This window comes from Nocardiopsis sp. LOL_012 (genome assembly GCF_048060475.1).
Classification (GTDB): domain Bacteria; phylum Actinomycetota; class Actinomycetes; order Streptosporangiales; family Streptosporangiaceae; genus Nocardiopsis.
The window spans coordinates 1-53,682 of record NZ_JBHMIV010000026.1 but is presented as its reverse complement, the minus strand read 5'-3'; the positions used below and the strand labels follow the sequence as shown (position 1 = coordinate 53,682).

Annotated in this window: 60 protein-coding genes and 1 pseudogene (1 of these 61 only partly in view); 36 read left to right on the top strand and 25 right to left on the bottom strand. The window is 72.2% G+C overall.

Annotated elements, in window-relative coordinates; translation table 11 throughout:
• Positions 1-61, top strand: partial view of a DUF4386 family protein gene (locus tag ACFHWE_RS16785; protein ID WP_416602591.1) — the final stretch only. The gene continues 506 nt to the left of window position 1, outside the view; the window shows 61 of its 567 coding nt (coding positions 507-567); its start codon lies beyond the left edge, outside the window; its stop codon occupies positions 59-61.
• A gap of 25 nt (positions 62-86) precedes the next feature.
• On the opposite strand, the gene ACFHWE_RS16780 is transcribed toward ACFHWE_RS16785, so the two are convergent.
• Both ACFHWE_RS16780 and ACFHWE_RS16775 read right to left on the bottom strand, forming a co-directional pair.
• Positions 87-1,031, bottom strand: coding sequence for a LysR family transcriptional regulator (locus ACFHWE_RS16780; RefSeq protein WP_416602590.1), 945 nt, complete (start codon positions 1,029-1,031; stop codon positions 87-89).
• A 24-nt stretch (positions 1,032-1,055) separates the two neighbouring features.
• Complete coding sequence (locus ACFHWE_RS16775; RefSeq protein ID WP_416602589.1) at positions 1,056-1,751, bottom strand: type 1 glutamine amidotransferase domain-containing protein; 696 nt, start codon at positions 1,749-1,751, stop codon at positions 1,056-1,058.
• Between the two features lie 216 nt (positions 1,752-1,967).
• On the opposite strand from ACFHWE_RS16775, the gene ACFHWE_RS16770 reads away from it, so the two are divergent.
• Positions 1,968-2,159, top strand: a complete 192-nt coding sequence (locus ACFHWE_RS16770) for a hypothetical protein (RefSeq protein WP_416602588.1) — start codon at positions 1,968-1,970, stop codon at positions 2,157-2,159.
• A gap of 355 nt (positions 2,160-2,514) precedes the next feature.
• Here the strand turns inward: ACFHWE_RS16770 and ACFHWE_RS16765 are convergent, their stop codons facing one another.
• Entirely contained in the window at positions 2,515-3,186 is a 672-nt protein-coding gene (locus ACFHWE_RS16765; RefSeq protein WP_416602587.1) for an enoyl-CoA hydratase-related protein, read from the bottom strand.
• 138 nt (positions 3,187-3,324) lie between these two features.
• Positions 3,325-3,795 (bottom strand): winged helix-turn-helix transcriptional regulator, encoded by a 471-nt coding sequence (locus ACFHWE_RS16760; protein WP_416602586.1) that lies wholly within the window; start codon positions 3,793-3,795, stop codon positions 3,325-3,327.
• Positions 3,796-3,894: 99 nt separating this feature from the next.
• On the opposite strand from ACFHWE_RS16760, the gene ACFHWE_RS16755 reads away from it, so the two are divergent.
• Positions 3,895-5,307: an MFS transporter gene (locus tag ACFHWE_RS16755; protein WP_416602585.1), complete on the top strand. Its 1,413-nt coding sequence runs from the start codon at positions 3,895-3,897 to the stop codon at positions 5,305-5,307.
• On the top strand, positions 5,304-6,137 hold the full coding sequence (locus ACFHWE_RS16750) for an acyl-CoA thioesterase (RefSeq protein ID WP_416602584.1): 834 nt from the start codon (positions 5,304-5,306) through the stop codon (positions 6,135-6,137). The genes ACFHWE_RS16755 and ACFHWE_RS16750 overlap by 4 nt, the downstream gene beginning before the upstream one ends.
• 13 nt (positions 6,138-6,150) lie before the next feature.
• Here the strand turns inward: ACFHWE_RS16750 and ACFHWE_RS16745 are convergent.
• A pseudogene (locus ACFHWE_RS16745) lies at positions 6,151-6,473 on the bottom strand (zinc ribbon domain-containing protein); the annotation flags it as partial.
• 49 nt (positions 6,474-6,522) lie between these two features.
• On the opposite strand from ACFHWE_RS16745, the gene ACFHWE_RS16740 reads away from it, so the two are divergent.
• Both ACFHWE_RS16740 and ACFHWE_RS16735 read left to right on the top strand, forming a co-directional pair.
• Complete coding sequence (locus ACFHWE_RS16740; protein WP_416602583.1) at positions 6,523-7,740, top strand: acetyl-CoA C-acetyltransferase; 1,218 nt, start codon at positions 6,523-6,525, stop codon at positions 7,738-7,740.
• Between the two features lie 138 nt (positions 7,741-7,878).
• Positions 7,879-8,442 carry a VOC family protein gene (locus tag ACFHWE_RS16735; RefSeq protein ID WP_416602582.1) on the top strand — a complete coding sequence of 188 codons (564 nt, stop codon included), beginning with the start codon at positions 7,879-7,881 and terminating at the stop codon, positions 8,440-8,442.
• 22 nt (positions 8,443-8,464) lie between these two features.
• Here ACFHWE_RS16735 and ACFHWE_RS16730 read toward each other — a convergent pair whose 3' ends face one another.
• Positions 8,465-9,418: a GlxA family transcriptional regulator gene (locus ACFHWE_RS16730; protein WP_416602581.1), complete on the bottom strand. Its 954-nt coding sequence runs from the start codon at positions 9,416-9,418 to the stop codon at positions 8,465-8,467.
• Between the two features lie 130 nt (positions 9,419-9,548).
• On the opposite strand from ACFHWE_RS16730, the gene ACFHWE_RS16725 reads away from it, so the two are divergent.
• The 3 genes from ACFHWE_RS16725 to ACFHWE_RS16715 all read left to right on the top strand — a co-directional run bounded on the left by ACFHWE_RS16725 (position 9,549) and on the right by ACFHWE_RS16715 (position 11,360).
• Entirely contained in the window at positions 9,549-10,004 is a 456-nt protein-coding gene (locus ACFHWE_RS16725) for a nuclear transport factor 2 family protein (protein WP_416602580.1), read from the top strand.
• Between the two features lie 85 nt (positions 10,005-10,089).
• Positions 10,090-10,521 carry a helix-turn-helix domain-containing protein gene (locus ACFHWE_RS16720; protein ID WP_416602579.1) on the top strand — a complete coding sequence of 144 codons (432 nt, stop codon included), beginning with the start codon at positions 10,090-10,092 and terminating at the stop codon, positions 10,519-10,521.
• Entirely contained in the window at positions 10,518-11,360 is an 843-nt protein-coding gene (locus ACFHWE_RS16715; RefSeq protein ID WP_416602578.1) for an alpha/beta fold hydrolase, read from the top strand. Before ACFHWE_RS16720 ends, ACFHWE_RS16715 begins: the two co-directional genes overlap by 4 nt.
• Before the next feature lie 11 nt (positions 11,361-11,371).
• On the opposite strand, the gene ACFHWE_RS16710 is transcribed toward ACFHWE_RS16715, so the two are convergent.
• Positions 11,372-11,989 (bottom strand): TetR/AcrR family transcriptional regulator, encoded by a 618-nt coding sequence (locus ACFHWE_RS16710; RefSeq protein WP_416602577.1) that lies wholly within the window; start codon positions 11,987-11,989, stop codon positions 11,372-11,374.
• A gap of 181 nt (positions 11,990-12,170) precedes the next feature.
• Here ACFHWE_RS16710 and ACFHWE_RS16705 point away from each other — a divergent pair, with 181 nt between their 5' ends.
• Together ACFHWE_RS16705 and ACFHWE_RS16700 are read left to right on the top strand one after the other, a co-directional pair.
• Positions 12,171-13,421: an FAD-dependent oxidoreductase gene (locus ACFHWE_RS16705; RefSeq protein WP_416602576.1), complete on the top strand. Its 1,251-nt coding sequence runs from the start codon at positions 12,171-12,173 to the stop codon at positions 13,419-13,421.
• A 46-nt stretch (positions 13,422-13,467) separates the two neighbouring features.
• Positions 13,468-14,064 (top strand): HD domain-containing protein, encoded by a 597-nt coding sequence (locus ACFHWE_RS16700; protein ID WP_416602575.1) that lies wholly within the window; start codon positions 13,468-13,470, stop codon positions 14,062-14,064.
• A 55-nt stretch (positions 14,065-14,119) separates the two neighbouring features.
• Here the strand turns inward: ACFHWE_RS16700 and ACFHWE_RS16695 are convergent, their stop codons facing one another.
• The 3 genes from ACFHWE_RS16695 to ACFHWE_RS16685 form a co-directional block, all read right to left on the bottom strand.
• Positions 14,120-14,992, bottom strand: coding sequence for an AraC family transcriptional regulator (locus tag ACFHWE_RS16695; RefSeq protein WP_416602602.1), 873 nt, complete (start codon positions 14,990-14,992; stop codon positions 14,120-14,122).
• Between the two features lie 127 nt (positions 14,993-15,119).
• Positions 15,120-15,851, bottom strand: a complete 732-nt coding sequence (locus tag ACFHWE_RS16690) for a Mut7-C RNAse domain-containing protein (protein WP_416602574.1) — start codon at positions 15,849-15,851, stop codon at positions 15,120-15,122.
• Between the two features lie 43 nt (positions 15,852-15,894).
• Entirely contained in the window at positions 15,895-16,434 is a 540-nt protein-coding gene (locus ACFHWE_RS16685) for a pyridoxamine 5'-phosphate oxidase family protein (RefSeq protein WP_416602573.1), read from the bottom strand.
• Positions 16,435-16,628: 194 nt separating this feature from the next.
• Between ACFHWE_RS16685 and ACFHWE_RS16680 the strand changes: the two genes are divergently transcribed.
• A complete protein-coding gene (locus tag ACFHWE_RS16680; protein ID WP_416602572.1) occupies positions 16,629-17,441 on the top strand; it encodes a hypothetical protein in 813 nt (270 codons plus the stop codon).
• Between the two features lie 5 nt (positions 17,442-17,446).
• Here the strand turns inward: ACFHWE_RS16680 and ACFHWE_RS16675 are convergent, their stop codons facing one another.
• From ACFHWE_RS16675 to ACFHWE_RS16660, 4 genes are all read right to left on the bottom strand, one after another.
• Entirely contained in the window at positions 17,447-18,061 is a 615-nt protein-coding gene (locus ACFHWE_RS16675) for a histidine phosphatase family protein (RefSeq protein WP_416602571.1), read from the bottom strand.
• 104 nt (positions 18,062-18,165) lie between these two features.
• Positions 18,166-18,282 (bottom strand): methionine/alanine import family NSS transporter small subunit, encoded by a 117-nt coding sequence (locus ACFHWE_RS16670; protein WP_416602570.1) that lies wholly within the window; start codon positions 18,280-18,282, stop codon positions 18,166-18,168.
• Entirely contained in the window at positions 18,282-19,823 is a 1,542-nt protein-coding gene (locus tag ACFHWE_RS16665) for a sodium-dependent transporter (protein ID WP_416602569.1), read from the bottom strand. Before ACFHWE_RS16665 ends, ACFHWE_RS16670 begins: the two co-directional genes overlap by 1 nt.
• A gap of 216 nt (positions 19,824-20,039) precedes the next feature.
• Positions 20,040-21,020 carry a pirin family protein gene (locus ACFHWE_RS16660; protein ID WP_416602568.1) on the bottom strand — a complete coding sequence of 327 codons (981 nt, stop codon included), beginning with the start codon at positions 21,018-21,020 and terminating at the stop codon, positions 20,040-20,042.
• A gap of 158 nt (positions 21,021-21,178) precedes the next feature.
• On the opposite strand from ACFHWE_RS16660, the gene ACFHWE_RS16655 reads away from it, so the two are divergent.
• The 5 genes from ACFHWE_RS16655 to ACFHWE_RS16635 are packed head-to-tail and all read left to right on the top strand — an operon-like array spanning position 21,179 to position 26,435.
• Positions 21,179-22,333: a Gfo/Idh/MocA family protein gene (locus ACFHWE_RS16655; RefSeq protein WP_416602567.1), complete on the top strand. Its 1,155-nt coding sequence runs from the start codon at positions 21,179-21,181 to the stop codon at positions 22,331-22,333.
• Positions 22,330-23,490: a dihydrodipicolinate synthase family protein gene (locus ACFHWE_RS16650; RefSeq protein WP_416602566.1), complete on the top strand. Its 1,161-nt coding sequence runs from the start codon at positions 22,330-22,332 to the stop codon at positions 23,488-23,490. The genes ACFHWE_RS16655 and ACFHWE_RS16650 overlap by 4 nt, the downstream gene beginning before the upstream one ends.
• Positions 23,487-24,380: a sugar phosphate isomerase/epimerase family protein gene (locus ACFHWE_RS16645; RefSeq protein ID WP_416602565.1), complete on the top strand. Its 894-nt coding sequence runs from the start codon at positions 23,487-23,489 to the stop codon at positions 24,378-24,380. Before ACFHWE_RS16650 ends, ACFHWE_RS16645 begins: the two co-directional genes overlap by 4 nt.
• A 55-nt stretch (positions 24,381-24,435) precedes the next feature.
• Positions 24,436-25,341 carry a 5-dehydro-4-deoxyglucarate dehydratase gene (locus ACFHWE_RS16640; protein WP_416602564.1) on the top strand — a complete coding sequence of 302 codons (906 nt, stop codon included), beginning with the start codon at positions 24,436-24,438 and terminating at the stop codon, positions 25,339-25,341.
• A gap of 2 nt (positions 25,342-25,343) precedes the next feature.
• Entirely contained in the window at positions 25,344-26,435 is a 1,092-nt protein-coding gene (locus ACFHWE_RS16635) for a mandelate racemase/muconate lactonizing enzyme family protein (protein WP_416602563.1), read from the top strand.
• A gap of 233 nt (positions 26,436-26,668) precedes the next feature.
• Here ACFHWE_RS16635 and ACFHWE_RS16630 read toward each other — a convergent pair whose 3' ends face one another.
• The 5 genes from ACFHWE_RS16630 to ACFHWE_RS16610 all read right to left on the bottom strand — a co-directional run bounded on the left by ACFHWE_RS16630 (position 26,669) and on the right by ACFHWE_RS16610 (position 32,019).
• A complete protein-coding gene (locus ACFHWE_RS16630; RefSeq protein WP_416602562.1) occupies positions 26,669-27,700 on the bottom strand; it encodes a LacI family DNA-binding transcriptional regulator in 1,032 nt (343 codons plus the stop codon).
• A gap of 75 nt (positions 27,701-27,775) precedes the next feature.
• A complete protein-coding gene (locus ACFHWE_RS16625) occupies positions 27,776-28,681 on the bottom strand; it encodes an NAD-dependent epimerase/dehydratase family protein (protein ID WP_416602561.1) in 906 nt (301 codons plus the stop codon).
• 34 nt (positions 28,682-28,715) lie between these two features.
• Positions 28,716-29,561 carry a PmoA family protein gene (locus ACFHWE_RS16620; RefSeq protein ID WP_416602560.1) on the bottom strand — a complete coding sequence of 282 codons (846 nt, stop codon included), beginning with the start codon at positions 29,559-29,561 and terminating at the stop codon, positions 28,716-28,718.
• The gene (locus tag ACFHWE_RS16615) at positions 29,558-30,712 is read right to left on the bottom strand and encodes a Gfo/Idh/MocA family protein (protein WP_416602559.1); all 1,155 of its coding nucleotides are present in this window, start codon (positions 30,710-30,712) and stop codon (positions 29,558-29,560) included. Before ACFHWE_RS16615 ends, ACFHWE_RS16620 begins: the two co-directional genes overlap by 4 nt.
• Positions 30,709-32,019, bottom strand: a complete 1,311-nt coding sequence (locus ACFHWE_RS16610) for a Gfo/Idh/MocA family protein (protein WP_416602558.1) — start codon at positions 32,017-32,019, stop codon at positions 30,709-30,711. The genes ACFHWE_RS16615 and ACFHWE_RS16610 overlap by 4 nt, the downstream gene beginning before the upstream one ends.
• 425 nt (positions 32,020-32,444) lie before the next feature.
• Between ACFHWE_RS16610 and ACFHWE_RS16605 the strand changes: the two genes are divergently transcribed.
• The 4 genes from ACFHWE_RS16605 (at position 32,445) to ACFHWE_RS16590 (ending at position 36,675) form a co-directional block, all read left to right on the top strand.
• Positions 32,445-33,416 (top strand): carbohydrate ABC transporter permease, encoded by a 972-nt coding sequence (locus ACFHWE_RS16605; protein ID WP_416602557.1) that lies wholly within the window; start codon positions 32,445-32,447, stop codon positions 33,414-33,416.
• Entirely contained in the window at positions 33,406-34,257 is an 852-nt protein-coding gene (locus ACFHWE_RS16600) for a carbohydrate ABC transporter permease (protein ID WP_416602556.1), read from the top strand. Before ACFHWE_RS16605 ends, ACFHWE_RS16600 begins: the two co-directional genes overlap by 11 nt.
• 19 nt (positions 34,258-34,276) lie before the next feature.
• Positions 34,277-35,599 (top strand): ABC transporter substrate-binding protein, encoded by a 1,323-nt coding sequence (locus ACFHWE_RS16595; RefSeq protein ID WP_416602555.1) that lies wholly within the window; start codon positions 34,277-34,279, stop codon positions 35,597-35,599.
• 122 nt (positions 35,600-35,721) lie between these two features.
• Positions 35,722-36,675, top strand: coding sequence for an EamA family transporter (locus tag ACFHWE_RS16590; RefSeq protein WP_416602554.1), 954 nt, complete (start codon positions 35,722-35,724; stop codon positions 36,673-36,675).
• A 6-nt stretch (positions 36,676-36,681) separates the two neighbouring features.
• On the opposite strand, the gene ACFHWE_RS16585 is transcribed toward ACFHWE_RS16590, so the two are convergent.
• On the bottom strand, positions 36,682-37,212 hold the full coding sequence (locus ACFHWE_RS16585) for a GNAT family N-acetyltransferase (protein ID WP_416602553.1): 531 nt from the start codon (positions 37,210-37,212) through the stop codon (positions 36,682-36,684).
• Between the two features lie 30 nt (positions 37,213-37,242).
• Between ACFHWE_RS16585 and ACFHWE_RS16580 the strand changes: the two genes are divergently transcribed.
• Complete coding sequence (locus tag ACFHWE_RS16580) at positions 37,243-37,806, top strand: helix-turn-helix domain-containing protein (protein WP_416602552.1); 564 nt, start codon at positions 37,243-37,245, stop codon at positions 37,804-37,806.
• Positions 37,807-37,810: 4 nt separating this feature from the next.
• On the opposite strand, the gene ACFHWE_RS16575 is transcribed toward ACFHWE_RS16580, so the two are convergent.
• On the bottom strand, positions 37,811-38,788 hold the full coding sequence (locus ACFHWE_RS16575; protein ID WP_416602551.1) for an aldo/keto reductase: 978 nt from the start codon (positions 38,786-38,788) through the stop codon (positions 37,811-37,813).
• Between the two features lie 471 nt (positions 38,789-39,259).
• Here ACFHWE_RS16575 and ACFHWE_RS16570 point away from each other — a divergent pair, with 471 nt between their 5' ends.
• The 4 genes from ACFHWE_RS16570 (at position 39,260) to ACFHWE_RS16555 (ending at position 42,649) form a co-directional block, all read left to right on the top strand.
• Positions 39,260-39,913, top strand: a complete 654-nt coding sequence (locus ACFHWE_RS16570) for a DUF6230 family protein (protein WP_416602550.1) — start codon at positions 39,260-39,262, stop codon at positions 39,911-39,913.
• A 14-nt stretch (positions 39,914-39,927) separates the two neighbouring features.
• The gene (locus tag ACFHWE_RS16565) at positions 39,928-40,335 is read left to right on the top strand and encodes a DUF6114 domain-containing protein (protein ID WP_416602549.1); all 408 of its coding nucleotides are present in this window, start codon (positions 39,928-39,930) and stop codon (positions 40,333-40,335) included.
• Positions 40,336-40,492: 157 nt separating this feature from the next.
• Complete coding sequence (locus tag ACFHWE_RS16560) at positions 40,493-41,137, top strand: hypothetical protein (protein WP_416602548.1); 645 nt, start codon at positions 40,493-40,495, stop codon at positions 41,135-41,137.
• A 240-nt stretch (positions 41,138-41,377) separates the two neighbouring features.
• Positions 41,378-42,649, top strand: a complete 1,272-nt coding sequence (locus ACFHWE_RS16555; RefSeq protein WP_416602547.1) for a metallophosphoesterase — start codon at positions 41,378-41,380, stop codon at positions 42,647-42,649.
• A 57-nt stretch (positions 42,650-42,706) separates the two neighbouring features.
• Here the strand turns inward: ACFHWE_RS16555 and ACFHWE_RS16550 are convergent, their stop codons facing one another.
• Positions 42,707-44,584, bottom strand: a complete 1,878-nt coding sequence (locus tag ACFHWE_RS16550) for an ABC transporter ATP-binding protein (protein ID WP_416602601.1) — start codon at positions 44,582-44,584, stop codon at positions 42,707-42,709.
• A gap of 171 nt (positions 44,585-44,755) precedes the next feature.
• On the opposite strand from ACFHWE_RS16550, the gene ACFHWE_RS16545 reads away from it, so the two are divergent.
• From ACFHWE_RS16545 to ACFHWE_RS16530, 4 genes are all read left to right on the top strand, one after another.
• Positions 44,756-45,892 carry a sensor histidine kinase gene (locus tag ACFHWE_RS16545; protein ID WP_416602546.1) on the top strand — a complete coding sequence of 379 codons (1,137 nt, stop codon included), beginning with the start codon at positions 44,756-44,758 and terminating at the stop codon, positions 45,890-45,892.
• On the top strand, positions 45,889-46,575 hold the full coding sequence (locus tag ACFHWE_RS16540; RefSeq protein WP_416602545.1) for a response regulator: 687 nt from the start codon (positions 45,889-45,891) through the stop codon (positions 46,573-46,575). Before ACFHWE_RS16545 ends, ACFHWE_RS16540 begins: the two co-directional genes overlap by 4 nt.
• A 111-nt stretch (positions 46,576-46,686) precedes the next feature.
• Positions 46,687-47,358: a DUF2306 domain-containing protein gene (locus tag ACFHWE_RS16535; protein WP_416602544.1), complete on the top strand. Its 672-nt coding sequence runs from the start codon at positions 46,687-46,689 to the stop codon at positions 47,356-47,358.
• A 287-nt stretch (positions 47,359-47,645) separates the two neighbouring features.
• Complete coding sequence (locus tag ACFHWE_RS16530) at positions 47,646-48,224, top strand: GNAT family N-acetyltransferase (RefSeq protein WP_416602543.1); 579 nt, start codon at positions 47,646-47,648, stop codon at positions 48,222-48,224.
• A gap of 7 nt (positions 48,225-48,231) precedes the next feature.
• Here the strand turns inward: ACFHWE_RS16530 and ACFHWE_RS16525 are convergent, their stop codons facing one another.
• Complete coding sequence (locus ACFHWE_RS16525) at positions 48,232-48,639, bottom strand: MarR family winged helix-turn-helix transcriptional regulator (protein WP_416602542.1); 408 nt, start codon at positions 48,637-48,639, stop codon at positions 48,232-48,234.
• A gap of 99 nt (positions 48,640-48,738) precedes the next feature.
• On the bottom strand, positions 48,739-49,536 hold the full coding sequence (locus ACFHWE_RS16520; protein WP_416602541.1) for a class I SAM-dependent methyltransferase: 798 nt from the start codon (positions 49,534-49,536) through the stop codon (positions 48,739-48,741).
• A 225-nt stretch (positions 49,537-49,761) separates the two neighbouring features.
• On the opposite strand from ACFHWE_RS16520, the gene ACFHWE_RS16515 reads away from it, so the two are divergent.
• The 5 genes from ACFHWE_RS16515 to ACFHWE_RS16495 all read left to right on the top strand — a co-directional run bounded on the left by ACFHWE_RS16515 (position 49,762) and on the right by ACFHWE_RS16495 (position 52,087).
• Positions 49,762-50,736, top strand: coding sequence for an alpha/beta fold hydrolase (locus ACFHWE_RS16515; RefSeq protein WP_416602540.1), 975 nt, complete (start codon positions 49,762-49,764; stop codon positions 50,734-50,736).
• Positions 50,737-50,864: 128 nt separating this feature from the next.
• Positions 50,865-51,053: a VOC family protein gene (locus ACFHWE_RS16510; RefSeq protein ID WP_416602539.1), complete on the top strand. Its 189-nt coding sequence runs from the start codon at positions 50,865-50,867 to the stop codon at positions 51,051-51,053.
• Between the two features lie 22 nt (positions 51,054-51,075).
• Entirely contained in the window at positions 51,076-51,435 is a 360-nt protein-coding gene (locus ACFHWE_RS16505; protein ID WP_416602538.1) for an aspartyl/asparaginyl beta-hydroxylase domain-containing protein, read from the top strand.
• A gap of 11 nt (positions 51,436-51,446) precedes the next feature.
• A complete protein-coding gene (locus ACFHWE_RS16500) occupies positions 51,447-51,839 on the top strand; it encodes a hypothetical protein (RefSeq protein WP_416602537.1) in 393 nt (130 codons plus the stop codon).
• Positions 51,836-52,087: a nucleotidyltransferase domain-containing protein gene (locus ACFHWE_RS16495; RefSeq protein ID WP_416602536.1), complete on the top strand. Its 252-nt coding sequence runs from the start codon at positions 51,836-51,838 to the stop codon at positions 52,085-52,087. The genes ACFHWE_RS16500 and ACFHWE_RS16495 overlap by 4 nt, the downstream gene beginning before the upstream one ends.
• A gap of 101 nt (positions 52,088-52,188) precedes the next feature.
• Here the strand turns inward: ACFHWE_RS16495 and ACFHWE_RS16490 are convergent, their stop codons facing one another.
• Positions 52,189-52,416 carry a hypothetical protein gene (locus tag ACFHWE_RS16490; protein WP_416602535.1) on the bottom strand — a complete coding sequence of 76 codons (228 nt, stop codon included), beginning with the start codon at positions 52,414-52,416 and terminating at the stop codon, positions 52,189-52,191.
• A 231-nt stretch (positions 52,417-52,647) separates the two neighbouring features.
• Between ACFHWE_RS16490 and ACFHWE_RS16485 the strand changes: the two genes are divergently transcribed.
• Entirely contained in the window at positions 52,648-53,490 is an 843-nt protein-coding gene (locus tag ACFHWE_RS16485; protein WP_416602534.1) for a phosphotransferase family protein, read from the top strand.
• The last annotated feature ends 192 nt before the right edge of the window (positions 53,491-53,682 follow it).

The window sequence follows — 53,682 nt, the reverse complement described above, 5'->3', positions numbered from 1 at the left end:
GCGCGGCCTGCCCGGAGCGCGCACCGGCGCGGAGGAGGCCGCGGCCGAACGCGTCGCCTGACCCCTGGTGTTCTTCCTCCGGGCCCTCACGGCCCGGTGCACTTGTGCGGGCCGGGCCGCAGCAGGTGGTCGCGGACCCGGGCCACGTGGGGGTGGTGGGCCTGGCCCGGGCGCTGGACCAGGTAGGCGGTGTTGATGGGCGGGTCGTCGGTGGGGTGCAGCACCACCAGGTCCCCGGAGTCCAGTGCGTCGCGGCACAGGTAGGTGGGCAGGACGGCCACCCCCGCTCCGGCGGTGACGGCGGTCAGGACGCCCCGCAGGTCGGCGACGGCCAGTGCGGGGCGGCGGGTGGGGCGGCGGCCGAAGACGTGGCGCCAGTAGCGGCCCACGATCGGCAGTTCCTCGGAGTAGGCGATCAGCGGCACCTCCTCCAGGGCCGCCGGTCCCTCCTCAGCCAGGCGTCCGCTCACCTTGTTGGCCCAGGCGGGGGCCGCCACCAACGCGAACTCCTCGTCGGCCAGCGGAGTCCACAACAGGGTGCGCCCGCGCGGGCGGGCGGTGGAGACGACCAGATCGTGGCGGCCCGCGCGCAGCTCCTCCAGCAGGGTCCCGGTGGGCCCGGTGCTCACGCGCAGGTCGATGCCGGCGGCGGTCAGGGGGGCCAGGGCCATCATTACGCGTGTGCACAGGTACTCGGCGGGCCCGGCCAGGTGGACCGGGGCGGCGGGTGGCGGGTTCTCGGGGTCGTGGCCGGTGGCGGCGGCCAGGGCGTCCAGGGGGGCGGACACGCGGCCGGCCAGGTCGTGGGCGACGGGTGTGGGGGCGGCGCCGCGCGGCAGGCGTTCGAAGAGTTCGCGACCGGTATCGCGTTCCAGGTTGCGGATCTGGGCGGTCACCGTGGGCTGGGACAGGCCCAGTGTCTGGGCGGCCGCGGTGAAGGAGCCCGACCGGTAGACGGCCAGGAAGGTGCGCAGCAGGTTGAGGTCCGGCCGCGTGGGCGTGGCCGGACCTCCGGTTTCCCTGGTGTCCATGGGGGTGGAGTCTAGTGCCGTGGTTCAGGACAGGTGTGTGAGCAGTTCTTCGGCCAGCGGGGTCGAGGAGGCGGGGTTCTGTCCGGTGAGCAGGGTGCGGTCGGCGACCACGTTCGGTGCCCAGGGTTCGCCTTCCCGGACCTGTAGGCCGGCCTCGGTCAGGCGGTCCTGGAGCAGCCAGGGGGCGCCCTGGGCCAGCCCGGCCTGGGTCTCCTCGGTGTTGGTGAAGGCCGCCACCCGGTATCCGGCGAAGGCGTTGGTTCCGTCGGGGCGGGTGGCTGCGAGCAGGGCGGCGGGGCCGTGGCAGACCACTGCCAGCGGTGTGCCCGCGTCCAGGGCGCGGGTGAGCAGGGCGCCGGAGGCGGGGTCGGTGGCCAGGTCCTCCATGGGGCCGTGTCCGCCGGGGTAGAAGAGGGCGTCGAAGCCGTCGGGGTCGACCTTCTCCAGGGGGAGCGGGTGGCGGAGTTCGGTGATGGCCTCCAGTGCGCTGCGCGTCGCGGCGGCGCGGTCGGGGCCGCCGGTGCTCTGGGGGGTCAGGCTCGCCTCGTCGACGGTGGGCAGGGCTGCGCCGGGTGTGGCGACGGTGATGCCGTGTCCGGCTTCGGTGAGGGCTCGGTAGGGGGCGACGACCTCCTCTGCCCAGAAGCCGGTGGGGTGTTCGGTGCCGTCGGCCAGGGTCCAGTGGTCTGCGGCGGTGATCACGAACAGGATCTGGGCCATGGGTGGTGCGCCTTTCGGTTCGGACCCTTGCAGGTCATCGAACGTGTGTTTTCATCACGTGTGTTGATCAGTGGTGACGGTGTCGAACCTAGGGGTTTGGCGCTGAGAGGGCCAATGCGCACGCGCATGTCCGTTATCGGTTTTCCTATTTCTTGCGGGGGCGGTTGCCGTGCACCCTGGTCGGATGCGGTGCCGGTGGAGCGGTTCGCCGGTGCTGTGGCGGAGCTGGGATCCCATGAGGTCCAGGAGCGGATCTACGCGGCGGGCGGTCTGGCGGTGGCTTCCGGGCTCGGCCCCGGTGGCCTGCCGCTGGCGGAGGTCGAGGTGGCAGGCTGGGCCGGTGAGCGGAGGCCGGCGTCGGCTGCACTGCCCGCGGCGGGGGGCGGGTCCTGGTTCTGCCCCGGGTGATCGCCGGCCCGGTGGCGACCCGCACGCTGCCGCCCCTGGGCTATGCGGGGGCGCCCGGGGACTGGGCTTCGCCCTGTGCGCGCTGGGGCGGCGACCCGGCCTGTGGGTGGGGCCGTGACCGGGGCGTGGACGGCCCAGCCGTGGGCGAGGTCCACGTCGTGTGGACATGACCGGTGTGGTGCCCTGGGGTTGGAGGGTTTCGGGCGGGTCGAGTCCGGCGGTGGGTTCGTCCAGGAGCAGTACGCGGGGGGTGTATGGCCATGGCTCCGGCCAGGACCACTCGTTTGCGCTGGCGGTAGGGGGTCCGTCTCGGGGCGGTGGCCGTGTGCCCGGGGCGGGCACACGGCGGTGCCGGTCAGTCCAGGGGGGTGTCGGTGTCGCGCAGCAGGCGCAGGGCGGTGGGGTAAAGGCGGGTCTTGATGGTGCCCAGGGTGGGGCCGGCCTTGGCGGCCAGGGGGCGGGCGAGTTCGAGGGCGGTGGCCAGGACCTCGCCTTCGGTGGCGGTGTGGTCGACGATGGCGGCGGTGTGGGCGTCGGTTCCGCCGTAGCGGCGGGCGGTGGTCATGGCCTCGTGGGCGGCCTGGGGGGTGAGGCGGGCCTGGATGAGGGCGCTCATGCCGTGGGTGAAGGGGATGTGGATGTCGGCTTCGGGCAGGCACCAGAATCCGCGGTCGGCGCGCATGACGCGCAGGTCGTGGCAGAGGGTGAGCATGGCTCCGGCGGCGAAGGCGTGGCCCTGGACGGCGGCGACGGTGGGCAGGGGCATCGACAGCAGTCGGGCGAACAGGGCGTGGACGGTGGCGATGTAGTCGGGGCGGGCGTCGGGGTGGGTGCCGAGCCAGTCCAGGTCCAGACCGTTGGAGAAGAATTTTCCGGTGGCTGTGGTGACGAGGGCTTTGGGGCCTTCGGCTTGGTCGACCTCGTCCAGGAGGGTGTTGACGGCGGTGAGCCAGTCGGGGTGAAAGCGGTTCTCGTCGTCGCCGAGGTCGAGGATGAGGACGTCGCCGTCGCGGTCGAGGGTGGGCATGGGGCCTCCTGGGTGAGAACCTTTTGTTACTGACGAGTAGTTCCAGGTGGGCACACTACCGGACGCGGCCGGGGCGTCCCATCGGGGTATCCGCCGTTCGCGTGTGCCCGCGCCGAGCCTTTCACGGGCGCGGGGGCCTCATTCGGGGAGCACGCCGCCGTCGGGGGCCCCGGGGCCGTGGCGCAGGCTCAGGTCGTGGCCGTGCAGGGGCCGACCGCACGCCGAGCACACGGGCAGGGCGCGGGCGGTGTGCTCACAGGTGCGGTGGACGGCCTCCACGGGTGGGCCCTCGTCGGCCAGCCAGGTGTCGCCCCATTGGCGCAGTGCGGTGAGCACGGTCCACAGGTCGCGGCCCTTGTCGGTGAGGCGGTAGTCGTAGCGCGGGGGGCGGTCCTGGTAGGGGACGGCTTCGAGGACGCCGTGGGTGACGAGGTGGTCCAGGCGCTGGGTGAGGACGTTGCGGGCGATGCCCAGGCGCGACTGGAAGTGGTCGAAGCGGGTGACGCCCATGAGTGCGTCCCGGATGATCAGCGGGGTCCACCAGGGGCCGATCACCTCCAGGGCCTGGGCGATCGAGCAGTTCATGTCCGCGAAGCTGGCGCGTCGCATGTCCTCGCCTCTCTCGTTGCCGCTGTGTGTGCCGGGTGTGTCCTCGGACACCACCCTAGTGGGTTGCGTGAAGAAACTCTAATCTCTAGTTTAAGTTGCATGAAGCAACTCACTCGTGGCGGTCGCGGTGCCCCCACCGCCCCTCCGCCCGTCCTGCCCGTCGTCGCGGTGGGGGTGCTACTCGCGGCGCTGGACCTGTTCATCGTCAACGTGGCCCTGCCCGACATCGCCGCGGACCTGTCGGTGCCCGGCCTGTCCGAGCTGTCATGGATCGTCAACGGCTACACGATCGCGTTCGCGGCGCTGCTCGTCCCGGCCGGAGGCCTGGGCGACCGGTACGGCAACAAGCCGGTGTTCCTGACCGGGATGACGGTGTTCGTCGCAGGCTCGGCCCTGTGTGCGGCCGCCCCGGACCTGGCCCTCCTGGTCGCCTTCCGCGTCCTGCAGGCGGCGGGGGCGGCCCTGATGGTCCCCACCTCACTGGCACTGGTGCTCACCGCGACCCCCGCCGAGCGCCGCGCCGGCGCCGTGCGCCTGTGGGTGGCCCTGAGCGGGCTGGGGGCCGCACTCGGACCGGTGGCCGGGGCGCTGCTGGCCGAGGCGAGCTGGCGGTGGGTGTTCCTGGTCAACGTCCCGCTGGGCCTGGCCGCGGTGGCCGTGGGCGTGCGGGTCCTGCCCAACCCGCCCGGCGACCGCGGCCGCGTCCCCGACCCGGTCGGGGCGCTGCTGCTGACGGGAGCGGTCTCCTTCCTGGTGACGGCACTGGTCGAGGGCCAGCACTGGGGGTGGTCGGCGCGCCCGACCCTCGGATTCGGGGCGGCGGCGCTGGTCTGTGCGGCGCTGCTGTGCCTGAGCGTGCTGCGCTCACCGGCCCCGATCGTGGACCGTGCCGTGCTGGGCGCACCGAACTTCTCCCTGATGGCGGCCAACACCGTGCTGTTCAACGCGGCCTTCGGCGCGATGCTGCTGTCGTCGGTGCTGTGGCTGCAGCAGGTCTGGCAGTGGGAGGTGCTGTGGGCCGGGCTCGCGCTCGCCCCCGGGCCGCTCCTGGTCCCGCCGGTGTCGGTGCTCTCGGGCCGTCTGGCCGCACGGATCGGGCCCGGTCCGGTCATCGCCGCCGGATCGGTGCTCTTCGCCGCCGGGGTGTGCTGGTGGGCGCTCTTCGCCCGGCCCGAACCCGACTACGTGGGCGGGGTCCTGGTCGGCATGCTGCTGACCGGTGCCGGGGTCGGCTTGTGCCTGCCCTCAGCGCTGGCCACCGCGACGGCGGGCCTGCCCCGACAGCACTCGGCGACCGGCTCCTCGGTGCTCAACACCTCCCGCCAGATCGGGCTGGCCCTGGGGGTGGCGGTCCTGGTCGCCGTCCTGGGCGGCGAACACGCGGTACGGCCCGAGTCGGAGGCCTTCCGCGCGGGATGGTGGATCATCGCCGGCCTGGCTCTGGCCTCGGGTTGCGTGGCGCTGGGTGTGCGCCGGCCCGCGGCCACGGAAACGGAAGGAGTGCGGACATGAGCCTGACCTTGGAAGGGGTGCTGGCCGACCACGCCGCTCTGGCCCCCGAGCGGTTGCGGGACTTCCACGGCTTCGGCGGGCTCCACGGAGGGCTGGCCGCCGCCCTGATGGCACGGCGGATGCGCGCCCTGGCGCCTCCCGGGCGCTCCCTGGTGTCGCTGAACACGCGTTTCCTCGCACCCGTGGGCGGCCCCGTGCGGGTTGAGCCGTCGGTGGCCAGAACGGGGGCGACGGTGACCGCCATCCACGCCTGGGCGCGGGAGGGTACGGCGCCGGTGGTCAGTGCCGACGGTGTGTTCGGCGCTTCCGGTGCCGCCGGCGGGTTCCCTGCGCTGGTGCCGCCGATGCCCTCGGGCCTGGTGCCGCGCGAGCGGGCGCGGGAGTTCCGGCCGCCGCCGGAGTTCGTGCCGATCTCCACCCGGATGCGGATCCTCCCGGCCACCGAGGGCCTGCCCTACAGCGGGGCCGCCGAGCCGCGGCTGTGCGCCTGGGTGCGGCTGACCGAGCCGGTGGCCGACGCCGCCGAGCGGCTGCTCGTCCTGGTCGACGCGCTGGCGCCCTCCTACGCGGCGGTGCTGACCGACCTGGTGGCCGTGCCCACCGTCTCGCTGAACGTGCACGTGACGGCCGATCCGGATGCGCGGTTCGACTGGGTGCTCGTCGACGCGCGCACGACGGCCGTCGACCCGGGCGGGTGGGTGAGCGAGGCCATCGACGTGTGGAGCGAGGCCGGCACCCACCTGGCCTCGGCGTCCCAGCTCAGACTCGTGCGTGCACCCCGTGCGCACACGTCCCCCTCCGTTGACACCGAGAAAGAGGTATCGCCTTGACTTCCTCCCCCGCCTAAAAGCGGGGGATTCCAGCGGTCGCCCGCTGGGGTTCCTGCTTCACCGACGACCGCCCCGTCCGGGAGGACTCCCGTTGAGGTCTCACACCGTCTCCACAGGCAGACGCCGCCAGCCCGGCGGCCAGGACGTTGCGTGCCGCGTTCACATCACGGTCATGCGTGGTACCGCACTCGCACGTCCACTCGCGGACGTTCAGCGGCATCCTCGCCTGACCGTGCCGCAGGCCCCGCACAGCCTGCTGCTGGGGGACCAGCGGTCGATCACGACGAGTTCGCGCCCGTACCAGGCGCACTTGTACTCCAGCATCGACCGGAGCTGCGTTTCCTTCCCCGGCTGAAGCCGGGGGTATCCACAAAGGAGAGAACCGATGACCGAAGCCGTGATCGTCGCCGCCGCCCGTTCCCCGATCGGACGCGCGGTCAAGGGCTCGCTCAAGGAGATACGCGCCGACGACCTGGCCGTGCAGATGCTGCGCGCGGCCCTGGACCAGGTGCCGGAGCTGGACCCGGCCGAGATCGACGACCTGCTCATGGGCTGCGGGCAGCCCGGCGGGGAGTCGGGGTTCAACATCGCCCGCACCGTGGCGGTGCTGGCCGGGTTCGACGGGCTTCCCGGCACCACCGTCAACCGGTACTGCTCCTCCAGCCTGCAGACCACCCGCATGGCGATGCACGCCATCAGGGCCGGGGAGGGCGAGGTGTTCGTCTCCGCGGGTGTGGAGGCGGTGAGCCGGTTCGCCTCGGGCAGCGCCGACGGCTGGCCGGGCACCCGCAACCCCGTCTTCGCCCAGGCCCAGGACCGCAGTGCCGTCTTCGCTGAGGGCGGCCGGACCTGGGCCGACCCCCGTGAGGCCGGGAACCTGCCCGACGTCTACATCGCCATGGGCCAGACCGCGGAGAACGTCGCCCAGTTGACCGGGACCACGCGTGAGGAGCAGGACGCCTTCGGCGTCCGTTCGCAGAACCTGGCGGAGAAGGCCATCGCCAACGGCTTCTGGGAGCGCGACATCACCCCCGTCACGCTGCCCGACGGCACCGTGGTGAGCGCCGACGACGGCCCCCGCCCCGGCACCACCCTGGAGAAGGTCGCCCAGCTCAAGCCGGTCTTCCGCCCCGACGGGACGGTGACCGCGGGCAACTGCTGTCCGCTCAACGACGGGGCGGCGGCGCTGGTGGTGATGAGCGACACCAAGGCCGCGCAGCTCGGTCTGACCCCGCTGGCGCGCATCGTCTCCACCGGCGTGAGCGCCCTGAGCCCGGAGATCATGGGCCTGGGCCCGGTCGAGGCCTCCAGGCGGGCCCTGGCCCGCGCGGGTCTGGGTATCGGCGACATCGACCTGGTGGAGATGAACGAGGCCTACGCGGCGCAGGTCGTTCCGGCCTCCCGTGAGCTCGGGGTGGACGAGGACAGGCTCAACGTCAACGGCGGTGCGATCGCGGTCGGCCACCCCTTCGGGATGACCGGCGCGCGCATCACCACCACCCTGATCAACTCGCTGCGCTTCCACGACAAGCAGTTCGGTCTGGAGACCATGTGCGTGGGCGGCGGCCAGGGCATGGCCATGGTCATCGAGCGTATGTCCTAGTGGGAGGTGGCACTGGGGTGGCCAGTGGTCGGGGCCGCCCCGGTGGCGCCGGTCGTTTCCGGGATGGGGGTACCGGTGGCGGTTGTGCGACGGTGAACGCTCGTCCCGGTTCCGGATCGGTTGTGGGAGGCCCCCATCATGCAGACGTCATCAGCGTTCGTCACCGGCCGGGCCGCGGCCCGCGTGTCCCTGTCCGCCCTGGGGGCGGCTCTTGTGGCCCTGGGCGTCGCGGCCTGCGGCGGGCAGGGCGGTGCCCCGGAGGAGTCCGCCGCGCAGGTGTCGGAGTCGGCGTCGCCCTCCCCCTCGGTCCAGGCCGACACGATGAGCGCGGCGGGGATCGGGGTGAGCGACCTGGAGCGCTCCTCGGAGTTCTACCAGGAGGCGCTGGGGATGCGGGAGCTGACGACCTACCAGATCCCCGGGTTCATGGACGAGATCGTGCTCGGGTTCGACGACGGGTCGCGGGGTGCGTCGGTGGTGCTGATGCACTACACCGACGGCCGTGAGGTCGACTACGAGGGCAACCCGGTCAAGCTGGTCTTCTATGTGGACGACGCGGCGGCCGCGGCCGAGCGGATCGAGGAGGCCGGGGGCACGGTCGTGCTGGAGCCCGCTCCTCAGCCGACACTGGGCAACGTGGTGGTGGGGTTGGCCAGGGACCTGGACGGCTACACGCTGGAGTTGCTGGAGGCGGACGGGTAGCGGGCGCTGTCCCGGGGCCGGTTCAGGCGGTGCTGTGGAAGCGGCCCCGGTAGGCCGAGGGTGTGGTGCCCAGGTGGCGCGCGAACGCGCGGCGCAGTGACTCGTCGCTGCCCAGGCCGCTGCGCCGGGCCGCGCCGGTGACGCTGTCCCCGGCCTCCAGCAGGGCGCGTGCGGCTTCGAGCCGGACGGCCTCGACGTGGGCGGCGGGGGTGCGGCCGAGATGGGCGCCGAAGAGCCGGGTCAGGTGCCGTGGGCTCATCCCGGCCAGGGCTGCCAGGCGGGGTGCGGAGTGGTCGGCGGCCGGGTCGGCGGCGATCGCCTCCAGCGCGGTGCGCAGTCGGCCGTCGGTGGCCGGCGGGGTGCGTGCGGGGACGGAGAACTGGGACTGGCCTCCGGGGCGCTGGAGGAAGACGACCAGGTCGCGGGCGGTGGCCCGGGCCAGGTGGGGGCCGTGGTCCTCTTCCACCAGGGCCAGGGACAGGTCGATTCCGGCGCTGACGCCCGCCGAGGTGAGCAGGTGGCCGTCGCGCACGTAGATGGCGTCGGGCTCGACCCGGACACGGGGGTGGAGGCGGGCCAGGAGCGCGGTGTGGCGCCAGTGGGTGGTGGCGCGGCGCTGGTCGAGCAGTCCGGCGCGGGCCAGGGCGAAGGCACCGGTGCACACGGAGGCGATGCGGGTGGCGCCGTTGGCGAGGGCGTTGAGGGCGGCGGGGAGTCCGTCCGGGCTGGGGTGCAGCGGCAGGTCGGGGGCTCCGGGGATGATGAGGGTGTGGACGGTGCTTATGCCGGTGGCGGGCGCGTCGACCATCAGGCGGGTGCCGGAGGCGGTGGTGACGGGCCCGCCGTCGGGGGAGCACAGGGTGAGGGTGTAGTCGGCGCCCAGGCGGGTGGCGGTGCTGAGGACCTCCAGTGGTGCGGTGACGTCGAGCAGGCGCACCCGGTCATAGGCCAGGACGGCGATGTTCCTCGGCGGCATGGGGGGGACTGTACCGGGTCGGGGTGTCCGGATGTGTGGGGTGGCTGTCTTTCGGGACGGGGCGCGGGGCCGGTGGGGCGGGCACGATGGCCTCTGTCGGGATACCGCCGCAGCCAGAGGAGAGATCGCCATGGTCCGTCCGCCCGTTCCGCCCTTCGCAGAGGAGAGTGCCCGAGCCAAGGTCCAGGCGGCCGAGGACGCCTGGAACACCCGTGACCCGGCGCGGGTGGCGCTGGCGTACACGCCCGATTCGGTGTGGCGCAACCGCGGTGTGTTCGTCACCGGCCGGGCCGAGATCGAGGAGTTCCTGGCCCGCAAGTGGGAGCGCGAGCTGGACTACGCGCTGCGCAAGGAGCTGTGGGCGTTCGGGGCGGATCGGATCGCGGTGCGCTTCCAGTACGAGAGCCGCGATGGGCAGGGCCGGTGGTGGCGCAGTTACGGCAACGAGTTGTGGGAGTTCGACGGTGGCGGGCTGATGCGGCGCCGTGAGGCGAGCATCAACGATGTGCTGATCGGTGAGGGCGAGCGGCGGATCCTCGGTGCGCGTCCGGAGCGGGAGCGGGGTGTGCCCTTCCCGGTGGCGTGAGGGTGCGCGAGGTCACCCGCATCCCCCCTGTTTTCCTCAAAGTACTCTGTTGTCATAGAAGTTTGAGGAATATAGAGTCTTTTGCATGAAAGAACGGCTCTATTCTGTGGACGAGGTCGCCGAGCACCTGGGGCTGCACGCGCGCACCGTCCGCAACTACGTACGCGACGGGCGGCTCACCGCCGTGCGCATCGGCAAGCAGTACCGGATCACGCAGGAGGACCTGGAGGCCTTCACCGGCCGCCCGGTGCCCCCGCCGGTGGGGGAGAGCGTGCGGCGCGAGCGGCGCAGCGAGGTCTCGGCGATCGTGGAGGTCGACGCCCTCCCGCCCGATACGGCCCACCGCCTGACCACCCTGGTGACCGCCTCGGCCACCGGGCGGGGGCCGCAGGAGGAGCCGTTGCGGGTGCAGGCGGTCTACGACCCGGCCCGGGCGCGGATGAAGGTCGTCCTCATGGGTTCCCTGGCCGACACCGCGCGCATGCTGGAGTACATCGAGGGGCTGGTGGGTGCGTGAAGGGGATCTACTCGTCCGAGGCGGGCCGCGAGCGGGTCCTGGCGCTGTACGGCCGGATGCTGGAGAGGTGGCCGGTGCCGGCCGAGCACCTGCGCGTGCCCACCCGGGAGGGGGAGACGTTCGTGCTGGCCTGCGGGCCGAGCGGAGCCGCGCCGGTGGTGCTGCTGCACGGGTCGGGCGCCAACTCCGCGACGTGGGGAGGCGACGTCGCCCAGTGGTCCCGGGACCGGCGCGTGTACGCCGTCGACCTGGTGGGTGAGGCGGGGCTGAGCGCGCCCTCGCGGCCGGTGCTGGGCTCGGAGGCGCCGGCCCTGTGGCTGGACGACGTCCTGGAGGGCCTGGGTGTGGAGCGCGCGGCGTTCGTGGGCCTGTCGCTGGGCGGGTGGACGGCGCTGGACTACGCGGTGCGCCGCCCGGAGCGGGTGGAGCGGCTGGCGCTGCTGTGCCCGGCCGGTATCGGCAGGCAGACGACGGCGAAGTGGCTGCCCCGGTTCTTGGTGTGGCGGTTGTTCGGTCGGCGCGGTCTGCGCCGTTCGGCGGCGCATGTGGCGGGCCTGGGCGCGCCCGAGCACCGGGAGGCACTGGACTTCACGGTGGAGGTCTTCTCCTGCTTCCGGCCGCGCACGGAGCGGCTCCCGGTCTTCTCCGACCGGGAGTTGGCGGGCCTGTCCGTGCCGGTGCAGGTGCTCGTGGGTGAGCGCGACGCCATGATCGACCCCCGCGAAACGCTGCGGCGGGTGCGTGCGCACTTTCCCGACGCCGAGGCGGTGCTGCTGCCCGGGGTGGGGCACGCGGTCCTGGGGCAGACGGAGGCGGTGGGGCGGTTCCTGCGCGCCTGACCGGCGCCGGATCAGATCGTGCCGGTGAGGTAGCGCTGGAGGGTGGGGGCCAGGACTGCCACGAGTTCGTCGGTCTCCAGTGAGGCGATCGGTTCGACCCGCAGGACGTAGCGGGCCAGGGCCGTGCCGATCAGGTGGGAGACGGCCAGTTCGGCGCGCAACCGGGGCCGGTCCTGGTCCAGCGCGGGGGTGACCTTCTCCAGCAGGCGCCCCTGGAGGAAGTTCCTGAGCAGGTCGGCGCCCTGGTCGGTGGTCAGGGCGGTGCGCACCAGCGCGGCGAGCGGGGCGGCCGTGGCGGGGTCCTCCCACAGACCCAGGTAGGTGCGGGCCAGGCGCTCGCCCAGTCCGTGGGGGCCGCCGGTGAGCAGGACCCTCTCCACGTCTCCGAAGACCTGGGAGGGGATGTGCATGGTGGCGGCGAAGAGCTGGTCCTTGGTGCCGTAGAAGTGGCGGACCAGTGCGGGGTCGACCCCGGCCTGGGCGGCGATGCCGCGGAAGGTGGTGCCGGTGTAGCCCTTGGCGGCGAACTGTTCGCGCGCGGCGGCCAGGATGGCCTCCCTGGTGCCGCTGCGGCCCGGTCTGCGTCCGCCGGGCCGCTGGTTCGCGCGCCGCGGTTCGGTGGTGGCCATGGCACCCTCCCCCCCAATTCCCTGTGCGTGGAATTCTACATCCCTCCAGGTACCGGGTATCCCACCGGCGCGGGGCCGCCCCCGTGGCCCCGCAGAAAATTCCACAGGCGTTGACATCCACAAGCGTAGAATTCTACGCTTGTGGAGATAGATCGGGTCGTGTTCCAAGGACGGAGCCACCATGAACGAGACGACCACCTGCGCGATCATCGGCGGCGGACCCGCCGGTATGGTGCTGGGCCTGCTGCTGGCCCGCGCCGGCGTGGAGGTCACCGTGCTGGAGAAGCACGCCGACTTCCTGCGCGACTTCCGCGGCGACACCGTGCACCCCAGCACACTCGACCTGCTGGACGAACTGGGCCTGGGCGAGAGGTTCGCCGCCCTGCCCCAGAGCAGGATCGAGAAGATCGCCTTCGACGTCGAGAAAGAACGGGTCGTCTTCGGCGACTTCACCCGGCTGCGCCGCCTGGCCCACCCCTACATCGCCATGGTCCCCCAGTGGGACCTGCTCAACCTGCTCGCCGAGGCCGGCCGGGACGAACCCGCCTTCACCCTGCGCATGCGCACCGAGGCCACCGGCCTGCTCCACGAGCAGGGCCGCGTGGCGGGCGTGCGCTACAGCGGCCCCGACGGGGACGGCGAACTGCGCGCCGACCTGACCGTGGCCTGTGACGGCCGCTGGTCGATGGCCCGGCGCACCTCCGGCCTGCCCGTGCGCGAACTCGGTGTGGACTTCGACGCCTGGTGGTTCAAGGTCCCCGTCGAGGACTCCGTCCTGCCCTCCCTCACTCCCAGGACCGGCCTGGGCAGGATCATGGTCGTCATCCCACGCGAGGGCTACGTCCAGATCGCCTACCTGGGCCGCAAGGGCACCGACTCCGACCTGCGCTCGCGCGGTATCGAGGCCTTCCGCCGCGAAGTGGTCACACTGGCACCCGAACTGGCCGACACCATCGACCAGGTGGCCTCCATGGACGACGTCAAACACCTGGACGTGCGGCTGAACCGCCTGCGCCGCTGGCACACCGACGGCCTGCTGTGTATCGGCGACGCCGCGCACGCCATGTCCCCCCTGGGCGGGGTCGGCATCAACCTGGCCGTCCAGGACGCCGTGGCCACCGCGCGGCTGCTGGCCGGCCCACTCCGGCGCCGACGCCCCACCGGACGGGACCTGGCCGCCGTGCGCCGCCGCCGCGGCCTGCCCACCGTCCTCGTGCAGGGACTGCAGCAGGTGCTGCACCGGCAGATCGTGGGCCCCATCCTGCAGGGCCGGCGACCCAGCCCACCCAAACCGCTGGTGGCCCTGGTCCGGGCGGTGCCCCGGCTGTCGGCGGTACCCGCCTACCTGGTGGGCGTGGGGGTGCGCTCCGAGCGAGCCCCCCGGTTCGCCAGGCGCACCCCGCAGGCTCACCGCTCCTCACCCGCGCGCTGAGGGGGCGGCGGCCGGAGCGGTCCCCGAGCCCCCGTAGAGTCCGGGTATGCCGATTCCGACGGACCAGGAGATCCGTGCGCTGCACGCCGAGCTCGCGCCCACCCGTGCGGCGTTCGACCTCGTCCACACGCACTGCCGGATCGTGTGCCAGATCGCCGAGCGGCTCGTCGAGCGCGGCGGGCTCGACGTGGACCTGGAGCTGGTGCGGGCCGGAAGCCTGCTCCACGACATCGGCGTGTACCGGCTGATGGACGCCTCGGGGGCGCTCGACGGGGCGCACTACGTGCGCCACGGTGTGCTCGGCCACGAGGCGCTGCGCGCGCGGGGGTTCGGCGAGGCGCTGTGCCGGTTCTGCTCCTGCCACACGGGGGTGGGCATCACCCGCGCCGACGTGCGCTCGCAGGGGCTGCCGATCCCCGAGGACGACTACACGGCCGGATCGGCCGAGGAGGAGGTGGTGATGTACGCCGACAAGTTCCACAGCAAGAGCAGCCCGCCGGTGTTCGTCTCGGCCGCCTCCTACGCGCGCAGGGTCCGCCGATTCGGCGCCGACAAGCAGGCCCGGTTCGAGGCGATGGTCGCCCGCTACGGCAAGCCCGACCTGGAGGCGCTCTCGCTCTCCTACGGGCACGCCCTGGTCTGAGCGGGTGTGCCGTGGCCGCGCGGATGCGCGGCCACGGCACCGGCGGGCCCGCCCCTCACACCCTCTCGACCGGCAGCCACAGCTGGGCCTCGGCACTGGTGCGGTCGGCCGTGTACTCCACCCGCAGCAGGCTGGGCCCCGGCCGCATCCGATAGGACGGCTGGGAGGGGAACCAGTGGGCGAAGGCGTCGGCCCACAGGCGCTGCAGGGCCTGTGGGAAGGCCCCGGTGGGGCCGGATCGGGGGAAGACCGCCCACGCTCCGGCCTCCACCTCCAGGCAGTCCATGCCCTCGGGTGCGGGGGCGGAGGTGGCCGCCGCGTGGTGGTAGTCCAGTTCGCTGCCCTCCTCGTAGCCGGGGGCGACGTCGGCGGTGGCGGCCAGGACGCCGCGGGGCTCCTGGTCGGAGAGCCGTTCCACCCGTTCCGTGGTGGCCGGGTCGATGCTCCGGACGAACGCGCCGATGTCGGGGTTGTCCCCCTCGTGGACGAGTCGGACGCGGGCGCGGGGGCCGACGAGGCGGAAGGCCTCCTTGTCGACGATGCGGTAGCGCACGGCGGTGCTCCCTTCGATGGTCAGGCGGAACCTCATCTGGGGCTGGGAGGTGAGCACCGCGCCGGTCCGCCGGGCCTCGGCGGGGCCTACGCCGTGCTGGGCGCGAAAGGCCCGGGCGAAGGCCTCGTGCGAGCCGTAGCCGTAGGACACCGCGATGTCGAGCAGGCCGCGGCGGCCATCGACCACTTCGGCTCCGGCCAGGGTGAGCCTGCGCCGACGCACGTACTCCGACAGCGCCATCCCCGACAGCGCGGAGAACAGTCGGCGCAGGTGGTATTCGGAGGTGAGCGCTGTGCGCGCCATCCGCTCCGTGTCCAGCGGTGCCCCGGGGTCGGCCTCGATCTGCTCCAGGGCCCGGTTCAGCCTCTCCAGCACGGTGTCGCCTCCCTTGGTCACCACCGACGTTAGGGATACCCGCCCCGCCCGCACCCGACCGTTCGCGGCCCACTCCGGTCGGGGCTGTGGAAGGCCACGGGTTCGGGTGCGTGCGATCTGGGCCCGGTCAGGGCCGGGTACGAGGTGCGGCGGCCCGGGCCACGATCCGGGTGAGTTCGTCGTGGTGGGCTCCGGGCCAGAACACGCTCCGGCACACCTGGCAGCGCGCGAACGTGTCGTAGGTGGCGCGGGTGCCGGCGGGGATCCGTTCGGCGACCTCCTCCTTGGCCACGGGGGCGAGCGGGCCGTTGCAGTGCACGCACCGGGTCCAGGGCGCCAGGGGTGGGGCGAAGCGCTCCAGGACGTCGTCGAGCTGCTCGTCGGGGCGGTGGCTGCGGACGTGGGCTCCGGCGCGCAGGGCTCGGCGCAGCAGTAGGCCGCGGTCGCGGGTGAGCAGGACGCGGTGCTCGGCGTTGGCCTGGGCGAGCAGGGAGGGGTCGTCGCGGTCGTTGTCGTAGGCGGTGTCGATGCCGAGCAGGCGCATGCGGCGGGCCAGGGTGCCCAGGTGCACGTCCAGCAGGAAGCGGGGCGGGTGGAATCGGGGTGGGAGCGCCTGGGGGCGCGCGGCGGCAGCCACCTCGACCCTCTGCCCGGGGCGGGGCCGGTGGGCGAGGGGGAGGCGGTCGCCGCCGGTGTACAGGCCGCCGACCTCGGTCAGGGGCACGCCCAGGGACTGCACGACGTGGCCCAGGGAGGCGGTTCCGTCGTGGTCGGCGCGGACGGTGCCGTGCCGGTGGCGCGGCGGGAGGAAGAACCGCAGTTCGGGTGCGAAGCGCAGATCCACGGTGGCCCGTTGCATTGGTCCAGGATGGCACGGCCCGGTCATGGGCCGACCAGGCCGATCAGTCGGTGGCCGCGACGGTGGGCAGCCCGTCGATACTGGTGGGGCTGGGGACCCCGCCCCCGTTGCGCTCTTGGAGGCGGTCCAGCAGGTCGCGGTCCCCTTGCAGCTCCATCAGGGGGACGGCGAATCCGCACGAGTCGGAGATGCGCTCCACGTCGACCACGATGATCGAGCGCTGCCCGGCCGTGCGCTCCTTGGGAAAGTACGGGCGCAGTTCGGTGAACTCGGGGTCCGAGGCGAGCACGGTGCGTCCGCGCCCGTGCAGGCGCACGATCTTGGGCGGCCCGTCGAAGGCGCAGAACATGAGCACGATGCGTCCGTTCTCGCGCAGGTGGGAGATGGTCTCCACCCCCGATCCGCTGTAGTCGAGGTAGGCCGCCCGGCGCTCACCGAGGACCGCGAAGGTCCCGCTCATGCCCTTGGGGGAGACGTTGACGTGTCCGTCGGCGTCCAGCGGTGCGGTGCCCACGAAGAACACCGGCTGGTCGAGGAGGAAACGCGCGAGTCGGTCGTCGATGGCGTCGTAGATCTTTCCCATGGCAGACCAGTGTTCCAGAGGTCCGCACGGGTGATCGACGCAGGTCGGCTTCGGTGCCTACACCCGGCGCAGGGGGATGTGCGGGCCCTGGGGCGGGTGCCCGCTTGATACGGGATGGGGGAAACCACCCAGACGCACGGTCCCGTTCCGATAGCTTTGCGTACATTCCTGTTTCCGCTGAGCACGAGGTTCGGGTGCGGCTCTTCCAGGAGTGCCCCGAACTGGCTCCCCGTCTGCTATCCGAACACCTGGGTGTGGAGGTCCCCGTATACGACCAGGCGGTGCTGCAGTGCGCCGACCCGGGAGAGGCGGTCCCCGTGGAGCGCAGAGCCGACGCGGTCGTCGCACTGCTCGACAGTGCCGTCAACGCGGTGCTGGAGGACCACGGGCACACGCGGATGGTGATCGTCGAGGTGCAGAACGAGTACCGCGAGTACAAGTTCCGCAGGTGGGCGCATGACGCGGGGTCGGTGGCCGACGTCCACGCGTGCGAGGCCGCGGTCCTGGCCGTGTGCCCGAAGCAGTCGACCGCGGACCGTTTCGACGCGGACCTCCGGGTGGGCCCGCGGCACCTGTTTCGCTCCCTCGTCCTGGGGCCGGGCCGCCTGAGCGCCTTCACCGACCCGCGCGAGGTCACCCGGTCGCCCCTGATGGCGATCCTGGACGCGACGGCGGACCCGCAGGCCCCGGGCGCCCTCAAAGCCCTCCTGGAGGGCTTCGCCTCCCTCGATGAGGCGACCGCCGCCGACTACACTCAGTACACGCTGACGCTGTTGGACGAGGATTCCCGTCGCAGGGTGGAGGAGATCATGGCGACCGACACGTACCGGTATTCGAGTGCGTTCACCGAACGCTACGTCCAGGAAGGGGTCGAGCAGGGTCTGCTGGAGGGTGAGGCCCGGGTCCTGCTCAAGGTCTTGGACCGCCGCGGCGTCGTCCTGTCCGAGGCGGAGCGCCGACGCATCAGCGAGTGCGCCGACGCCGACCCCCGGGAACTGTTCGCCTGAGGGCCTCAGATCTGCAGCTCGTCCGGGAAGCCGGTCCAGCGCAGGTCGGGGTCCAGGTGGGAGACCTCGTTGTAGGTCAGCACGGTGGGGAAGCGGCGCGGGCTGTAGCGGATGACGGTCAGCGCCGCGTTCGCCGGCGCCAGGTCCACCCACTTCCAGGAGGGGGTGCCCAGCGCCAGGCTGGCCACCCACGCCACCAGGTAGGCGTGGGTGATGACCACGTCGTGGGTATCGGTGTCGTCGGTGGGGCCGGTGAACCGGTCCAGTGCCCGGCGGGCCAGGTCGGGCCCGGCGTCGAGTTCGGAGGCGGGGCGCCCTTCGAGGAAGGCCAGCACCCGGTCGGCGTACTCGTCGGGCAGCTCCGCACGGGTGGGCACGTGGGGGACGTAGTCGCCGGCCTCGGGGACGGACTGCGACAGCACACCGGGCAGGTGTTCGGCGACCGTGCGCGCGGTCTGGGACGCACGGGGCAGGGGGCCGTGGTGGAGCGTGTCGGGTTTGAGTGCGCGCAGACGCCGCCCCAACTGCTCGGCCTGGCGACGACCCTCGGGGGTCAGGTCGCCGGTCTCGGGGTCGGCGTGCGCGTGTCGGGCAAGGTAGAGGTACCGGGTCGCTGGCACGGGGCTCCTTGGAAGACGGGGTCCCCAGGAGGGTACCGGTCGGGGACGGACCGTAGGCGGGAAAGGGGTGTGTGCGGGGGGTGCCCCCGCACACACCTTGCGCCTTAGTCCCGGTGCTCGGGCTCCTCGGGGTTGCGGTGCAGGTTGAGCACGGCCGCGAGCAGGCCGCCCCAGACCAGGACGATGGCGACGGCCATCATGACGACGGCGCTGGTGGACATCACCGCTCCCCTTTCGTGCTGTGCGAGGCGGCCTCGGAGTCCCGGGCCGCGAGTGCGTCGGCGGTCCGCCAGGGCACGAGCGAGACGACCACGCCGAAGACGATGGCTCCGACGGCCACACCCCAGCCCGCGGCGAGCAGGAAGCCGGTGGGGTAGTCGCCGTAGTTCTGGGCCAGTTCGGCGCGCAGGCTGTCCCACATCATCAGCCCCAGCAGCACCGGTGTGAGCACGCCCAGGGTCAGGCGCCACCACAGGCCCAGCTTGACCGAGGACACGGCGTCGACGTGGCGCTGGAGCATCGGCAGTCTGCGGGCGATCCAGGCCACGGCCACGATCAGCACGAGGGCGGCCAGGGCGATGCCGTACTGATTGATGAAGTGGTCGAACACGTCGAGGAAGAACAGGCCCCCGTGGGTGGGGAACAGCAGGATCGAGGCGAGCGCGGTGGCGCCGCCCACCAGCAGGACGGTGGGGACACGGCCCAGCCCGGTGCGGTCGTGCACGGCCGAGACGATGACCTGCACGATGCTGATGAGTGAGCTGAGCCCGGCCACCACCAGTGAGGCGAAGAACAGCACGCCGAACAGGTCGGCGCCCACAGGCAGGCTGGAGACGATCTGGGGGAAGGCGACGAAGGCCAGCCCCAGCCCGGAGGTGGCGACCTCGTCCACGGCGGTGCCGGTCCTGGTGGCCATGAAGCCCAGCGCGGCGAACACGCCGATGCCGGCCAGGATCTCGAAGGAGCTGTTGGCGAACCCGGCGACCAGGCCGGACCCGGTCAGGTCGGTCCTGGAGCGCAGGTAGGAGGCGTAGGTGACCATGATCCCGAAGCCCACCGACAGGGAGAAGAAGATCTGCCCGTAGGCGGCGATCCACACCCCGCCGTCGGCCATGGCGCCCCAGTCGGGGGTGAACAGCGCGTTGAGCCCCGTGGCGGCGCCGTCGAGGGTGAGGGCCTGGGCGACCAGGATCAGGAACAGGGCGACCAGCAGCGGGATGAAGACCCGGTTGGCCTTCTCCACGCCGTTGCGGATGCCCAGCGCCAGGACGGCCAGCACCACGGCCCACACCGCGATCAGGGGCCAGGCCACCCCGGCGACGTAGCCGGAGACCATGCCGGGCTCCTCGCCGACCTGGAGGAAGGTCCCGAAGAAGAAGGCGTCGGGGTCCTCGCCCCACCGCTGCCCCACGGAGAAGAAGGTGTAGCGGATGGCCCAGGCGATGATCACGGCGTAGTAGACCGCGATCACGAAGCAGATCGCCACCTGCCACCAGCCGATCGCCTCGGCCGGGCGCCACAGCCGCCGGTAGGCCAGCGGTGGTGAGGAGCGGAACCGGTGCCCGACCGCGTACTCCAGGATCAGCAGGGGGATCCCGGCGGTGAGCAGGGCGACGAGGTAGGGCACCAGGAAGGCGCCGCCCCCGTTGTCGTAGGCGATGTAGGGGAAGCGCCAGATGTTACCCAGCCCGACGGCGGACCCGATGGCCGCCATCAGGAAGCCCGCGCGCGTCCCCCACTGCTCGCGCGTGTGTTGGACCATGTTCAGGCCTCCCGAATCCATCCCGTCGTTCGCAAGGCGAACGCTAGCAGGGTGTGGGCACAGGAGCGCGGATGAGGGGATCCACTCGCCTTCACGTCTCGGATCTTCGGGCTTCTATAGGCGTTTTGTCGAGGCTCGCCGTCGGCGACACACGGGACGAGACAGGTATGGGAGACGTCTTTGGTCGATCCGGGCGGCGCGCGTGGCGTGCGCGGCTCAGGGCGGACGGGGTCGCAGCCGGACGCCCGGCAGTTCCGGGGCCGGCAGCGCGGGGCCGGTGTCCCCGGCCACGGGGGCGAAGCGGGCGTCCCCCTCGGTGCGGGCCCGCTCCCAGTCGGCGCGGGCCGCGACGATCTCGTCGTGGTCGCGGCCCACGAGGTTCCACCACATCAGCAGGTCCTCGGCGAAGGGGGTCCCTCCGATCACCAGCAGGCGGGCGTCGCGGTCGGTCCTCAGGACGACCTCTTCGCGCCCCGGGCCCAGGTACAGCAGCGCCCCGGCCTCCACCTGGTGGCCGAGTACCCGCAGCGGGGCGTCCAGTGCCAGCACGCCGTGCTCGAAATCCCCGCGCAACGCCAAAGGTGCGGTGGCCCCGGCCGCCAGGACGACCTCGGCGCCCATGAGCGGGGTGTGGGTGCGGGCGGGGGAGCGGTGCCCGTGAACCTGCCCGGCCAGGACGGTCACCCGGGCACCGGGCAGGGTGAACACGGGCAGGTCGTCGTGGTACTCGAAGCGGGGCGGGCCGTGGCGTTCGGCCTCGGGCAGCGCCACCCACATTTGCGCCCCGTGCAGGACCGGCGGCCGCCCCACCGGAGAGCGCTCGGAGTGGGCGATGCCCCGGCCCGCGGCCATGAGGCCCAGCCGTCCCGGGCGGACCACCCGGTCCGAGCCCAGGCCGTCGCGGTGGCGGACCGCGCCCCGGACCAGCCAAGTGACGGTCTGCAGGCCGATATGGGGGTGCGGGGGGACCTGCATCCCCTCCCCCTCGGACACGTCGGCGGGGCCGAAGACGTCGGCGAAGCACCACGCGCCGATCATGCGGCGACGCCTATCGGGAAGCGACCGCAGGACCGGCATCGCACGGGGTCCGCCCAGCGGGACCCGCCGCGGCGCGAGCAGTTCGGCAGCGGGCGGTTCAGGGACGGGCCGGGCCGTGCAGATCCGCTGTTCGCCGGGGCGGGACTCCTGGTTGCTCACCCTGCCGACGGTAGCCGACAGCGGGGAACCCGTTGAAGGGGGCGCCCCGGTACCCCTCCGACCAGGGGAGGGACGGACCTCCGCGATCCCACTGGTGTTGGGAGGGTGGTTTGCCGTAGTCTGGAAAGCGCTTTCACACGGAAAGGTGGTATCCACCCATGGGTGATCACGTGTTGGGTGTGGCCATGAACGGCGTCACCGGACGCATGGGGTACAGGCAGCACCTGACCCGCTCGATCCTGGCCATTCGCGAGGAGGGCGGCCTGCGCCTGCCCGACGGCTCCCGGATCATCCCCGAACCGATCCTGGTCGGGCGCTCCGAACACAAGCTCCGCGAGATCGCCGAACGCCACGGCATCGAGCGCTACTCGACCGACCTGGAGGCGGTCCTGGCCGACGAGGACGTGTCGATCTACTTCGACTCCCAGATCACGCACGCCCGCGAGGCCGCCGTGCGCACCGCCATCGCCGCGGGCAAGCACGTCTACGTCGAAAAGCCCACCGCCGACACCCTGGCCTCGGCCCTGGAACTGGCCAAGCTCGCCCAGGAGGCCGGGGTGCGGCACGGCGTCGTGCAGGACAAGCTGTTCCTGCCCGGCATCCTCAAGCTGCGCCGCCTGATCGACTCCGGCTTCTTCGGTCGGGTGCTGTCGATCCGCGGCGAGTTCGGCTACTGGGTCTTCGAGGGGGACTGGCAGCCCGGGCAGCGCCCCAGCTGGAACTACCGCGCCGAGGAGGGCGGCGGCATGGTGCTGGACATGTTCCCGCACTGGCACTACATCCTGGAGCACCTCTTCGGGCAGGTGCGGGCCGTCACCGCCAAGGTCGCCACCCACGTCCCCCACCGTTGGGACGAGCAGGGCACGCGCTACGACGCCACCGCCGACGACTCCGCCTACGGCATCTTCGAACTCGACGGCGGCGTCATCGCCCAGATCAACTCCTCCTGGAACGTGCGCGTGGACCGCGACGAACTCGTGGAGTTCCAGGTCGACGGCACCCACGGCAGCGCCGTCGCCGGACTGCTCACCTGCCGGGTCCAGCACCGGTCGGCCACCCCCAAGGCGGTGTGGAACCCCGACATCGGCGACCCGAACGACTACCGCGGCCAGTGGACCCGGGTGCCCGACAACGCCGAGTTCCCCAACGGGTTCCGCGCCCAGTGGGAGGCCTTCCTCCGGCACGTGGCCCTCGGGGCCCCCTTCCCCCACGACCTCCTCGCCGGAGCGCGCGGCCTGCAGATGGCCGAGGCCGGGCTGGAGTCGGCGCGCACCGGCCGCACCGTGCAGTTGCAGGAGGTCGCCCTCCCATGAGCACCCTGCTCCTGCCCACCCCCGAGGGCGCCCTGGAGCCCTACACCCTCAGCGGCACCCCCGCCGACACCTCCCCCCTGCCCCCGCCCCGCACCCGGACCGCCTACGCTGCCGCGCACGTGGTCGCCGACCCGCTCGCCCCCAATGCGCCGGGAGCGCCGGCCCGCCTGGACTGGGAGGCCACCCTGGCCTTCCGCCACCACCTGTGGGACCAGGGGATGGGCGTGGCCGAGGCCATGGACACCGCCCAGCGCGGCATGGGCCTGGACTGGGAGGCCACCGCCCGGCTCATCCGCACGAGCGGGGCCGAGGCCGCCGCGCGCGGAGCGCGCCTGGCGTGCGGGGTGGGCACCGACCAGCTCGACCCCTCGGACGCCCGCCTGGAAAGCGTTATCACGGCGTACGGGGAACAACTCGACGTCGTGCGCGACAGCGGCGCCACCCCGATCCTCATGGCCTCGCGGGCCCTGGCCGCCGTCGCCTCCGGACCCGGCGACTACGCCAAGGTCTACGGGGAGCTCCTGGGCCGCACCGAGGTGCCGGTCATCCTGCACTGGCTGGGCACGGCCTTCGACCCGGCACTGGCCGGGTACTGGGGCTACGCCGACCCGGCCGAGGCGATCGAACCGGTGGCCGCCCTGATCGCCGAGCACGCCGACCGCGTGGAGGGCATCAAGGTCTCGCTGCTGGACGCCTCGCTGGAGGTGCGGCTGCGGCGCCTGCTCCCCGAGGGGGTGCGGCTCTACACCGGCGACGACTTCAACTACCCCGACCTGGTCCTGGGCGACGAAGGGGGCCACTCCGACGCCCTGCTGGGGATCTTCGCGGCGATCGCCCCGGCCGCCGCCCGTGCGCTGGCCGCGCTGGACTCGGGCGACACCGGCCGCTACCGGGCGCTGATGGACCCGACCGTGCCCCTGGCCCGGCACCTGTTCAGCGCGCCCACGTTCTACTACAAGACCGGGATCGCGTTCCTGGCCTGGCTCAACGGACACCAGAGGGGGTTCCACATGGTGGGGGGCCTGCACAGCGCCCGCGACCTGCCGCACCTGGCCCAGGCCGTGCGCCTGGCCGACGCAGCGGGGGTCCTCAGCGACCCGGATCTGGCGGCCTCACGGATGGCAGCGCTGCTGCGGGTGTCGGGGGTGGACCAGTGAGCCCCGTGCCCTCCCCCGTGGACGTGCCCTCGGGCCGCCCCGCCGGGGTTCCCACGCCGGGGCCGGGGGATCCCGCCCTCGCCCGGCTCTCCCTCAACCAGGCCACCGTCCAGCGCTGGACCCTCGCCCAGGCCGTCGACGGGTGCCTGCGGGCCGGGCTGCCCGCCATCGGCACGTGGCGCGAGCCGGTCGCCGAGATGGGGCTGGCCAAGGCCGCGCGCCTGCTGCGCGACTCGGGGCTGCGGGTGTCCTCGCATTGCCGGGGCGGTTTCCTCACCGGCCCCGACGCGGCGGCGGCCCTGGACGACAACCGCCGGGCGATCGACGAGGCCGCCGAACTCGGCGCGCCCTGCCTGGTGCTGGTGGTGGGCGGCCTGCCCGAGGGCGAGCGCGACCTGGCGGGGGTGCGCGAGCGCATGGCCGACCGGCTGGCCGATCTCGTGCCCTACGCGCTCGAACGCGGGGTGCAGTTGGCGCTGGAGCCGCTGCACCCGGTGTTCTGCGCCGACCGGGCGGTGCTGTCCACGCTGGGCCAAGCCCTGGACATCGCCGAGCGCTTCGACGCCGCCGCCGTGGGGGTGGAGGTGGACGCCTACCACGTGTGGTGGGACCCGCAGGTCTACGAGCAGATCGCCCGTGCCGGCGCGGGCGGGCGCATCTCCTCCTTCCAGGCCTGTGACTGGGTGCTGCCGCTTCCGGCGGACACGCTGCGCGGCCGGGGGATGGTGGGGGACGGCCACGCCGACGTGCGCTCCCTGCGCCGGGCCGTGGACGAGGCCGGATACACCGGTGACATCGAGGTGGAGATCTTCAACGAGCAGATCTGGCGGGCCGACGGTCACGACGTGATCGCCACCCTGGCCCGCCGCCATGTGCAGTACGTCCTGTGAGCCCTTCCGAGGGGGCGGGGAGGACCCGCCCCCTCGGGCCCCTTGGAGGAGTGAGATGAACTTCGACGGAATCCTGTTCTTTCCCCTGACCCCGTTCGACGCGGGTGGAGGGGTCGACGAGGGTGTGCTGGCCGAGCACGTTGCCTCGGGTGTGGCGCACGGCGCGGGCGGGGTGTTCGCGGCGTGCGGTACCGGTGAGGTGCACGCCCTGTCGGCCGCCGAGCACGCCGCGGTGGTGCGCACCTCGGTGCGGGTCACCGACGGCCGGGTTCCGGTGGTGGCGGGCGCGGGCGGCAGTGTGGGCACCGCGATCGAGCAGGCCCGGGCCGCCAAGGAGGAGGGGGCCGATGCGATCCTGCTGCTGCAGCCCTACCTGGTGGGTGCTCCGCAGCGGGGGCTGGTGGAGTACGTGCGCACGGTGGTGGCGGCGGTGGAGATCCCCACGATCGTCTACCAGCGCGGCACGATGGTGTTCACCCCCGACAGTGCGGCCGAGCTGGCACGGATCCCTTCGGTGGTCGGGCTCAAGGACGGGGTGGGCGACCTGGGGCTCGTGCACCAGATCGTGATCGCGGTGCGGGGTGTGCGGGGTGGGGACTTCACGTTCTTCAACGGGCTGCCCACGGCCGAGCTGACGGTTCCCGCCTACAGCGCGGTGGGGGTGCCGCTGTACTCCTCAGCGGCCTTCGCGTTCGTGCCCGAGGTGGCCAACGCCTATTTCAAGGCGGTTCATGAGGGTTCCCCGCTGGCGGAGACGCTGGTGCGGGAGTTCTTCGAGCCGCTGGTGCGTCTGCGCGACCGGGTGCCGGGGTATGCGGTGTCGCTGGTCAAGGCGGGTGCGCGGCTACGCGGTGTGGCGGCGGGCGGGGTGCGGGCGCCGTTCACCGACCCCACCGCGGAGGAGGAGGCGCATCTGTCGCGGCTCATCGAGACCGGGCTGGCCCTGGTCGGGGAGGGGTGAGCGTGCTCGTCGTCAGGGAGGTCTCCGCCCGTGCCTTCCGGTTGCCGCTGCACCGGTCCTGGGACGGGGGTGTGGACCGCAACGACGTGGTGGTGGTGCGGGTGGCCACCGATGGCGGCCTGGTCGGTACGGGGCTGTCCTGGACGCCGCTGATCGGGGCGCGGGCGGTGGAGGCGCTGGTCAACGACGACATCGCGCCCGCGCTGGTGGGCCGGGAGGCGCATCCGGCGCGGTGGGAGGAGCTGCACTGGCACCTGCGTGAGGCGGGGACCAGCGGTCTGACCCTGATGGCGCTGGCGGGGGTCGACATCGCGCTGTGGGACCTGCGGGCGCGTGCGGCCGGGGTGAGCCTGGTGGAGGCGGTGGGGCGGCGCCGGGAGTCGGTACCCTCCTACGGCAGCGGGGTGAACCTGGACTACTGCCTCGATGACCTGGTGGAGCAGGTGCGGGGGTGGGTGGCGGCCGGGCACACGGCGGTCAAGATCAAGGTGGGTTCGGCCGACCTGGCGCGTGATGTGGAGCGTGTGGGGGCGGTGCGGGAGGTGATCGGTCCCGACGGTGTGCTGATGGTGGACGCCAACCAGCGCTGGGACGTGCCCGCGGCTGCGCGGGCGCTGTCGGCGCTGGAGGGGTTCGGGCTGCACTTCATCGAGGAGCCGTTGCCCGCGCAGGACCTGGAGGCGCATGTGCGGTTGCGTGGGCGCACGTCTGTGCCGTTCGCGATCGGGGAGAACCTGCGCACGGTCGGGGAGTTCGAGCGCGCGGTGGAGTTGGGGGTGTGTGATGTGGCCCAGCCGAACGTGGTGCGGGTCGGGGGCATCACACCGTTCGTGAGGATCGCGGAGTCGGTGGCGCGCCGGGGTGTGCCGGTGGCTCCGCACCTGTTGCCGGAGCTGTCGGGGCAGTTGGCTCTGTGTCTGCCTTCGGTGGTGATGGTCGAGGACATCGATCATGCGTCCTTGGCCGCGCTGGGCGCGTTGGCCGAGCCCAGCGGTGTGGAGTTCCACCGGGGGCGGGTGCGTGCCGACACCGGGCCCGGCCACGGCCTGGTGTTCGCCGACACGCTCGCGCCGGTCGCGTCCGCTTCCCCCTAGCACTGGGCGGTGCGGCCGGTGGGCCGGGGTGCCTTTGGGGTACTCCGGCCCTGTTTGTGTGTGCTCGGTGGCCGTCAGCGACCACTACCTGACCGGCATGCTGTACCCGCGCGAGCACCTGCTGACCTCGCGCCTGGTGATGGGCGCGGTGGTGGGGCTGTCGTGGGCGGGTGCGTGGTGGTGTGTCCGTGCATGGCGGGCCGCCGCCGGGGCAGTGCGTGACCGGCGTCCGGTCAGCGGGCGGGCGGTGCCGTGCTGGCGCGCTCGACGACCTCGCCCCGGACGGTGACCACCTGCGGCTCCTGAGCGGGCTCGCCGTCCAGGGCCAGTGCGGCGGCCCGCCGCCCCATCTCCTCCAGGGGCAGCCGCACGGTGGTCAGGGCGGGGGTGAGGTCGCGCAGGGTGGGGATGTCGTCGAACCCGGCCACCGACAGGTCGCCGGGCACGCTCTTGCCCAGGTCGCGCAGGGCCGCCATCGCCCCGGTGGCCATGACGTCGTTGACCGCGAACAGGCAGGTGGCGTCGGTGCCCATGGTCATCAGGCGCCGGGTGGACTCGTAGCCGCCGTCGCGGGTGAAGTCGCCGTGGACCACGTTGTGGTGGGCCAGGCCCAGGCCGGCCGAGGAGAGCGCGGAGTGGAACCCGTCCAGGCGTTCGCGGGCGGTGCTCAGGTCGGTGGGGCCGGCCAGGATGGCGAACTCGCGGTGGCCCTGGGCGATGAGGTGGCGGGCCAGGTCGGCCGCTCCAGCGTGGTTGTCGGGGCTGACGGTGTCGGCGGGCAGGCCGGGCTGGGACACGCACGCCACTCGGCCGCCCTGGCCGCGGAACACGTCGATCTCCTTGGCCAGGCGCTTGTTGGCCTCCTCGTCGGTGGTGCGCGAGCCCACCAGCACCACCGCGCGGGCCCGGTGGGCGCGCAGGGTCGCCAGGAGGCGGCTCTCCCTGTGATGGGAGCGGCTGGTGGTGCCCAGCACCAGGACCAGGTCCCGCTCCTCGGTGTGCTGGGTGACGCCGGAGGCGATGGAGGAGAAGTAGGGGTCGGAGATGTCATGGACGATCAGCCCGACCAGTGAGCTGCTGTTGCGCGCCAGGGTCTGCGCGGAGGCGTTGGCCAGGTAGCCCAGTTCCCGGGCACTGGCGGTCACCTTCTCGCGCAGGCGTTCGCTCACCTGGCGGGTGCTGCCGTTGATCACGCGCGAGGCCGTGGCCAGGGACACCCCGGCGTGCTCGGCGACCTGTTCCAGAGTGACGTAACCGGCCCCCACACCGCTTCCCCTCTTACTACGCACCACGGCGGAAAACACTTTCCTCTCTGTAGCGTAGCGGAGAGCGTCCGCTGGTCAGTGCCGTTCGGCGGAGGGGTGCTGTTCGGGGGGCAGTTGTGTGCGCCAGGTGCGGGCGGGTTCCCACCCCAGCAGGGTGCGCGCCCGTTCGGAGGAGAACACGGCACGGCCGTCGGCGAGGGTGTGGGCGCTCTCGCCGGTCGTGGGGTGGTGCTCGGGCAGGAGCGTGTCGACGGGGCCGGGAGCGAGGGGGTCGGGGGCCATGGCGTTGAGCACCTGGCCGGTGGGGACGGTGCCGGGGTTCTCCACCACGAGGGCGAACAGTTCGGCGGCGTCGCGGGCGTCGACGTAGTTGAACAGGGACGTGGCCGCCAGGGCGGGGTCGGCCACGCGCTCGGCCATGGTGTGGCCGAGCTGGGTGGGGGCGCCCTGCCACTCCTCGGGTGCGACCACGTAGCCGGGGCGCACGCAGGAGATCGTGCAGGTGTCGGTGGTGCGGGCCACGGCGCGCGCGGTGTCCTCGATGATGGCCTTGCTCAGGCCGTAGGCGTTCCAGGGGGCGACCGGGTGGTCCTCGTCCAGCGGCAGGTAGCGGGGCTTCCAGGAGGGGGTGTTGTAGCCGTAGACGGTGGGGCTGGAGGCGGCGGTCGCCGAGTGTGCGCCGTGGGCGGCGGCGGCCGAGAGCACGGCCCAGGCCAGGCGGGTGTTGACCGACAGGGTCTCCAGGTCGGGGCGGGCGAAGGGCACCGCGATCCCCGCCAGGTGGACGACGGCCTCGGGGCGGGTGCGGGTGAACACCTCCTCGCGTGCGGTGTCGTCGAGCAGGTCGGCGACGATCCCGTCGGTGTCGGCCGAGTGCGGGGGCGCGGTGTCCACGGAGGTGACATGGTGGCCGCGTGCGGCCAGGGTGGCCACGACGCTGCGGCCGAGCCTTCCGGAGCCGCCGGTGACGAGGACGCGCATGGGCGCTGCCTTCCTGGGTCGGTGGGGTGGGAGTTCAGCGCAGGGCGAGGGTGCGCTCGGCCAGTTCCCGGGGGTTCTCGGCGCGGCCGTCGTGGACGGCGGTCCGCAGGATCCGGCGCAGGGTGCCGCCGCGGGGCAGGGGCAGGCGAGCCTCCCAGGCCAGGGCGGGGCCGGTACCGGGATACTCCCGGGCGCGCAGGAACCACGGGTCGACGTGGTCGCCGGGCTGGGTGTGTACCAGGGTCCAGGGGGTGCCGTCGGCGGTGGTGCCGGCCATGGACAGCCACCGGGCGCTCGACCCGTGCAGGTCCTCCTCGCCCTCGGCGCCGTCGGGTCCGGTGCAGACGGGCGGCGCGGGGGAGATGGGGGCGCGCCAGAACAGGCCGCCGTAGCCGGCGCCCGGCCGCCCGTTGGTGGCGGGGCTGCCGATGCTGAGGTCGCGGCCGCTGGTGTTGGTCAGGTGCACGTCCACCTCCAGTGCCCAGGTGTGTCCGTCCATGGGCAGTGCGCGGGTGGTGCGCTCCTCGCGCAGGAGTTCGCTGCCGTCGGGGACGGTCCAGGACAGCAGTTCGACGCGGTGGTCGTCCTCGTGCACGGCCCAGGACAGGTGGCGCTGGCGGCCGTGGTTGTCGAGCAGGACCGAGCCGCGGTCGGGGGTGAAGGTGCGCCCGCCCCAGAAGCTGGTGCCGGACACGTCGGGGACGGCGACGCTGACACCGAGGTGGTGCAGGTGGTCGTCGGGGTAGACCTCGGTGACGGCGGTGCCCGCCAGGGTGCGCACCGGGTGCAGGTAGGGGCGGGGCGAGAGCTGTTCGGGGACGGTGGCGCCCTCGCACCAGCGGGCGAGGGCGGTGCCCGCGAGGGACAGGTCGGTGGTCACGGGTGGGACTCCAGGGCGGTCGGGGACCAGGCGGGGTCGAGTTCGGAGAACAGGGCCAGGTGCCGGGCGCTGCGGTGGACCAGGTCGGTGATGCCGGTGATGACGCGGTGGGTGCCCTCTGGGGTCTCGCGCACCCGCTGGCGCGTGGCCGGTACGGCGACGGGGTCGGGTGCGGTGCGCACCGCCTCCAGCACGTGCATGAACGCGCGGGTCCTGGTAGGCGGGACCAGAAGCGGGGTGCCGTGTTCGATGTGGTCCAGGAGGTTGTCGAGCAGGGGGGTGCGCCCGTGTTCGGTGGTTCGGGGCGGGCGGCCGTCGCGGTGCACGGTGACCCGGTCCAGGGTGTAGTCGAGGTCGATGCGACCGTGTTCGCCGTGCACGGTCAGGCGCGGGGGCGTGGTCTCGGGCGCGCACAGGGTGACCGCCACGGTGACGGGGGTCCCGTCGGGGGTGCGCACGCGCAAGCACGAGGTGTCGTCGCTCTGGATGGGGTGGGCGTGGAAGAGTTCCAACTCCACGTCGTGGACGGGTTCCTCCGCGGCCCGGGACAGGTCGAGCGCGGTGGCGACGGCGTGCGCGAAGGGGTTGGTCAGGGCGCCGTCGACGACGTCGTGTCCGTTCAGGCGGCGTTGTCCGGCCCAGGGCGCGCGGTCGTAGTAGTGCGAGGTGCGCTTCCAGGTGCCGGCGCCGCCGATGCCCAGGACGCGGCCCACGGTGCCGGAGTCGACCAGTGCGCGCACGGCGGCCAGGGCGTGTGAGCCCAGGCTCTGGAAGCCGATCTGGCAGGACGGGCCGGCGGCCTCGGCCGCCGCGTTGAGCTGGTCGAACTCGGCCAGGGTGGCGGTGGTGGGCTTCTCCAGCAGGATGTGCGATCCGTGGTCCAGGGCGGTGCGTGCCAGGGGCAGGTGGGTGTGGATGGGGGTGGCGATGACGGTGACCCGGGCACCGGTGGCCTCCAGCGCCTCTTCCAGGCCGGCGAAGTGGGGGAGAAGGCCGTGGCCCTCCAGGTCGTCGCCGGGGGCGGGCGGCGTCGGGTCGCAGACGCCGGCCAGGCGGACCCGTCCGGTGCCGGTGAGCCGGTGCAGGGCGCGCAGGTGGTGGCGGCCGTGGCCGTGGATGCCGACCAGCAGCAGGGGTGTCGGTGCGCTCACGCCTGGCCCCTGAGCAGGTCGGCGACGGTGACGGGTGCCCCGGTGGCGATGGAGGCGTTGGCGGCCAGCCCGGTGAGCAGGGCGTTGCCGCCGTCGGTGTGGTCGGGGCGGATGCCGTCGTCGGCGCCGGAGAACAGGGAGGTGAGCATGACCTTGTCGCCGCCGCCGTGGGGGCCGTCGCCGACAGCGGCGGGGATCTCCTCGGGTTCCTGCCAGTGGCGGCGCAGCCACAGGCGGGCGGTGGTGTCGTCCTTGGGGGCGGGCATGCCGCGCACGGGCGTCTTCTCGTCCTGGTGGGGCGAGGTGTGGTCGAACTCGGTCATGTCCAGTTCCAGGCGGCCCTTGCTGCCGGTGAAGGAGATCCGGTAGCCCTCCCAGGGAGCGTAGGCGACCAGGTGGTAGGTCAGGCGCACCCCGGTGTCGTAGGAGACCATGACGGACATGTCGTCCTCGATGGTGATGCCGGGGCCGAAGACGTTGAGGTCGCGGTGGTAGCCGTCCTCGTGCTCGGCCTGGAGGTAGAGGGCGCTCAGGTCGGGGCTGTCGTCCATGTGCAGGGCGAAGGGGTCGCCTTCGGCGGACGCGGCGCCGTGGCCGCGCCGGTAGTCGGCGCCCAGGCCGTGGCGGCGGGCGTTGTCGGGGCCGTAGAAGAACAGGCCGCCCTTGGCGTAGACCTCGGTGGGGCGGGCCCCGGTCCACCAGTTGACCAGGTCGAAGTGGTGGCTGGCCTTGTGTACGAGCAGTCCGCCGGACTGGGTCTTGTCGCGGTGCCAGCGGCGGAAGTAGTCGGCGCCGTGGCGCAGGTCCAGCAGCCACTCGAAGTGGACCGATCCGACCTCGCCGATGGCGCCGCCGGCCAGCAGCTCGCGCACCTGGCGGTGGACGGGGTTGTAGCGGTAGTTGAAGCCGACCGTGACGCGGCGCCCGGTGCGCTTCTGGGCGTCGTTGATGCGGCGCAGCCCGTCCAGGTCGGCGGTCATGGGCTTCTCGGTGATGGCGTCGACCCCGGCCTCCAGCGCGGCGACGACGTAGTCGGCGTGGGTGCGGTCGACGGTGCACACGATGACCTCGTCGACGCGCTGCTCGGTGAGCATGCGGGTGAAGTCCTCGGCCGCGTAGGCGGGGACGGGTTCGAGTCCGGCCTCGGCCACGATGCCGTTGTGCACGGCCATCCTGGTGCGGTTGGTGTCGCACAGGGCGACCAGGTGTCCGTGGTCGCGGTGGGAGCCGGTGAGGGCCCAGGTGTACATGCGGGCGCGGGATCCGGTGCCGACGATGGCGTACCTGCGTGGGGTGGTGTGGTTCACACCCAGCATGGTAAACGCTTTCCTGACTGGGAGACAAGAGGGGAGGTCAGTGCAGCGCCTGAACGGGGAGCAGGGGGCGCAGGTGAACGGGGGGCGTCGGCAGCCCTGGCCCCCGGGCGGCCACGGCGGATTCTCCGAGGCGGGGCGGGATGTGGTTATCCCTGATGAGAGCCCTATGCGTACCCCTGGTGGACGGATCGGGGGAAATGTATCGTTGACACCCGATTAACCCGGTGCTAGAAACTGAACATCCTAGTACCTGGATAGCGCTTACCAAGGCGGTGTTCGCTGATCTGCACCGTGTTCTCAACCACACACGGCGTGCGCTGTCCGTCCTCCGATCGAGATTGGCGGTCTCCGGCCATGAACCCAGGCCCGCACACGACCCCCGCCGGGTCCCGGTGCCCAACGGGCGGTGGGGCACCATGAGCGCGTTGCTGCAACGCACGCCCGCGGCGAAACCGGGCACCGGCGCGTCCTCCGCCGGGACCGCCCCGCCCCAGCGACGGTCACGCAAGCGGCCGCGCAAGGACAACCTCGCCGCCTACGGCTTCCTCATCCCCTGGTTCGCCGGCCTGCTGTTCATCACCGCGGGCCCGCTGCTGGCCTCCCTGTACTTCTCCTTCACCGACTACAGCCTCATCGGCGACCACTCATGGGTCGGCTTGGAGAACTACGAGCGGATGCTCGGCGACGACCGGCTGCTGAGCGCGCTGAAGGTCACCTTCGTCTACGTGTTCACCTCGGTGCCGCTCCAGTTGGCCCTGGCTCTGGCCCTGGCGATGATCCTGGACCGCGGCCTGCGCGGCCTGCCGCTGTACCGGTCGGTGTACTACCTGCCCTCGCTGCTGGGCAGCAGCGTCGCGGTGGCGATCCTGTGGCGGCAGGTCTTTGGCGCCGAGGGGCTGATCAACCTGCTGCTGGGCTTCCTCGGGTTCGAGGACATGCCGGGATGGGTCTCCCACCCCGACTACGCGCTCGGCACGCTCGTCGTACTCAACGTGTGGACCTTCGGTGCCCCGATGGTCATCTTCCTGGCCGGGCTGCGGCAGATCCCCACGATGTACTACGAGGCCGCCTCGGTGGACGGTGCCAGCAAGCTGCACAGGTTCTGGCACATCACGGTCCCGATGCTCACCCCGATCATCTTCTTCAACCTGGTGCTGCAGATCATCAACGCCTTCCAGACCTTCACCCAGGCGTTCATCGTCAGCAGCGGAACCGGAGGCCCCTCGGACTCCACCCTCTTCTACACGCTCTACCTGTACCAGCGCGGGTTCGGCTCCTTCGACATGGGCTACGCCTCGGCGATGGCCTGGCTGCTGCTGGTCATCATCGGCGGGTTCACCGCGGTCAACTTCTTCGCTTCGAAGTACTGGGTCTTCTATGACGACTGAAAAACCCCGCAACGGCGAACGCCTCAAGCGGCTGCTCATCCACGTCGGCCTCATCGCGGCCGGGTTCGTCATGATCTACCCGCTGCTGTGGATGCTCTCCAGCTCCTTCAAGCCCACCGAGGAGATCTTCCGCGCTCCGGGCCTGATCCCCGAGACCTTCATCCCGAGCAACTACGTCGAGGGCTGGACGGCGCTGCAGTACCCGTTCCACCACTACATGCTCAACTCCGCGCTCGTGGTGGGCGGGGCGATCATCGGCAACCTCATCGGGTGCTCGATGGCCGCCTACGCCTTCGCCCGGCTGGAGTTCTTCGGCAAGCGGCTGTTCTTCGCGATCATGCTCGCGACGATCATGCTCCCGATCCACGTCATCATCGTGCCGCAGTACATCCTGTTCGCCGAACTGGACTGGATCAACACGGTCTGGCCGCTGATCGTGCCCAAGCTGCTGGCCACCGACGGGTTCTTCGTCTTCCTGATGGTGCAGTTCATCCGCGGCCTGCCCAAGGACCTGGACGAGGCCGCGCGCATCGACGGGTGCGGGCACGTGCGGATCTTCCTGCGGATCATCCTGCCGCTGTCCATGCCGGCGCTGGCCACCACCGCGATCTTCACCTTCATCTGGACCTGGAACGACTTCTTCAGCCAACTGATCTTCCTCACCGACCCGGAGATGTACACCGTGCCCGTGGCTTTGCGCACCTTCGTCGACTCCCAGTCGCAGACCTCCTGGGGTCCGTTGCTGGCGATGTCGGTGGTCGCTCTGGGGCCGGTCTTCGGATTCTTCCTCGCCGGACAGAAATACCTGGTCAAAGGCATCGCCACCACCGGAATCAAGTAGTCGAAGGGACACCGAAAACATGCGAGCAACCCCCAACGGCGGACACCTCCGCCGTCGCTCCCGCCTCCTGCCCGTCGCCGCGGGGGCGTGCGCCCTCGTCATGGCCGCGACCGCCTGCGGAAGCGGCGGCGGTGAGACCGAGGACGGTGTGGTCGAACTGCGCTTCGCCTGGTGGGGCGCCGACGACCGGCACGCCACCACGCAGGAGGTCATCGACCTGTTCGAGGCCGAGAACCCCGACATCAAGGTCGTGGCCGACTACACCGACTGGTCCTCCTACTGGGACCGGCTGGCGACCAGCACCGCTGCCGGCGACGCACCCGACATCATGACCCAGGAGGAGCGCTACCTGCGCGAGTACGGCGACCGGGGCGCGCTGGCCGACCTCAGCGAGTACTCCGACGTGCTCGACCTGTCGCAGATCGACCCCTCGGTGGCCAACAGCGGCGACCTGGACGGGGCCACCGTCGGTGTGGCCACCGGTGTCAACGCCTACACGATCGTCGCCGACCCGGCCGCCTTCGAGGAGGCCGGTGTGGAGATGCCCGACGACGACTCCTGGACGTGGGAGGACTACGTCGAGATCTCCGCCGAGATCAGCGAGGCCACCGACGGCGAGGTCGTGGGCACCCAGTCCATGGCCTACAACGAGACGGGCTTCTCGATCTTCGCCCGCCAGCACGGCGAGAAGCTGTACAACGAGGACGGGTCGCTGGGCTTCTCCAAGGAGACCCTGACCGAATGGTTCGAGCTCACCGAGGAGTTGCTGGACAACGGCGGCCAGCCGGAGGCCTCCCAGAGCGTGGAGATCGAGGCCGGCGGCCCCGACCAGTCGGTCCTGGCCACCAACAGCGGTGCGATGGCGCACTTCTGGACCAACCAGTTGGGCGGCTTGACGGGGTCGGCCGGACGCGACCTGGAGCTGCTGCGCTACCCGGGTGAGACCGAGTCCGACCGGACCGGCATGTTCTTCAAGCCGGCCATGTTCTACGCCGTCTCGTCCGAGTCCGACCACCCGGAGGAGGCCGCGCGGTTCGTGGACTTCCTGGTCAACAGCCAGGAGGCGGCCGACCTGATCCTGGCCGACCGCGGTCTGCCCGCCAACCTGCAGGTGCGCGAGTCCATTCTGAGTTCGCTGCCCGAGGCCGATGCCCAGAGCGCCGGCTTCCTGGCCGACATCGAGGGCACGATCGTGGACGGCAACCCGCCGCCGCCCATCGGCGCCGGTGACGTCGTGGAGATCATCAAGCGCACCACCGACCAACTGGCTTTCGGCGAGCTGACCCCCGAGGAGGCCGCTGAGCAGTTCATCTCCGAGGTCGAGGAGGCCACCGGACAGTAACCGCCCATCAGGGGGCGGGCCCGGCGGGAGTGTGCTCCCCGCCGGGCCCTTTCCATGCGCGCCGCGCCCCAGGGCTACGCTCGGCTGGGTCAGGAACCAGTACCACCGAACGCGGAGGCCCCGTGGCAGCGCAGCCCGTACGTCGTCGAACCCCGGGGCTGGCCTTCGCCGCCGCCTCCGCTCTGGCCTTCGGTGGGGCGGGTGTGGCGGCCCGCCCCCTGCTGGAGGCGGGCATGGAGCCGCTGCACGTGACGTGGCTGCGCATGGCCGGGGCGGCGCTGGCGCTGGCACCGGTCGCCCTGGCACGCTGGCGGCTGGTGCTGCACAGGCCCCTGCTCGTCCTGGGCTACGGGATCTTCCCCATGGCGGGTGTGCAGGCGCTGTACTTCGCTGCGGTCGCACGTATCCCGGTGGGCGTGGCTCTGCTCCTGGAGTTCACCGGCCCGGTGCTGGTGCTGCTGTGGTTCCGCCTGGTGCGCCGCAGGAGGGTGTCGGCCTGGGCCGTGGCGGGTGTCGTGCTGGCCGTGGCCGGTCTGGTGCTTCTGCTGGAGGTGTGGGCGGGTCTGCGCCTGGACGCTGTGGGGGTGTCCCTGGCTCTGGGAGCGGCCGCCGGGCAGGCCGGGTACCTCCTGCTCTCCGACGCGGCCGGGGAGGACACCGATCCGTTGGCGCTGGTCGCCTCCGGGGCGCTCGTGGCGACGGTGGTGCTGGGGGCCCTGGCCGGTCCGTGGGATCTGCCGTGGGCGGTACTGGCCGAGCCGCTGCCGCTGGGTGGGGCGCGGCTGCCGGGGTGGGTGCTGGCCCTGTGGCTGGGGCTGGTGTGCACGGCGGTGGCCTACTTCACCGGGGTCGCGGCCATCCGGCGCCTGTCGCCGCAGGTGGCGGGGGGAGTGGCCTACCTGGAGGTGGTGACGGCGATCGTGCTGGCGTGGGTGCTGCTGGGGGAGGCGTTGAGCCCGGTGCAGGTGCTCGGCGCGGTGGTCATCGTGGCGGGTGCGTGCGTGTCCCAGGCGGCGGTGCCCTCCGGGCGCGAGGCCCAGGCCACGGTCCCCGAGGCCGAGCCGGACCTGCGGTGAGCCGGATCAGGCCGGTGGGGCGAGCGGGGTGAGGTCGAGTTCGGCCCAGGCCACGTCGTACCAGGTGTCGAACTTGTACCCCACGCGGTGCATCACGCCCACGTCCCGGAACCCCAGCGCGCGGTGCAGTGCCAGGCTGGCGTCGTTGGGCAGGGTCATGCACGCGATGGCGGAGGTCATGCCGCGCGCGGCGAGTCTGGGCATCAGGGCCTCGTAGAGTGCGCGGCCGTGTCCTGAGCCGCGGCGGTCGCGGTCCAGGTAGACGCTGACCTCGCAGCAGCGGCGGTAGGCGGCGCGGGTGCGGAAGGCGGCGCCGTAGGCGTAGCCGACGACCCGGCCCCGCTCCTCCAGGACGATCCACGCGTGTTCACGCTGGCAGGCGGTGATGCGTTCGGCGATCTCCCCGGCGCCGGGCGGGTCCAGTTCGAAGGTGATGGCGGTGTCGGTGGCGTAGGGGGCGTAGATCTCCGCGCAGGCCGGGGCGTCGTCGCGCGACGCGTCGCGGATCAGGGTGGTCACTGCACTCATGTTCATCATGCTAAACGAAGTGTGCACTATGGTGAACGCATGAGTGACGCCCTCGGTACCGCCCTCGCTGTTTCCCTGCGCGAGCTGCGCGCCTCCCGCGGCCTCACCGGAGCCGCTCTGGCCGAGCGCGCCGGGGTGTCCCGCGCCATGGTCAGCCGGATCGAGCACGGGGACGTGCAGCCCACGGCCGTACTCCTGGGGCGGCTGGCGGCGGCGCTGGGGATCACGCTGTCCCAGCTCATCGCGCACGCCGAGCACGAGGGCGGGCGCCTGGTACGCCGGGCGGACCAGCAGGTGTGGACCGATCCCGAGACCGGTTACCGGCGGCGGTCGGTCTCCCCCCGGACGGGGGGTGCGGTGGAGCTGGTGGAGGTCGAGCTGCCCGCAGGGGCGCGGGTGTCCTACCCGGCCGAGGCCTATCTGCTCGCACACCACCAGATCTGGGTGGTCGAGGGCGTTCTGGCGTTCCGCGAGGGGCAGGAGGAGCACGTGCTCTCGGCCGGCGACTGCCTCGAACTCGGTCCGCCCGCCCCCTGCGAGTACCGCAACCCGGCAGGGGAGGTCTGCCGCTACCTGATCGCCCTCACCGTGCGCCGGAGCTGAGGCCTTACCAGCGGTGGTGGACGTGCGGTCGGACCAGGTCGTCGTAGACCCGGCGGACGCGCTCGTGCGTGTCGGCGCCGAGCGGGGCCAGCGCCGCGGCGTCGGCGTTGCGCCGGGCCTGGTCGGCGCTGCGGGCGCCGGGGATGACCACGCTGACGCCCTCCTGGTCGAGGATCCAGCGCAGCGCGAACTGCGCCATGGTCGCCTCCTCGGGCACCAGGGGGCGCAGGCGTTCCACGGCCTCCAGGCCGACCTCGTAGGGCACGCCGGAGAAGGTCTCGCCCTGGTCGAAGGCCTCTCCGCCCCGGTTGAAGGTGCGGTGGTCGTCGGAGGCGAAGGAGGTGTGGGCGGTGAAGCGGCCCGAGAGCAGGCCGCTGGCCAGGGGGACGCGGGCGATGATGCCGACCCCGGCTTCGCGGGCGGCGGGGAGGACCTGTTCGAGGGGCTTGTGGCGGAAGGCGTTGAGGATGACCTGCACGGTGGCCACGCCGGGGCGGGCGATGGCGGCCAAGGCCTCCTCGCAGGTCTCCACGGACACGCCGTAGGCGCGCATGCGGCCTTCCTCGACCATGGCGTCCAGATCGTCGAAGACGGCGTCGGTGTCGATCACCTCGCGGGGCGGACAGTGCAGTTGGACGAGGTCGACGGTGTCCACGCCGAGGTTGTCGCGTGAGCGGTCGTTCCAGGCGCGGAAGTGGTCGGGGTTGTAGTTGGCGGGCCGCTGGTCGGCGCGGCGGCCCATCTTGGTGGCCACGGTGAGGCCGGGGCGCTCCTTGAGGAGTCGGCCGACCAGCCTCTCGCTGCGGCCGTCGCCGTAGACGTCGGCGGTGTCGAAGAAGGTGACGCCGGAGTCGGCGGCCGCGTGCAGGGCGGCGAGGGCGTCGTCTTCTGTGACCTGTCCCCAGGTGCCGCCGATCTGCCAGGCGCCGAATCCGACGGCGCCCACGTTCTGCTTGGTGCGTCCGAGCGTGCGTGTGTCCATGGGCCGATCCTAGGCCCATGGGAGCGTTCCCAAACACGGGTGCACCCGGTCATCCCACCTCATGGGACCGCCTGTGCCGCCGCGAGGCGCGAAGACGCCCGTGCCCTCTTCAGGCTGACATGTGCGGCGGAAAAGGGCAGGAGAATACATTCGGAAACAGAAGCTCGATTCCTCCCCTTTTCCGCACCGGCCCCACACCCGCCCCGGTCTCCGGCCACCCGCGCGGACAGGGGAAGGCACGGCGCTCCGCCGGGGCACACCATGCGGAACAACCTGCCGTGGGGGCGATCCCGCTCTGGGTTGGGCGGCGCGCGAGAGCCCGGCGTCGGAAGATTTCCTGTGAACCCCCCTTGAAATCAGGTGTGTTCCGGAACACCATGTTACTCGACCGTAGGGTCACGTGCCGGTGTTTTCGGGGGGAGACCGGTATGGCGCGTCGTGACCATAGGAATTCCAATGGAAAGAGCACCTATGGGCACCACATCCCCCGAGCCCCTTGGGACCACGGACTCCGGTATCGGCGACAAGCCCGAGTCCCACACCAACCTGAAGCGCTTCGTCCTGTTCCTGGTCCCCTCCGGGGTCGCCGTGGGCGCGCTGCTGTTCGGGATGGCCGAGGGCGCTCTGGCCGCTTCGTTCGCGGTCTCGGGGCAGAGCTTCAAGATCTCCGCCGACCACCTGGAAGGCGAGGGCTTCGTCCAGTACGGCTGGCTGAACCAGAACGTGCGCGAGGAGGCCGTTCCGGTTGCCGTCGCCGGTATCCGTGAGGCCGACCTCCAGGGCATGTGCATGTCGGTCCTCACCGAGTTCCCCATCATCGGCGCCATCTCGCTGAACCTGGAGGCGGGGGCCGACGGTGAGACCGTCCACGCTTCCGACCTGGTCATCGACATGGAGCAGATGGCGGGCAACGCCGAGTTCACCGACATGGAGATCGGCCGCGACGCGGGCACCCTGGACCAGGGCCCCGAGGGCGCCCAGGGCTTCAACGACCTGTTCGGGATGCAGTCGAGCACCATCGTCGTCGACGACCTGGAGCAGACCGCCTGGGCGGCCAACGCCGGCACCTTCCGGTTGGACGGCCTGCGCCTGGGAGTGGAGCCCGGAGTCGACGAGTGCTTCTAGAGGAGAGACCGACCGTGCTCTCCCGGATGCGCGACTGGCGCAAGAGGCGCCCCTTCGCGGGCGGCCTGCTGATGGTCCTGGCCGGGCTGGAGATGGCGGCCATCCCCCTGGCCCCGATCGACGTCATGATCCAACTGGGGCTGGCCGGCGTCCCGACCCTGCTCATCAGCGGCATGCTGGTGGTGCTGGGCCTGATCACCTGGTTCACCCCGAACCAGAACCTGGTGACGGGCTCCCTGGCCGGGTTCCTCGGCCTGGGTGCGCTGGTCATCTCCAACCTCGGCGGGTTCGTCATCGGCACCCTGCTGGCCCTGGTCGGCGGGGCACTGGCCTTCGCCTGGAGGCCGACCGCCAAGCCCGCCAGGGAGTCCCGGCGCGATCGCAGACAGCGGACGGCGAAGACCGCGGACTCCACCGGCTGAACGGCCCCTACGACTCCTCCCGCCGGGCGGCACGCATCCCGGCGGGAGGGTGGCGCGGACGACCGGACCACCACGGCGACCGACCCCCATGGCGCGTTGATCCCTGCACCGCCGGGCGGACCGCTTCGGCTTCCGCCCCCATGCACCGAGGAGAGACATGTCGTTTCCGCGACCCTTGACCCGTACTCTGCCCGTCTGCCTGGCCGCCGTCGGCCTCGCGCTGGCCACGGCCGTCCCGGCCCACGCCGCCGGGTCCACGACCGTCACCCCTGCGGGGGACGAGTTCTCCGCAGCCCTGGACGGGACCGCGACCTTCACCGCGGGCAGCATCACCGTCACCTGTGACACCTCCGACGCCGGGGGCTTCGTCCCCTCCGCGCCCGCCAACGCCAACGCCTCCGGGCCGGTCACCGGCACGATCAGTGCGCCGACCTTCACCGACTGCGACACGAACGTGCCCCTGGTCTCGGCCGTGGTGACCACACCCGACGAGGACTGGGACATCGTCATGCAGCACGGCTCGCCCTCGACCGGGACGCTGGTGATCCCCACCGCCGGAGTGGTGGTCCAGACCAGCGGCCTGGCCTCGTGCACCGCGACCGTGCACCCCGACGGCGCGGCCGGGGTCGAGGGCACCTGGACCAACGGCGGCACCGAGTCCGTGCTCGCCTTCGACACCACCGTGGACGTGGAGCTGGAGGGCGGCTTCGGCTGCCCCTCCGGTGACAGCGCGGACTTCACCGCCACCTACGACGTGGCCAACGTGACCACGCCCGCCTCGCCGATCACCGTGTCCTCCTGACGGTGACCGCTCCCCGACGGTCTCCCCGCCCCGCGCGGGGAGACCGTCCCCGTGTGTTCCCGCACGGGCCGCGGAGCGCGTCTTCACGGAGCCCTGGGGCCCGTGTCCTGGGTAGGAAAGGAGGGCCATGCCCGGCGTTCACCACACCGCGACGGATGGTCCCCGACGGTTCACACCGTGTTGTCGGCGGGAGGCTACCGTCGCCGCGTCAGCGTTCCCCCGGCAGAAAGGCACCCCATCGTGTCCGACTCCGCTGCCCGCCGCACCCTCGCCGCCCTCGGCACGGCCGTACTGGCCCTGACCTGCGTCGCGGTGACGTCCCCTGCCGCCTCCGCGGCCACCGCCCCCGAGCGCGTCATCCTCGTCCCCACCGCCGACCCCTCCACCTCCCAGACCCTCACCTGGCGTTCGCAGGGCTCGGGCTCCCCCGTCCTGGAGATCGCCCCCGCCGCCACACCCGACCAGGTCACCACCGTCGAGGGCACCGAGACCGGATCGGTCGGCGGCACCTTCCACGCCGCCACCGCGGACGGGTTGGCCCCCGACACCGACTACCGCTACCGCGTGGGCGACGGCACCGCCTTCAGCCGCTGGCGCACCTTCACCACCGCCTCCTCCGGCGCCGACCCCTTCACATTCCTGTACTTCGGCGACGTGCAGAACGGCATCTCCACCGGCGGCGCCGCCATGGCCCAGGCCGCGCTGGCCGCCGAGCCCGACGCCGAACTGGCCGTGCACGCCGGCGACCTGGTCAACGACGCCGACAGCGAGTCGGAGTGGACTGACTGGTTCAACGCCTTCGGAGCCGAGGCCACCGGCACCATGAACCACGTCACCACCGCCGGCAACCACGAGTACGCGCTGCTCTCCCTGAGCGACTACTGGCGGCCGCAGTTCCCGACCCCGGGCAACGGCGCCAGCTCCTGGGGGCGCCACCTGCCCTCCACCACCTACTACACCGACTACCAGGGCGTGCGCTTCGTCGTCCTCAACTCCAACTACCGCCAGGCCGCGCCGATCGGCAGCCGGATCTGGATGGACATCCAGCAGAACTGGCTGGAGGACGTCCTGGCCGACAACCCCCACCCCTGGACGGTGGTCACCTTCCACCACCCCGTCTTCTCCAACAGCCCCGACCGCGACAACGCCCTCCTGCGCCGGGCCTGGCTCGACACCTTCGAGGACTACGACGTCGACCTGGTCCTGCAGGGCCACGACCACTCCTACGGGCGCGGCAACGTGGCCGCCAACGCCACCGCCGACCCGGCCGTGCAGACCGGGCCGGTCTACACCGTCGCGGTGACGGGCACCAAGATGTACGACATCTCCGAGGACAACTGGACGGATAACGGCGCCGAGGTGCGGGTGCAGTTCTCCGACACCTCCACCTACCAGGCCGTGGAAGTGGACGGCGACACCCTGCGCTACACCGCCCGCACCGCGGACGGCACCGTCGTGGACTCCTTCAGCATCGACAAGAGCGACGGCAAGACCGTGACCGACACCCTCTAGGGCCCTTCCGGCAGGAGGGCCCCGGCCCCCGGTGTGGCGCCACCGGGGACCGGGGCCTCACCCGAGGGCGGCGGCCTCCTGCGGCCCGCTCTCAGTGAACTGTGTGCGGTACAGCTCGGCGTAGCGGCCCTCCAGTGACAGCAGTTCGGCGTGAGTGCCGCGTTCGACGATCCGTCCGGCCTCCACGACCAGGATCGTGTCGGCCGCGCGGATCGTGGACAGCCGGTGGGCGATGACCAGGGAGGTGCGGCCGCGCAGCGCCTCGGCCAGGGCCTCCTGGACCGCCGCCTCGGAGGTGGAGTCCAGCGCCGAGGTCGCCTCGTCGAGGATGACCACCTCGGGGTCGGTCAGCAGCAGGCGGGCGATGGTCAGCCGCTGGCGCTCGCCGCCGGAGAAGCGGTAGCCGCGTTCGCCGACCACCGTGTCCAGGCCTTCGGGCAGGGAGGAGACGAGCCGGTCCAGGCGGGCGCGGCGCAGGGCGTCCCACAAGCGGTCGTCGGTGGCGTCGGGGCTGCCCAGGGTGAGGTTGGCCCGGATGCTCTCGTGGAAGAGGTGGCCGTCCTGGGTGACCACGCCCAGGGCCTGGCGGATCGACGCGAAGGTCAGGTCGCGCACGTCGTGGCCGCCCAGGCGGACGGTCCCGGTGTCGGCGTCGTAGAGGCGGGGGGCGAGTTGGGCGATGGTGGACTTGCCCGCGCCCGAGGACCCGACCAGGGCGACCATCCGCCCCGGTTCGACGCGGAAGGACACCCCGTGCAGGACGGTGCCGTGGTCGGCGGTGTCCAGGACGGCCACCTCCTCCAGGGAGGCCAGTGACACCTTCTCCGCGCTGGGGTAGGCGAAGGTCACCTCGTCGAACTCCAGGGAGGTGGGCCCCTCGGGCAGGGTGCGGGCGCCGGGACGCTCGTCGACCAGGGGTTCGAGGTCCAAGACCTCGAAGATGCGGCTGAAGCTGACCAGGGCGCTCATCACCTCCACGCGTGCGCCGGCCAGGGCGGTCAGCGGTGCGTACAGGCGGGTGAGGAGCATGCCCATGGCCACGACCGTGCCCGCCTCCAGTTGGCCGCGCAGCGTGTAGAGGCCGCCCAGCCCGTAGACCAGGGCCAGCGCCAGCGCGGAGACCAGGGTGAGCGCGACGAAGAACGCCTCCTGGACCATGGCGGTGCGCACACCGATGTCGCGAACCCGGCCAGCCCGGCGGGCGAACTCGGCGGACTCCTCGCGGGGGCAGCCGAAGAGTTTGACGAGGGTGGCTCCGGGGGCGGAGAAGCGTTCGGTCAACTGGGTGCCCATGGCAGCGTCGTGCAGGGCACGTTCGCGTTCGATACGGGCCAGGCGGGCGCCCATGCGGCGTGCGGGCAGAACGAACACCGGCAGCAGGGCCAGGGACAGCAGGGTGATCTGCCAGGACAGGCCGAGCATCACCACCAGGGCCAGGACGAGGGTGACGGTGTTGCCCGCCACGCCGGAGAAGACGTCGCTGAAGGCGCGCTGGGCTCCGATGACGTCGTTGTTGAGGCGGCTGACCAGGGCTCCGGTGCGGGTGCGGGTGAAGAAGGCGACCGGCATGCGCTGGACGTGGTCGTAGACCGTGGTGCGCAGGTCCAGGATGAGCCCTTCGCCCAGGCGGGCCGACATCCACCGCACGGCGAGGGACAGGGCGGCCTCGGCCACCGCGACGGTGGCGATGAGCCCGGCCAGGGCCAGGACCGGCCCCAGGGCGGAGCCGCCGACGACGGCGTCGACGACCCGGCCCGCGAGCAGGGGGGAGGCGACGGCGAGGGCCGCGGCGACCACGCTCAGGGCGAGGTACCACGCCAGTTGGCGGGAGTGGGGGCGGGCGAAGGAGGCGATGCGCCGTAGGAGCGGTAGGGAGAAGGGGCGCTGGTCCTCTTGGGCGTGCATGGCGTGGTACATGGAGTTCCACGCGGCCATCTCCATCATGGGCGGTGTCCCCTGGGGTCGCGGTCGTCGGGCTCGTGGTCGGTCCGACCATAGAACCTCAACATTTATTGAGGTCAATTCCGGCGGCCGGAGGTTCACGGATCCTCTCCCTCCTCCTTCGGGCCGATCCGCTCGGGCGGCGCGGCCCCTACGATGATCTCCGTGCACGGACTTCTGCGTTCGGTGTGGGACGAACCGCGCCCCCTCGGCCCTCCCGCCCGCCCCCGGTGGGACTGGACGCTCGTCGCCGTGTTCGCGGCGGCCGCGGTGGCCGAGGGCCTGCTGCGGCCGGACCTGCCGTGGCGGGCGCTGTCGGTGGTGCTCGTCGTCGCTCTGCTGCCCGTGCTGCTGTGGCGCCGTGCCCGTCCGGTTCTGGGGCTCGCGGCCGTCTTCGGCGTTCCGGCGCTGGTGTCGGCGGCGACCGGTGTGCAGCCCGGGGAGATGTACACGAGCGTGGTCTTCCTGCTGTTGCCCTACGCGCTGCTGCGATGGGGGGCGGGGCGCCAGGTCCTGGCGGGTGCGGCGATCGTGCTCGCCGAGTTCCTCCTCCAGGCCGTCCTGGGACACGGGGAGCCCACCGACGTGGTCGGCGGCTTCGCGGTGCTGTTCTCGGTGGGCGCGCTGGGCGCGGCCCAGCGGTACCGGGCCAGCGCCAGGAGCCGCGAGGCGGACCGGGCCAGGCTGCTCGAACGCGAGCGGATCGCCCGCGACCTGCACGACACCGTCGCCCACCACGTCTCGGCGGTGGCGATCCGCGCCCAGGCGGGTCTGGCGGTGGCCGGGGAGCGCCCGGATGCGGCCGTCGAAGCGCTCGGGGTGATCGAGTTCGAGGCCTCGCGCGCCCTCGCCGACATGCGGACCATGGTCCACCTCCTGCGTCAGGGCGGGGCCGCGGAGCTGGAGCCCGGTCCGGGTGTGGACGACATCGGTCGGCTCGTGCGCCGTTCCTGGCCCGGTGTCCCGTCCGTGCGGGTGCGGCTGCGCGGCGACTTCGACGGGCTGTCCCCGCTGGTGGGGACGGCGCTCTACCGTCTGGCCCAGGAGTCGGTCACCAACGCCCGGCGTCATGCCCGCCGCGCCACCCGGATCGAGGTCGACGTCACCGCCGACGGCGCCTGGGTGCGCCTGAGGGTGGGCGACGACGGTGCGGTTTCGGCCCCGCGCCCGGCAGGCGGGTACGGGATCGCCGGGATGGCCGAGCGGGCCGAGCTGCTCGGCGGCACCTGCACGGCCGGGCCGGCGCCCGGGGGCGGCTGGACCGTGACCGCCGAGCTGCCCCGTTCCGGGAGGAAGACGTGAGCATCCGGGTGGTCGTCGCCGACGACCAGGAGATCGTCCGCACCGGCCTGGCGATGATCCTGGACGCCCAGGCCGGTATCGAGGTCGTGGGGCAGGCCGCCGACGGGCGCGCGGCGGTGGACCTGGCGCGGCGCCTGCGCCCCGACGTGTGCCTGTTCGACGTCCGCATGCCCCGGCTCGACGGGATCGGGGCCACCCGTGCCCTGGCCGGGCCGGAGGTGGCCGATCCGTTCGCGGTCGTCGTCATCACCGTGTTCGATCTGGACGAGTACGTCTATGCCGCGCTCCGCGCGGGTGCCCGGGGCTTCCTGCTCAAGGACGCCGGGCCGGACCTGCTCGGCCAGGCCGTGCGCGCCGCCGCGGCGGGGGACGCGCTCATCGCCCCGGCCGTGACGGCGCGGCTGCTGGACGCCTTCGCCGACTCCGGGCCGGCCGCGCCGCCGGTGCGGCCCGTGGAGGCGCTCACCGGGCGGGAGGAGCAGGTCCTGGCGGCGGTCGCCCGGGGGCGGACCAACGCCGAGATCGCCGGGGAGCTGCACATCGCGCTCAGCACCGTCAAGACCCACATCGCGGGCCTGATGGCCAAGCTGGGTGTGCGCAACCGTGTGGAGATCGCGATGTGGGCCTACGAGACCCGCCGGGGCAGGCCCCGTTCGGGTCCGGACGGCGCCCCTCGGGGATGAGCGGTCACCGTCCCGGCGTGTGCGGGGGACCTCTGCCTCCTCCGATCGGCTGAGGCGGCTCGGGCCGGATGTCCGATGCCCCGGCGGCCCTCGCCCGGCCAGGATCGGGGCATGGCGATCAAGGACAAGACTTCCTCTCCCCGGCGTGAGTGGCTCGTGCCCGTTCTGCTGGTCCTGCTCAGCGCGGTTCCGGTGATCGCGGGCGGTTTCCGCCTGGCCGAACTGGGCGGCGGCGGGCCGGTCACCCCCGGCAACGCCCGCTTCTTCGATTCCCCCGTCCCGGTGGTGCTGCACATCGCGGCGTCCGCGCTGTACTGCGTTCTGGGCGCGTTCCAGTTCGCCCCGGGACTGCGTCGGCGGCGGCCCGGGTGGCACCGCCTCGCGGGCCGGTTCCTGGTCCCGTTCGGGCTCGTCTCGGCGCTGACTGGTCTGTGGATGACGGTGTCCTACACCCTGCCGGCGATGGACGGGGAGCTGCTCATGGTGCAGCGGCTGGGGTTCGGTTCGGCCATGGCCCTCTTCCTCGTGCTGGGGTTCGCCGCGGTGCGGCGGCGCGACATCGCCGGGCACCGCGCCTGGATGGTGCGTGCCTACGCGATCGGCCAGGGGGCGGGAACCCAGGTGTTCACCCACCTGCCCTGGGTACTGTTCCTCGGCGCTCCCGGCGAGGTGGTCAGGGCGGCGCTCATGGGTGCGGGCTGGGTGGTCAACATCGCCGTGGCCGAGTGGGTCATCCGGGGGCACGGGGCCCGGCCTTCCCGGCGCGCGGAGCGTGTCGGCTGACCTTCTCCCCGCTGCGGACCGGCGGTCAAAGGCCGTTGAGGAACTCGACCGGGGCCGATTCCTCGAAGGCGTCGACGCACCCGGGCATGTCGAGGCCACTGAGGAGGATGAGGACGCCCGCGATGCCGACCATCCAGGCCATGGCCTCGCGGGAACCGGACGCAACCCTGGTCCTCCACCGTTCCAGACACGGGCGCACACGCCCGCACGCGTCAGAGACCGCTGGCGGCTGAGGCGGGCCGAGCGGTACCCGATACTGGGGAGCGATCCGAGCACGAGGGGGAGATGTGACCACCACCGACACCGACGGCACCGCTGCGCAGGAGGGCGGGGAACTGCACTACCGAGCGGCCGTCCCCGGCGATGCCTCCGCGCTGGTGGAGCTGGTCAACGCCTGTTACCGGGGCGACGGCTCCCGGCGGGGGTGGACGACCGAGGCGCACCTGCTCGACGGCCAGCGCGTGGACGAGGACGGCATGGCCGCCCTGCTGTCCCGTGACGACACGCTCGTCCTGGTGGCCGAATCCGGCGGTGAGCTGGTGGCCTGCTGCGAGCTGCGGCGCGGCGCGGCGGACGCCTACTTCGGGATGTTCTCCGTGCGGCCCACGATCCAGGGCGGCGGTCTGGGGCGGCGCGTACTGGCGAAGGCCGAGCGCGTCGCCGAGCGCGAGTGGGGGTGCTCCCTGATGCGGATGCAGGTGCTCAGGCAGCGCGCGGAGCTCATCTCCTGGTACGAGCGGCGTGGCTACGCCCGTACGGGCCGGACCTTCCCCTTTCCCTACGGGGACGCACGCTTCGGCCTTCCCAAGCGCCCTGACCTGGCCTTCGTCGAACTCGCCCGCGACCTGGGCGTGGAGCCGACCTAGCCGGGGCTCAGCCCTGTTCGAGGTTGGCCGACATGCGCTCCAGCACGTCGACGGCGGCATGGTATTCCTGTTCGCTGATGCCCCGGCTCAGGCGGCGGCGCCCCTGGCCGACCCTCTCGAAGAGCTCCTCGTGTGCGCTCCGCCCGGCGGCGGTCAGGGACAGGGGGTCGCCGCCCTTCACCCAGCCGCGGCGGCGCAGCTCCTCCACAGTGGGGGCGACGGTGGGCTCGCCCTCCTCCAGGAACGGGGCGAGCCTGTGGTCCAGGTCACGCACCGTCGCGGGTTCGGTGTGCAGGGAGGTGAGGACCTGCCAGTGGCGTCGCCCCAGTGATTCGGTGGACAGGGCGCGGTCGAAGTCGTTCTCGATCAACCGGTCCAGGTGCTTGAGCCAGTAGCCGATCGGCAGGTCGGACATGGTCCCCTCCAGCGTGCGCGACGGTGTCCACACGGGTTCCGACGCTATACCGGCCGTGCCCGGCCTGGCCAGTGGTCTCCCCGGGTGTCGGTGTCGGTTCTAGGCACGGCACAGCAGGGCGCCGCGGGGCACGACGAACACCGCGTCGGGGTCCTGGCTCCACCGGATCCACCCCTGGGAGATGCCCTCCAGCTCCTCGCGGGTGATGTGGCCCTCCTGGACGGCCTGGCGCCCCATGTCCGAGACCAGGATGCGTTCGGCCCACATGGTGCCCCACCAGTGGCGGTGGTCGGGCGCGGAGTGGCTCCAGGCCTCGGCCACGTAGGTGACGTCGGTGAACCCGGCCGCGTGCGCCCAGGCCACCATGTGTCGGCCGGCGTCGGGCTCTCCGCCGTTGGCGCGGGCCACGCTCTGGTACAGGTCCATCCACGTGTCCAGTTCGGGCAGGCGCGGGTACCAGTACATGGCGGAGTAGTCGCTGTCGCACACGGCCACCACGCCGCCGGGGCGGGCCACGCGCCGCATCTCGGCCAGGGCGCGCACGGGGTCGGCCACGTGCTGCAGGACCTGGTGGGCGTGGACGACGTCGAAGGAGTCGTCGGGCAGGTCCAGGACGTGGGCGTCGCCGACACGGAAGTCGATGTGGTCCACGCCCTCCTCCCTGGCGGTGGCGCGGGCCAGTTCGATCGCCTCTGGGGAGGCGTCCACGGCGGTGACAGGCCCGGGGGCGACCCGCTGGGCCAGGTCGACGGTGATGGAGCCGGGGCCGCAGCCCACGTCCAGCAGGGAGCGGCCGGGGGTCATCTCCTGCAGTGCGTAGGCGGTGGAGTTGGCGGCGTTGCGCCAGCGGTAGGAGTCGGTGACGGCGCGGTGCTGGCCGTGGGTGTAGCGCGCCATGGGGCGCCCCTTTCCGTGGTCCGTGGGACGGGGGTGTCCCGGTTCTGGGACACTACACCCTTGTCTCTGTCAATGAGATGCCATTCTCATATTATGAGACATGCGGTGTTGTTCGGGCCGGATGCGTGCGCGTGGCCGGCCTCGCCTATCCTCGCTACTGAGGGCCGCCGCCGTCCCCCGGGCGGGCCGGGCCCTGCCCACTCCAACGGGGGGCTGGAGCCAGCGTTGACCGTCAAGCACAGCCACGTCGAGGCCAACGGCGTCCGCCTGCACATCGCCGAACAGGGGGAGGGGCCGCTGGTCCTGCTCCTGCACGGCTTCCCCGAGAGCTGGTACTCCTGGCGCCACCAGTTCACACCGCTGGCCGAGGCCGGGTACCGGGTCGTGGCCCCCGACCAGCGCGGGTACGGCGGCAGCGACGCCCCCGACGCGGTGGACGCCTACACCCTTCCGCACCTGGTGGGCGACGTGACCGCGCTGATCAACGCCCTGGGGGCCTCCGACGCCGTGGTCGTGGGCCACGACTGGGGCGCACCCGTGGCCTGGACCACCGCCCTGCTCCGCCCCGACCTGGTGCGCGGCGTGGCGGGGCTGAGCGTACCGCCGCTGCCCCCGGCCGGGATGCCCGCGATCTCGGTGACGCGTGAGATCTACGGCGAGGACTTCTACCAGGTCCGCTTCCAGAGCCCGGGGGAGATCGACGCCCAGATGGCCGCCGACCCCGCCGCGTTCCTGCGCCGCCTGCTCTACACCGCCTCGGGTGACAACCCCGACGACCGCGCGATGTGGATGATCACCCAGGGGCAGCCCCTGCTGGAGAGCCTCGCCGACCCCGAACAGCTCCCCGCCTGGCTCACCGAGGACGACCTGGCCGTGTTCACCGAGGCCTTCCAGGGCCCCGGCGGCTTCACGGGCCCCCTCAACTGGTACCGCAACATCGAACTCAACCAGGGGCTGCTCGCCGCCTTCCAGGGCCGCACGGTCGACGTGCCCGCCCTGTACGCGATCGGCGACCGCGACATGGTCGCGAGGATGCGCGGCGTGGACTTCCTGCGCGAGAACCTCCACCTGGTCGCCCCCCGCGTCTACGGCAACCTCACCCTGCCCGGCTGCGGCCACTGGACCCAGCAGGAACGCCCCGCCGAGGTCAACGCCGCGCTGCTGAACTTCCTCGCCGACCTGGAGAAGGACGACCGTTGACCGCGCACCGGGCGGATCCGGCCGAGGAGATCCCGGGGGCGTGTCGATCCGGGGCGGTGCCGCGCGACGTGTGGGTGAGAGGCGGGCACACACCCCGCCCGCGCACCGCGACACGAGAGAACACCCCGATGGTCACCATCACCGGCATCACGCCCTTCCTGTGGTTCGACGACCAGGCCGAGGAGGCCGCACGCCTGTACACCGGGCTCTTCGACGGCTCCCGCATCCTGGGGTCCGAGCAGGAACGGAACGGTGAGTCCCGACGACTGTCACATCTGTTGACACCGGTGGCGGGACACGCCACCCTGTCGGCATGAACGGTGACGCGGAGGCCTTTGGGTGAGCGGCTACAGCCGCTTCCAGTCCGGCGGGTGGGGCACGCTGTCCCTGCTCAACGACACCGGCCACGCCCGCGACGTCACCATCGGCGACACCACCACCGCCCGGCCCACCGACCTGCTCGGGCGCATGCCCACCACCCGGGCGCTGCTGGACGAGCTGGGGTTGGAGTACATGTGGGCGCGCCTGGCCCTGCTGGAAGCCGGGTCCTACCTGTGGGAGCACCGCGACTACCAGGAGGACGGACTCGCCCAGACCGAACGCCACCGCGTGCACATCCCCCTCGCCACCGCCTCCTCGGCGTTCCTGGTCCTGGGCGGCAGCGCCGTCCACCTGGCCCCGGCCGGATCTGGCGGCTGACCCCCACGTTCGTGCACGGGGCGTGCAACGCCCACGGGCCCGCACGGATCCACCTGATCCTGGACTGCTACGCCGGCCCCACCCTCGACTGGCTACGCGACGGCGAGCACCTGCCCGAGAGGTGCGTGCGCCACCTGCCGGAAGCCGATGAGGAGGAGCTGGCGGGGTACGCGACGACCGCCCGCCGCCTGGCCCACCTGGGCTACGTCCGCTCCGCCGAGCACCACCTGCTGCGCCTGTTCTTCAACCGCCGTCTGGACGAGGGCCGCGCCTACGACATGGTCATCGCCCTGCACCGCGACCGCGGCGACACCGCCGCCGTCACCACGTGGCGCGAGCACAAGGCTATCGTGCTGGGCCCGCACAGCCTGACCGACGAACCCCTCAAGGAGGTGAGCCGATGAGCGCCACCGACGCCGCCCTGGAAGCCCTGGCCGCCGCCAACCGTCCCGAGCAGTTCACCGTCATGGACCAGACCATGCGCCTGCTCGCCGCCAGCCCCGCCGTCACCCACCTGGTGGTGCGCGGCTCCTTCGCCACCGGCACCTCCGACCGGCTCTCCGACGTCGACCTGGTCGTCGGCGTGCGCGAGACCGACTACCCGGCGTTCACCGCCGCCCACGACGCCCTCATCGCCACCAGCCTCAACTAGCTCCTGCCCGCCTGGCCCGACACCATCGTCCCCGACCTGGTGGGCGGACTCGGGTTCGTCCACCTGCTCGTGCACCGCCACATGCTCTACCAACTCGACCTCTACCTCGCCCCCGCCAGCCGCATCGAGCACATCACCAGCACCACCCGGGGCAGGCTGATGTACACCGACCCCGACCACACCCCCGCGCCCGACAGCGGCCACCCGCAGGTGGAGGCGTTCATCGACGCCCACCGCCAGGCCCCGCCCACGTGCACCGACCTGCTGGTCGAGGCGCTCGTGCTCACCTGGCTGATCCACAAGAGGATCGTGCGCGGCCAGCAGTTCATGGCCTACAAGGAAACCCACCAACTCACCACCGCCGCCCGCTCCCTGGCGCGCACCGCCTACTTAGGCTGGTACCACCTGGAGACCGACCTGGGCGCCACCCCCATCGGCCGGGACTGCCTGCGGGACCTGGCCGAGCTGACGGGCGCACCGCCGTCCGACCCGCTTGGGACACCCTTCCCGCACCGCTGCGCCGCACCGTCGCCGAACGTCTCGGCTCACCCGTGGCGTCGGTGGCCGACCAGGGCGGCGGGTTCACCCCCGGCGTGGCGGCCCGCCTCCGCCTGGCCGACGACTCAGGCGCCTTCGTCAAGGCGATGCCCGTCACGCACCCGCTCGCCGACGCCTACCGCCACGAGGCCCGCATCGCTGCCGGTCTACCTTCCGCGGCCCCCGTGCCGCGGCTGCTCTGGCACGGCACCGCTGAGGGGTGGGTGGTGCTGGTCTTCGACGACGTCGACGGCCGCCACCCCGACCCGACGCCCGGCTCGGCCGACATCGAACCCGTGGTGGACGCGATCGCCGCGATGAGCCGCACCCTGACCCCCTGCCCGGTGGCCGAACTGGAGCCGTCCTCGACCGCCCGGGGCGCCTGGCTGCACGGCTGGGAACTCCTCGCCCAGGACCCACCCGAAGACCTCGGCGCGTGGGAGCGCCAGCACCTGGCCGAGCTGGCCAAGGCCGAAACAGTGTGGCGCTCGCACGCCGACGGCCCCGCCCTGGTGCACGGTGACATCCGCCCCGACCACCTGCTCACCACCACCGGCGGCCACATCGCCGTGGTGGACTGGGCGCACGCCTTCCACGGCGCCCCCTGGCAGGACATCGCGGACCTGGTGCCGCACCTGGTCATGGCCGGACACACCCCCGCCGCCGAACACCACCTGGCCGGGGTGGACACGTGGGAAGAGGCCGACGAGGAGGTGCTCACCAGCTACGCGGCCGCCTACGCCGGCTACTGGACGCGGATGAGCCGTCAGCCAGCCCCGAAGGGGGTGCCGCACCTGCGCCCCTACCTACGGCGGGCCGCGGCCACGGCGCTGGCGTGGGTCCGCCACCGTACCGGCGCCGCCTAGAAGACCTCTCCGCGCTGGTCGGCAGGCCCGGTTCCGTTCAGCCCTGGGCCGGGCCCAACTCGCGGCGTGTCCCCGAGGCGCGCAGCTCCTTCAGATCGGGGATGTGGTTGTACAGCGTCCCCGGGCTGACGCCGAGCAGCTTGGCGATGGAGGTCACCGAGTACTCGGGGTTGGGGAGCATGTCGCGGGCCG

Excerpts from the sequence above, each read along its gene's own strand:
- ACFHWE_RS16780 (WP_416602590.1), bottom strand. The coding sequence starts at position 1,031 with ATGGACACCAGGGAAACCGGAGGTCCGGCCACGCCCACGCGGCCGGAC.
- ACFHWE_RS16775 (WP_416602589.1), bottom strand. The coding sequence starts at position 1,751 with ATGGCCCAGATCCTGTTCGTGATCACCGCCGCAGACCACTGGACCCTG.
- ACFHWE_RS16765 (WP_416602587.1), bottom strand. The coding sequence starts at position 3,186 with ATGCCCACCCTCGACCGCGACGGCGACGTCCTCATCCTCGACCTCGGC.
- ACFHWE_RS16760 (WP_416602586.1), bottom strand. The coding sequence starts at position 3,795 with ATGCGACGCGCCAGCTTCGCGGACATGAACTGCTCGATCGCCCAGGCC.
- ACFHWE_RS16755 (WP_416602585.1), top strand. The coding sequence starts at position 3,895 with ATGAAGCAACTCACTCGTGGCGGTCGCGGTGCCCCCACCGCCCCTCCG.
- ACFHWE_RS16750 (WP_416602584.1), top strand. The coding sequence starts at position 5,304 with ATGAGCCTGACCTTGGAAGGGGTGCTGGCCGACCACGCCGCTCTGGCC.
- ACFHWE_RS16740 (WP_416602583.1), top strand. The coding sequence starts at position 6,523 with ATGACCGAAGCCGTGATCGTCGCCGCCGCCCGTTCCCCGATCGGACGC.
- ACFHWE_RS16735 (WP_416602582.1), top strand. The coding sequence starts at position 7,879 with ATGCAGACGTCATCAGCGTTCGTCACCGGCCGGGCCGCGGCCCGCGTG.
- ACFHWE_RS16730 (WP_416602581.1), bottom strand. The coding sequence starts at position 9,418 with ATGCCGCCGAGGAACATCGCCGTCCTGGCCTATGACCGGGTGCGCCTG.
- ACFHWE_RS16725 (WP_416602580.1), top strand. The coding sequence starts at position 9,549 with ATGGTCCGTCCGCCCGTTCCGCCCTTCGCAGAGGAGAGTGCCCGAGCC.
- ACFHWE_RS16720 (WP_416602579.1), top strand. The coding sequence starts at position 10,090 with ATGAAAGAACGGCTCTATTCTGTGGACGAGGTCGCCGAGCACCTGGGG.
- ACFHWE_RS16710 (WP_416602577.1), bottom strand. The coding sequence starts at position 11,989 with ATGGCCACCACCGAACCGCGGCGCGCGAACCAGCGGCCCGGCGGACGC.
- ACFHWE_RS16705 (WP_416602576.1), top strand. The coding sequence starts at position 12,171 with ATGAACGAGACGACCACCTGCGCGATCATCGGCGGCGGACCCGCCGGT.
- ACFHWE_RS16700 (WP_416602575.1), top strand. The coding sequence starts at position 13,468 with ATGCCGATTCCGACGGACCAGGAGATCCGTGCGCTGCACGCCGAGCTC.
- ACFHWE_RS16690 (WP_416602574.1), bottom strand. The coding sequence starts at position 15,851 with ATGCAACGGGCCACCGTGGATCTGCGCTTCGCACCCGAACTGCGGTTC.
- ACFHWE_RS16685 (WP_416602573.1), bottom strand. The coding sequence starts at position 16,434 with ATGGGAAAGATCTACGACGCCATCGACGACCGACTCGCGCGTTTCCTC.
- ACFHWE_RS16670 (WP_416602570.1), bottom strand. The coding sequence starts at position 18,282 with ATGTCCACCAGCGCCGTCGTCATGATGGCCGTCGCCATCGTCCTGGTC.
- ACFHWE_RS16665 (WP_416602569.1), bottom strand. The coding sequence starts at position 19,823 with ATGGTCCAACACACGCGCGAGCAGTGGGGGACGCGCGCGGGCTTCCTG.
- ACFHWE_RS16655 (WP_416602567.1), top strand. The coding sequence starts at position 21,179 with ATGGGTGATCACGTGTTGGGTGTGGCCATGAACGGCGTCACCGGACGC.
- ACFHWE_RS16650 (WP_416602566.1), top strand. The coding sequence starts at position 22,330 with ATGAGCACCCTGCTCCTGCCCACCCCCGAGGGCGCCCTGGAGCCCTAC.
- ACFHWE_RS16640 (WP_416602564.1), top strand. The coding sequence starts at position 24,436 with ATGAACTTCGACGGAATCCTGTTCTTTCCCCTGACCCCGTTCGACGCG.
- ACFHWE_RS16625 (WP_416602561.1), bottom strand. The coding sequence starts at position 28,681 with ATGCGCGTCCTCGTCACCGGCGGCTCCGGAAGGCTCGGCCGCAGCGTC.
- ACFHWE_RS16605 (WP_416602557.1), top strand. The coding sequence starts at position 32,445 with ATGAGCGCGTTGCTGCAACGCACGCCCGCGGCGAAACCGGGCACCGGC.
- ACFHWE_RS16600 (WP_416602556.1), top strand. The coding sequence starts at position 33,406 with ATGACGACTGAAAAACCCCGCAACGGCGAACGCCTCAAGCGGCTGCTC.
- ACFHWE_RS16595 (WP_416602555.1), top strand. The coding sequence starts at position 34,277 with ATGCGAGCAACCCCCAACGGCGGACACCTCCGCCGTCGCTCCCGCCTC.
- ACFHWE_RS16585 (WP_416602553.1), bottom strand. The coding sequence starts at position 37,212 with ATGATGAACATGAGTGCAGTGACCACCCTGATCCGCGACGCGTCGCGC.
- ACFHWE_RS16580 (WP_416602552.1), top strand. The coding sequence starts at position 37,243 with ATGAGTGACGCCCTCGGTACCGCCCTCGCTGTTTCCCTGCGCGAGCTG.
- ACFHWE_RS16575 (WP_416602551.1), bottom strand. The coding sequence starts at position 38,788 with ATGGACACACGCACGCTCGGACGCACCAAGCAGAACGTGGGCGCCGTC.
- ACFHWE_RS16570 (WP_416602550.1), top strand. The coding sequence starts at position 39,260 with ATGGGCACCACATCCCCCGAGCCCCTTGGGACCACGGACTCCGGTATC.
- ACFHWE_RS16560 (WP_416602548.1), top strand. The coding sequence starts at position 40,493 with ATGTCGTTTCCGCGACCCTTGACCCGTACTCTGCCCGTCTGCCTGGCC.
- ACFHWE_RS16550 (WP_416602601.1), bottom strand. The coding sequence starts at position 44,584 with ATGGCCGCGTGGAACTCCATGTACCACGCCATGCACGCCCAAGAGGAC.
- ACFHWE_RS16535 (WP_416602544.1), top strand. The coding sequence starts at position 46,687 with ATGGCGATCAAGGACAAGACTTCCTCTCCCCGGCGTGAGTGGCTCGTG.
- ACFHWE_RS16525 (WP_416602542.1), bottom strand. The coding sequence starts at position 48,639 with ATGTCCGACCTGCCGATCGGCTACTGGCTCAAGCACCTGGACCGGTTG.
- ACFHWE_RS16520 (WP_416602541.1), bottom strand. The coding sequence starts at position 49,536 with ATGGCGCGCTACACCCACGGCCAGCACCGCGCCGTCACCGACTCCTAC.
- ACFHWE_RS16510 (WP_416602539.1), top strand. The coding sequence starts at position 50,865 with ATGGTCACCATCACCGGCATCACGCCCTTCCTGTGGTTCGACGACCAG.
- ACFHWE_RS16495 (WP_416602536.1), top strand. The coding sequence starts at position 51,836 with ATGAGCGCCACCGACGCCGCCCTGGAAGCCCTGGCCGCCGCCAACCGT.
- ACFHWE_RS16490 (WP_416602535.1), bottom strand. The coding sequence starts at position 52,416 with ATGAACTGCTGGCCGCGCACGATCCTCTTGTGGATCAGCCAGGTGAGC.